Raw genomic sequence first — 56,853 nt, forward strand, 5'->3', positions numbered from 1 at the left:
GGGCGGTGCCGGCGGCCGGGGCGGTAACGGCGGTGCGGGCATCGGCGGGGTCGGCGGCGGCCAAGGTGGCCAGGGCGGCATCGGTGGGCAAGGTGGCTTCGGCGGCGCCGGTGGTACCAATACGGCCACAGGGATCGACGCGGTCGGCGCCAACGGCGGCAAAGGCGGCACCGGCGGTGCCGCCGGGGCGGCTGGTTCCGGTACCGACGGCGGCGCGGCTGGCACGATCGGCACGGGCGGCAAGGGCGGCACCGGCGGTGCCGGCGGCAACGGAGGCACCGGGCAAGCCGGCACGACCGGATCCTCGCCCAGCCCAGGCGGCCTGGGCGGAGCGGGTGGTGGCGGCGGCCAAGGCGGTGACGGCGGTGCGGGCATCGGCGGGGTCGGCGGCGGTCAAGGCGGCCAGGGCGGCGCCGGTGGCCAGGGTGGCACCGGCGGCCCCGGCGGCAGCTACAGCAACAACAAGGACAGCGGCAGCGGTGCCACTGGCGGTCAAGGCGGCGCAGGCGGCGCCGCTGGGGCCGGTGGGGTCGGAGGAGACGGCGGGGATGGCGGTACCGGTGGCCAAGGTGGCTCGGGCGGCAACGGCGGGACGGGCGGCAACGGCAACGTGGATGGCAATGGTGGGGCCGGCGGGCCGGGCGGGACCGCCGGTGCGGCGGGTGTGGGCGGGGCCGGTGGCGGCGGCACGGGCAACGGCGGCGACGGCGGAACTGGTGGAGCCGGCGGCAGAGGTGGCACCGGAGGCAACGGTGGCCAGAACGGGATCATTACCGGCGGTGCCGGCGGCAAAGGCGGCGCCGGTGCTGTAGGCGGAACTGGCGGCGTCGGCGGCAACTCACAGTTCGGTACCGGCGGAACAGGCGGAACCGGCGGAAGCGGCGGCGACGGCGGCACCGGCGGCAAAGGCGATGGCGGCCCCGGCACGGTCGGTACCACCGGCGGCAGCGGCATTGTGGGCAGCGGTCCCGCCGGTCGCACGGGCGGTGCCGGCGGCGCCGGCGGGACCGCGGGCGCCGGCGGCGCCGGCGGTCCGGCCTGACCGCAGGGGGCTTGCGGCACCCCGGCAGTCGCTACGGTTTTCGAACGGCCGACCCGACCGCCTCACCCAGCGAGGCGAACCCGCCGTCATGCAGCCGGCGGGCAATCCCGTCGTGAATGTGCTTGGCCCACAACGCCCCGCCATAGATGAACCCGGTATAGCCCTGCAACAGCGACGCACCCGCGGTGATGCGCTCCCACGCGTCGTCGGCGGTCTCGATACCGCCCACGCTGATCAACACCAGGCGATCACCGACTCGGTTGTAGAGCCGCCGCAACACCTCGACAGCGCGGTGTGCCACCGGCGGTCCGGAAATGCCGCCGGCACCCAGCGCGTCGACCCCGGGAGTCGCCAGGCCGTCCCGCGACACCGTGGTGTTGGTCGCGACGATCCCGGCAAGGCCCAACTCGACCGCCAGGTCGGCAATGTCGTCGATGTCGGAGTCGGAGAGATCCGGCGCGATCTTGACCAGCACCGGGGTCGAGGTTTCAGCCAGCACGCCGGCCAGGATGGGCCGAAGTGACTCCACCGCCTGCAAATCCCGCAGCCCGGGCGTGTTCGGCGAACTGACGTTGACCACAAGGTAGGAGGCCAGCGGGCCGACCAGCCGGGCACTGGCCCGGTAGTCGGCAACCGCTTCACCGGCCGGCGTCGTCTTGCTCTTGCCGATGTTGACCCCGATCGGCACCCGGGGACGGTGCCGGGTGAGCCGAATCGCGAGCGCCCCGGCGCCGTGGTTGTTGAACCCCATCCGGTTGAGCAGTGCGCGGTCGGCGGGCAGCCGGAACATGCGCGGCGGCGGGTTTCCGGGTTGTGGATGCGCGGTGACGGTGCCCACCTCGGCATAGCCGAATCCGATTGCGCCCCAGGTGTCCAGCCCGGTGCCGTCCTTGTCGAACCCCGCGGCCAGCCCCAGCGGTCCGGGAAAGCGCACCCCGAACACCGTGCTGGCCAGCACCGGATCCGTCGGGGCCAGCGAGCGGCTCAGCATCCGGCGGGCCGGCGCGACGGCGGTGACGGCACGCAGCACGGCGAAGACGAATGTGTGGGCACGCTCAGGCGGAAGGAGGAATAGCAGCCGCCGCACCAGACCGTATATCCAGCCTTGGCGCCGGTCGCCGACCGTCACAGTTCCGGTTGGTCGGACGACGCGTTTTCCAGACGAGACTTCTTGCGGCGCAACAACACCCGTCTACTGCCGTCGGTGTAGAGCCGCACCCGCGTCAGCTCCCAGCCGCGGTACTCGGCCTCGATGGACAACCTGGTGGACGCGCTGAGTCTGGTCACGTCCGGCGGCAGGCGCAACGGCGCCCACTCGTATTCGTCCGACATGTCGATATCCCAGCCTGCGGGCAGCCGGCTCCGTCTCGGCGCGGGCCGGCCTTTCACGCGATACCCGCCGCGTGCTCGATGGACTGGACCCCGGCACCTGACCCCGATACCACGTACAAAGTGCCCGATACGTCGTCGAAGGCCAGCGAGTTGGGTTGCTGCACGGTTGGGTAACGCACCTTTTCCACGGGTATTCCGGTGCTGAGATCGTAACCAATGACGACGTTGGATGCGGTTTGGGATACCCAGGCCAGCTCGTGGGAGCCCGCCAGCCCATACGGGGCCTGCGGCACAGGGTAGGCCTGGCGCAGGATCAGCGGGGTCCGCTCCGAACAACAGCCGTACACCAGCAGTTGGCCGCCGCGGGTGTCGGCGACCAGCACCCGGTCCAGCGGATCGGCGGCCAGGGTGGTGGCGCCTTCTCCGGCGCGCAGTGCCTGCTGGGCGCGACCGTCGGCGCCGATCGTCGTCACCGACGTCTGGCCGCGATCCAATACGACAGCGGTATTTCCCTGTGTTACAAGGGAATCGACGCGCGCAAAGATCTTGATGCGGTTGGCTACACGGGCAGTGCCGGCGGTCTCGGAATCCAGCACGTACACGGCGCCGTCGGCGCTGCCCAGCACCAGCTTGCCGTCGGCGCGCCGCGCGATCGCGGTGAACTCGGTGCCTGCGGCGTCAGCAACGGTGACCTGCGTGATGCGGCCGGCGGACAGGTCGACCACGAAGTAACCACCCCGGGCGGCCAGGTAGGCGGTGCCGTGGTCGTCGCAGGTCATCGCGGTCGCAGGTTCGGGCAGGGTGATCACGCGCGGTGGCGTCTGCGCATCGTCGAACACGGTGATGCCCGATGGCGCTGATGGAACGGCGTCCGGGGTAAGAACCGCCAGCCGACGTGCGCCGTTGTCGTACAGCGCCGCCTTCGGATGGCCGCCCAACGGCCGAATCACCCCGGCCGGCGCCTGGGAAACCGGCGGAGACACGGCGGGCTGCGCAGGCGGGATCGTCGGCGGAGCGGTTTGCAGCGGATTCGACGAACAAGCCGTCACCAATGTCAGCAAAGCTACAGCAGCCCAAAGGCGGCGCTGAGCCGCTTGCTTACTAGCTGCCAGCAACTACCCGGCCCTCCGAACGTCGAGCATGAGTCCCACAACCAAAGGAATTTCCACTATCCAAGTCGCGTCCGATCTCGTCATGTTGCCCACGAAAAGTGGTACTGGAGAGGTATTGTCGCGGCATGACCGTCACCGCTGACCGGCATGTCGCAAACAAACAGTTTGCTATCGAGGACATGTCGACGGGCATCTTCGCCAGCGGCTACGGACAGGTCGGCGACGGACGTAGTTTTTCCTTCCACATAGAACACCGGTCACTTGTCGTCGAAATCTACCGGCCGCGCCTGACCGCACCAGTCCCGCAGGCTGAAGATGTCGTCGCCCGGTCAGTCCGCAGTCTGGTCGACATCGATGTCACCGACGAGCGCAGCTTGGCCGCCGCGGTGCGTGATTCGGTCGCCCAAGCGGTACCCGTTTCGCGCTAGTCGCAACCGATACCGGGGTTTCCCACCAGGTACGGTCGTCGTCGTGTCTGCGGTTGCGGCGATGTCCTGGTGGCAAGTCATTTCATTGGCGGTGGTGCAGGGTTTGACCGAGTTCCTGCCGGTGTCTTCCTCGGGGCATCTGGCGATCATGTCGCGGATCTTCTTCAGCGACGACGCCGGCGCCTCGTTCACCGCGGTCACCCAGCTGGGCACCGAAGCCGCCGTCCTGGTGTATTTCGCGCGCGATATCGTGCGGATTCTGCGGGCCTGGGTAGACGGTCTGGTGGTCAAGTCGCATCGCAACGCCGACTATCGCCTGGGCTGGTACGTCATCATCGGGACCATCCCGATCTGCATTCTGGGCTTATTCTTCAAAGACGAAATCCGCTCTGGGGTCCGCAACCTATGGGTGGTGGCGACGGCAATGGTGGTGTTCTCGGGGGTGATCGCACTCGCCGAATATCGGGGTCGCCAGAGTCGTCACGTCGAGCAGCTGAATTGGCGCGATGCCGTGGTGGTCGGCGTCGCCCAGACCCTGGCGCTGGTCCCCGGTGTCTCGCGGTCCGGGTCGACCATCAGCGCGGGCCTGTTCTTGGGGCTCGATCGCGAGTTGGCCGCCCGATTCGGCTTTCTGCTGGCCATCCCCGCGGTGTTCGCCTCCGGTTTGTTCTCGCTACCGGACGCCTTCCACCCGGTGACCGAGGGGATGAGCGCGAGCGGGCCGCAGCTGCTGGTGGCCACCCTGATCGCGTTCGTGGTCGGCTTGTCCGCGGTGGCGTGGTTCCTGCATTTCCTGTTGCGGCACAACATGTATTGGTTCGTGGGTTATCGCATCGTGGCCGGCGGGGCAGTGCTGGTGTTGTTGGCAACCGGGACGGTGGCCGCGACGTGACGGTCATCCTGTTGCGCCATGGCCGTTCCACCTCCAATACGGCGGGCATCCTGGCCGGTCGGTCCGAGGGTGTCGACCTTGACGACAAGGGGCGAGAGCAGGCGGCGGGGCTGATCGACCGATTCGGTGACCTACCGGTCCGGGCGGTGGTGACGTCTCCGATGCTGCGGTGCCGCAGCACCGTCGAACTGCTGGCTGACGCGCTGTGCCTGGAGCCGCTCATCGATGACCGGCTTGCCGAGGTCGACTACGGCGAATGGACCGGCCGCAAGATCGGCGATCTGACCAATGAGCCGTTGTGGCGGGTGGTTCAGGCGCATCCCAGCGCGGCGGTGTTCCCGGGTGGCGAGGGATTGGCGCAGGTCCAGGCCCGCGCGGTAGCCGCGGTGCGTGAGCACGACCGGCGGCTGGCCCTGGAATGCGGGGGCGATGCGTTATGGCTGGCCTGCACCCATGGCGACGTCATCAAGGCGGTGATCGCGGACGCGTACGGGATGCATCTGGACAGCTTTCAACGGATCACCGCCGACCCCGCGTCGGCAAGTGTGGTCCGCTACACCGAATTACGACCCTTCGTGCTGCACGTCAACCACACCGGGGCGCGGTTGTCAGCGGGGCTGCGTGCGGCGCCTCCGCCCAAAAGGGAGCAGGGCAACGAGCAGGCGGCGGAGTCGGACGGTCAGGTGCCAGCCGGCGATGCGGTGATCGGCGGCGCTGCCGATTAGCACGATCGGCCTCCGCCGGCCCGGTCGATCCAGGGGCGTCCGCACGGTATTTTGGAGGTGCCATGGCGCGCGCAATTCATGTATTCCGCACACCCGACCGCTTCGTCGCCGGGACCGTCGGCCAGCCCGGAAACCGCACGTTCTACATTCAGGCGGCGCATGACGACCGGGTGGTGTCGGTGGTGCTGGAGAAGCAGCAAGTGGCGGTGCTCGCTGAACGCATCGGCGCGCTGCTGCTGGAGGTGAACCGCCGCTTCGGCACGCCGGTGCCCCCGGAGCCTGCCGAAGTCGAGGACCTGAACCCGCTGATCATGCCGGTGGACGCGGAGTTTCGCGTCGGGACGATGGGATTGGGCTGGGATTCCGAGGCCCAGACGGTGGTCGTCGAGCTGTTGGCCGTCACCGACGCGGAGTTCGACGCCTCTGTGGTGCTTGACGACACCGACGAGGGTCCCGACGCGGTACGGGTGTTCCTGACGCCGGAGTCGGCACGGCAGTTCGCCACCAGGTCCAACCGCGTCATCTCGGCGGGGCGCCCACCGTGCCCGCTGTGCCAGGAACCGTTGGATCCGCAGGGACACATCTGTGCACGGACCAACGGGTACCGGCGCGACCTGTTGTTCGGGTCTGACGATGAACCCGAGCAATGACGACTGTGAGGTCTTGCGCGACGGCGGGTTGACGGTCTTGGGCCGCATCCGCTCGGCGAGCAACGCGACATTTCTGTGTGAGTCGACTCTGGGCGACACGACCGTCCATTGCGTGTACAAGCCGGTGGCGGGCGAGCAGCCGCTGTGGGACTTTCCCGATGGGACGTTGGCCGGCCGCGAACTCAGCGCCTACCTGGTGTCGGCGTGGTTGGGCTGGAACATCGTGCCCTACACCGTCATTCGTGACGGACCGGCGGGGCCGGGCATGTTGCAGCTGTGGGTGCGGCAACCCGGAGACTCGTTGGACGCGGATGCGCGTCCCGGGCCGGATTTGGTGGACCTGTTTCCCACGGGCAAGCCGCAGCCGGGTTATCTGCCCGTGCTGCGCGCCTACGACTACGCCGGCGACGAGGTCGTCTTGATGCACGCCGACGACGACCGGTTGCGGCGGATGGCGGTGTTCGATGTCCTGGTCAACAACGCCGACCGTAAGGGTGGCCATATCTTGTGTGGCATCGACGGCCAGGTGTACGGCGTCGACCATGGCGTGTGCATGCATGTCCAGGACAAGCTACGCACCGTGCTGTGGGGGTGGGCGGGTAAGCCGATCGACGACCAGACGCTCGAGGCGGTGGCCAGGCTCGCCGATGACCTTTGCGGACCGCTCGCCGATGCGCTGCGTGACCACGTCACTAGCGCCGAGATCGCGGCGCTGCGCCGGCGGGTGCGCGCCCTGCTTGACTGTCCGGTGATGCCCGGACCTAACCGTCATCGTCCGATTCCGTGGCCGGCGTTCTAGCGGCATGCGATTGGCCACCACATATTCGGCGATGCTGATCCGATGAGTCCGGCCGCCGATAACCAGCGTGCCGACTTGACCGACGCCGCACTGGCTGCTGACCTCGCCGCGGAGGCCGGTGAGCTATTGCTTGCCGTGCGCGAGGAGGTCGGTTTCGATTACCCGTGGGAGCTCGGTGAGGCCGGTGATGCCCGGGCAAACTCGCTACTGCTGCGCCGCTTGCGAAAGGAGCGGCCAGGTGACGCAGTGCTCAGCGAGGAAGCCCACGACGACTTGATACGGCTGCGGTCCGACCGGGTGTGGATTGTCGACCCTTTGGACGGTACTCGCGAATTTTCGACGCGAGGCCGCGACGACTGGGCGGTTCATGTCGCCTTGTGGCAACGCAGCACCAATGGCAGACCGCAGATCACCGACGCGGCGGTTTCATTGCCGGCCCGCGGGAACGTCGTGTACCGCAGCGACACCGTGACCGCCGACGCCGCGCCCACCGGCATTCCCGACGTCATCAGAGTCGCCGTCAGCGCCACCCGGCCGCCGGCGATCCTGCATTACCTGCGGCAGACGGTGGATATCGAATTGGTGCGGATCGGCTCAGCGGGCGCCAAGGCGATGGCCGTGATCGACGGCTACGCCGACGCCTACCTGCACGCCGGTGGCCAATGGGAATGGGATTCGGCGGCGCCGGCCGGAGTGGTGCTCGCCGCGGGCATGCACGCCTCACGGCTCGACGGCTCGCCGTTGCAGTACAACCAGCTCGACCCCTACTTGCCTGACTTATTGATGTGCCGCAAAGAGCTGGCACCCGTCCTGCTTGGTGCTATCCGGCGGGCGTGGTGGTAAGCCGCCGGATAATCGTCGGGCCTGAGGGCGCCGGGTGTGTGTGCAGGCCATCGAGTGTGTGGTGGGGGCGTCCAGTGTGCGTGCAGGGCGTCGAGTGTGCGTGCAGGGCGTCGAGTGTGCGTGCAGGGCGGCCGACGCGCTATCTAGTCGCCCTGCACGCACACTCGAAGCCCTCAGCGCACACTCGGTGCGCCCGGCTCCTCCTCGCCCCGCCGCGCGGGCCGCATCGTCGCCGGGCTGGACCTGATCGCCCGGCTCCTTCTCGCCCCGCCGCGCGGGCCGCATCGTCGCCGGGCTTAAGGTCGAGGGCATGCGGTCGTGGTCTTCTGCCCCGGTTCCCAAGCTGCCGGGACGCGGGCCGGAGCTGCGGCTATACGACACCGCTGACCGGCAGGTGCGCCCGGTGACGCCCGGAACCAGAGCGACCATGTACGTCTGCGGGATCACCCCCTACGACGCCACGCACCTGGGACACGCCGCCACCTATCTTGCGTTCGACCTCATATATCGGCTGTGGCTGGACCTCGGCCACGACGTGCATTACGTACAGAACGTCACCGACGTCGACGACCCGCTATTCGAACGCGCCGACCGCGACGGCGTTGACTGGCGCGAACTTGCCGAGCGCGAGGTCAGCCTCTACCGCGCCGACATGGCGGCGTTAAGGATATTGCCGCCCCACGACTATGTCGCAGCCACCGAGGCGGTCGCGGAAATGGTCGAGCTGATCGAAAAGATGGTGGCGTCCGGGGCCGCCTACACAGTCGACCCGGAAATAGGGGAGTACCCCGACATCTATTACCGGGCGGACGCCACCGTGCAGTTCGGCTACGAGTCCGGGTGTGATCGCGACACCATGCTGCGACTGTTCGGGCAGCGCGGCGGCGACCCGGCCAGGCCCGGCAAGAGCGACGAACTCGACGCGCTACTGTGGCGCGCCGCCCGAGCGGGCGAACCCAGTTGGCCGTCGCCATTCGGTTCCGGCCGACCTGGCTGGCACATCGAATGCGCTGCTATCGCCCTCAGCCGGATCGGCAGCGGGCTCGACATCCAGGGTGGTGGCAGCGACCTGATTTTTCCGCACCACGAATTCACCGCCGCCCACGCCGAATGCGTCACCGGTGAGCGGCGATTCGCGAGGCACTATGTGCACGCGGGGATGATCGGCTGGGACGGACACAAGATGTCCAAGAGCCGCGGCAATTTGGTTCTGGTATCGACGCTGCGCGCCCAGGGCGTCGAACCGTCGGCCATCCGGCTGGGTCTGCTGGCCGGGCATTACCGAGCGGACCGCTATTGGACCCAGGAGATGCTCGACGAAGCCGCCGGCCGGCTGCAACGCTGGCGCACTGCGACCGCACTAGCCGCTGGTCCGGACGCCACCGACGTTATCGCCCGAGTGCGCCGCTATCTGGCCGACGACCTCGACACACCCAAAGTTATTGCGGCACTGGACGCTTGGACCACTGATGCGCTTGAATACGGCGGCCACGACGAGAGCGCGCCGACGTCGGTGGCAACCATGATCGATGCGCTGCTGGGGGTGGACTTGTAGGCCCGCAGTGGTACGTTTTCGGCCATGACATCGGTGCAGGACAAGGTCGTCTTCATCACAGGCGCTGCTCGCGGAATCGGCGCCGAGGTCGCTCGTCGGCTGCACAACAACGGCGCCAAACTGGTGCTCACCGATGTGGGCGCAGCCGAGCTGACCACCATTGCCGCCGAGCTTGGCGGCGACGACCGCGTGCTCACGGTGGTGGCCGACGTTCGGGACCTGCCCGCGATGCAGGCCGCGGCCGACCAGGCCGTCGAAAAGTTCGGCGGGATCGACGTTGTCATCGCCAACGCCGGCATCGCCAGCTACGGCTCCGTGCTCCAGGTCGATCCGGAGGCGTTCAAGCGGGTGCTGGACGTCAACGTGCTCGGCGTCTTCCACACCGTGCGTGCCACCTTGCCGGCGGTTATCGAGCGCCGCGGCTACGTGCTGATCGTGTCGTCGCTGGCGGCCTACGCGGCGGCTCCCGGGCTGGCCCCCTACAACGCGACCAAGGCCGGAGTCGAGCTATTCGCCAACGCGCTTCGACTGGAGGTCGCCCACCACGGCGTCAGTGTCGGCTCGGCCCACATGTCCTGGATCGACACCCCACTGGTGCGTGACACCAAGGCCGATCTGCCGGCGTTCACCGAACTCCTTGCCAGACTGCCCTGGCCGCTGAACAAGACGACGTCGGTCGAGAAGTGCGCGGTGGCGTTCGTCGAGGGCATCGAGGCCCGCAAGGCGCGCGTGTTCTGCCCGGGCTGGGTGGGGCTGTTGCGGTGGCTCAAGCCGGTCCTGTCGACGTCGATCGGGGAACGCCCGATCGGCAGGACGGCCGCCGAGTTGCTGCCCCGCATGGATGCCGAAGCGGCTGCGCTCGGCCGGTCCACCAGCGCCTACAACCAGGCTCTGGAGCAGCAATAGCCGCCCCGTGCGGGTGATGCTGTGAAAGTTGCCATCTGCGGCGCCGGAGTCGCCGGGCTCACCGTTGCACAGCGGTTGGCGGCGCTCGGCGCCGAGGTGGTGCTGCTGGAACGCGAATCGGGCCCTCGGGCCCGCGGCCACATGATCGACTTCTACGGTGCCGGCTACGAGGCTGCCGAGGCGATCGGAGTTCTGCCCGCAATTCAAGGCGTCGCCTATCCTGTAGGCGAAGCCAGCTTGGTCGATCAGCACGGACGCCGAAAGGCAGGCATCCCATACCGGCAGATCGTCAAGGCGCTGGACGGCCGGCTGTGCCGGATACTTCGTCCCGACCTGGAAACGGTGTTGCGGGACAACTTGCCGCAAGAGGTGGATCTGCGCTTCGGCGCAACGGTGTCCGAGGTGGTGCAACGCGAGGAGCGGGTAACCGTGACGCTCGACGGCGGCGCGCAGCTAGACGCCGATCTGTTGGTCGGCGCCGACGGTATCCACTCCACCGTGCGGGCGCTGGTGTTCGGTCCTGAGCAGTGCTATCTGCACCATCCCGGGTTCCGCTGCGCCACCTTCCTGCTCGACCCTCCCAGCATCGGTGGAGCGGCCGGCGATCATGTCGTCCTCACCGACACCGTGGACCGCCAGCTGGGCCTCCACGTGCTGCGAGACGGCCGCACTGCGGTGTCGGCGGTGTATCGGGCGTCCAACGCAAACCTGCCGCACGACACTCGCGCCGCCTTGCGCGACAAGTACGCGGGGATGAGTCGGTGGGTCACCGAGGTACTCGACCGATGCCCGGAATCCGAGGAGGTCGACGACAACCGGGTGGCGCAGCTGGAGCTGCCGCGCTGGAGTAGCAAGCGAGTGGTGCTGATCGGCGACGCCGGCTTCGCGGTGTCCATGCTGATCGGTCAGGGCGCGTCGCTGGCCGTCGCCGGTGCCTACGTGTTGGCAGAACAGCTGCGCAGCACCTCGTCGGTGGAGCGCGCGTTGAGCTTTTACGAGCGGCTGTGGCGCCCGGTGGTGGAGGAGAAGCAAAGGAGCGGTCGGGCCGCCACCGGCTGGCTGTGGCCGGCACCGTCGCAGTCCGCGATCCGCCGCGCCACGCTGCGGCTCACGTGGCGTCCGTTGGTCGATCGGTTCCTCGAAACGACCCTGGCCGGTGAACCGACGGCCGTCATCCCCATGCTTCGGTTGGGGCAGCCGGAACGTGACTAGCGGCCGAACCCCGGGCGACGCCGCCGCAGATAGCGCTCGAACTCGGCGGCCAGCGCGTCGCCGTCGATCGTGCTGAGCACGTCGTTGACGTCGACTGCGGCGTCGCCGTGCTTCTCGAGCGACTGCACGTACTCGGCCAGCTCGTCGTCTTCGGCGGCCATCTCGGTGATCTCGCGCTCCCAGGCCTCGGCCTGTGTCGGCAGGTCGCCCAGCGGCACCTCGACATCGAGCACGTCTTCGACGCGATGCAGCAGCGCCACCGTGGCTTTCGGGTTCGGTGGGTGCGACACGTAGTGCGGCACCGCAGCCCAGAACGTCACCGCCGGGATACCCGCAGCCACGCACGCATATTGGAACACCCCGGCAATGCCCGTCGGCCCCTCGTAGCGGGTTTCCTGCAACCCGAAGATCCGTGCCGAGTCCGGGGAGTACGCCGCACCCGACACCGGCACCGGACGAGTGTGCGGGGTATCGGCCAGCAGCGCTCCGAGAATGACGACGGTGTCCACATTGAGCTTGTCGACGATGTCCAGCAGCTCGGCGCAAAAGGTGCGCCAGCGCATGTTCGGCTCCACCCCGTGCATCAAGACCACGTCACGGTCGCTGCCAGGCGGGCGGCAGTGTGAGATGCGCATGGCCGGCCACTCCAGTTCCCTGGTGACTCCGTCGACCTGACGGATGACCGGGCGATTCACCTGGTAGTCGTAGTACGCCTCGTCGTCGATCTCCACGATGGGACGCGCATCCCAGATGTCCGCCAAGTGCGCCACCGCATCGCTGGCCGCGTCCCCGGCGTCGTTCCAGCCCTCGAAAGCCGCCACGACGACGGTGTTGTGCAGGTCGGGCAGCAATTGGCCGCCGTCGGGCTCGGCATCCGGCAGAGTCACACGATCAGCGTACGGCCTGGGCCTGACCTGTCAGAGCGCTGTCAACGACTGAGGCAAATCCATAGGCCGACTATTCTTGCCATGTGACTGCCGCGAACAAACCCAGCTACGACACTGATCTGCTTGACGTTTTGGTGCGGCGTGTAGTGGTGGGCGACGGCGCGATGGGCACCCAGCTGCAGGCCGCCGATCTCACCCTCGACGACTTCCGCGGCCTGGAGGGCTGCAACGAGATCCTCAACGAAACCCGTCCTGACGTGCTGGAAAGCATCCACCGCAACTATTTCGAAGTGGGCGCGGACGCGGTAGAGACCAACACCTTCGGCTGTAACCTGTCCAACCTCGGTGACTACGACATCGCGGACAAGATCCGCGACCTGTCCGAGAAGGGCACCGCGATCGCCCGCCGGGTGGCCGACGAGATGGGCACCGCCGAGCGCAGACGCTATGTACTCGGGTCGATGGGACCGGGCACCAAGCTGCCGACCCTGGGACACACCGAGTACGCCGTCATTCGCGACGCCTACACCGAGGCCGCCCTGGGAATGCTGGACGGCGGGGCCGACGCGATCCTGGTGGAGACCTGCCAGGACCTGCTGCAGCTGAAGGCGGCGGTGCTCGGCTCGCGGCGGGCGATGAAGCAGGCCGGCCGCCACATTCCGGTGATCGCCCACGTCACCGTGGAAACCACCGGCACCATGCTGCTGGGCAGTGAGATCGGCGCGGCGCTGACCGCGGTCGAGCCCCTCGGTGTGGACATGATCGGCTTGAACTGCGCGACGGGCCCCGCCGAGATGAGCGAGCACCTGCGCTACCTGTCCCGGCACGCCCGCATCCCGGTGTCGGTGATGCCCAACGCCGGCCTGCCGGTGCTGGGCGCCAAGGGCGCCGAGTACCCGCTGCGGCCCGACGAGCTGGCCGAGGCGCTGTCCGGATTCATCGCCGAGTTCGGGTTGTCGCTGGTCGGCGGTTGCTGCGGCACCACGCCGGCCCACATCCGCGAGGTGGCCGCCGCGGTCGCCGACGTCACGCGCCCCGAACGCCAGGTGAGCTACGAGCCGTCGGTGTCGTCGCTGTACAGCGCGGTTCCGTTCGCGCAGGACGCCTCGGTGCTGGTGATCGGCGAACGCACCAACGCCAACGGCTCCAAGGGTTTTCGTGAGGCGATGATCGCCGAGGACTACCAGAGGTGCCTGGACATCGCCAAGGACCAGACCCGCGACGGCGCACACCTGCTGGACCTGTGTGTCGACTACGTCGGCCGCGACGGCGTGGCCGACATGAAGGCCCTGGCGAGCCGGCTGGCCACGTCGTCGACCCTGCCGATCATGCTGGATTCCACCGAAACCCCGGTGCTGCAAGCCGGTTTGGAACACCTCGGTGGCCGTTGCGCGATCAACTCGGTCAACTACGAAGACGGTGACGGACTCGAGTCGCGCTTCCACAAGACCATGGAACTCGTCGCCGAACACGGCGCCGCCGTCGTCGCACTGACCATCGACGAAGAGGGCCAGGCCCGCACCGCCGAGAAGAAGGTCGAGATCGCCGAGCGGCTGATCGACGACATCACCGGTAACTGGGGCGTCGACGAGTCGTCGATTCTGATCGACACGCTGACCTTCACCATCGCCACCGGGCAGGAGGAGTCCCGCAAAGACGGCATCGAAACCATCGAGGCCATCCGGGAATTGAAGAGACGCCACCCTAAGGTGCAGACCACGCTCGGGCTGTCCAACATCTCGTTTGGCCTCAATCCCGCTGCGCGCCAAGTGCTCAACTCGGTGTTCCTGCACGAATGCCAGGACGCCGGGCTGGATTCGGCGATCGTGCACGCCTCGAAGATCCTGCCGATGAACCGGATCCCCGACGAGCAACGCAAGGTGGCGCTGGATCTGGTCTATGACCGCCGCCGCGACGGCTACGACCCGCTGCAGGAGCTGATGCGCCTCTTCGAGGGGGTGTCGGCGGCGTCGTCGAAGGAATCGCGTGCCGCCGAACTCGCCAAGCTGCCGCTGTTCGAGCGGTTGGCGCAACGCATCGTCGACGGCGAACGCAACGGCCTAGAAGCCGATCTCGAGGAGGCGATGACGCAGAAGCCGCCACTGGAGATCATCAACGAGAACCTGCTGGCCGGCATGAAGACGGTCGGTGAGCTGTTCGGCTCGGGCCAGATGCAGCTGCCGTTCGTGTTGCAGTCCGCCGAGGTGATGAAGACCGCCGTGGCGTATCTGGAGCCGCACATGGAGAAATCCGAGGACGACACGGGTAAGGGCCGGATCGTGCTGGCCACCGTCAAGGGCGACGTCCACGACATCGGCAAGAACCTGGTCGACATCATCTTGAGCAACAACGGCTACGAGGTGGTCAACATCGGCATCAAGCAGCCCATCGCCACCATTCTCGAGGTCGCCGAGGACAAGAGCGCCGACGTGGTGGGAATGTCGGGCCTGCTGGTGAAATCGACTGTGGTGATGAAGGAAAACCTCGAGGAGATGAATACCCGGGGGGTCGCCGAAAAATTCCCGGTGTTGCTCGGCGGCGCGGCGTTGACCCGCAGCTATGTCGAAAACGATCTCGCCGAGATTTATGAAGGCGAAGTGCACTATGCGCGTGACGCTTTCGAGGGCCTCAAGCTCATGGACACCATCATGAGTGCTAAGCGGGGGGAGGCGCCGGACGACGACAGCCCCGAAGCGGTCAAGGCCCGCGAGAAGGAAGCCGAGCGCAAGGCCCGTCATGAGCGCTCCAAACGCATTGCGGCGCAACGTAAAGCCGCTGAAAAGCCAGTCGAGGTTCCCGACCGTTCCGACGTCGCGGCTGATGTCGAGGTGCCCGCCCCGCCGTTCTGGGGTTCGCGGATCGTCAAGGGCCTGGCCGTCGCCGACTACACGGGTATGCTCGACGAGCGCGCATTGTTCTTGGGCCAGTGGGGATTACGCGGAACACGTGGTGGTCCCAATAGTGAAGGCCCGTCGTACGAAGACCTCGTCGAGACCGAAGGGCGGCCGCGGCTGCGCTACTGGCTGGATCGGTTGTCCACCGACGGCATCCTGGCGCACGCCGCCGTGGTCTACGGTTACTTCCCGGCCGTGTCCGAGGGCGACGATGTCGTGGTGCTCACCGAGCCAGCGCCCGACGCCGAGGAACGGTACCGCTTCCGGTTCCCACGCCAGCAGCGCGGCCGGTTCTTGTGCATCGCCGATTTCGTCCGGTCGCGGGAGCTGGCTCGGCAGCGGGGTGAGGTGGATGTGCTGCCTTTCCAGCTGGTGACCATGGGTAAGCCGATCGCCGACTTCGCCAACGAGTTGTTCGCGGCCAACTCCTACCGCGACTATCTCGAAGTGCACGGTATCGGTGTGCAGCTCACCGAAGCACTGGCCGAGTACTGGCACCGGCGTATCCGAGAGGAGCTCAGGTATTCGGCCGACCGCACTATGGCCGCCGAGGACCCCGACGCCGTCGAGGACTACTTCAAGCTGGGTTACCGGGGTGCCCGGTTCGCCTTCGGTTACGGGGCATGCCCGGACCTCGAGGACCGCGCCAAAATGATGGAGCTGCTGGAGCCCGACCGCATCGGAGTGACGTTGTCCGAGGAGTTGCAGCTGCATCCCGAGCAGTCGACCGACGCGTTCGTCCTGCACCATCCCGAGGCCAAGTACTTCAACGTATGACCCGGTACTCCGCTGAGTGCGGCCACCGAGGTCAGCACCGTCCTTGCTGGTAGGTAGCCCGAAACGACTGCACGCCAACGATGTTCGCGGCGTTACTGCTTGGTGAACGCGATCTTCATCTGCGCTTGGTAGTCCTCGACGTGCTCGCCGCTGACGTCGATGATCACGCGGTGGATTCGGCCGTCGAACGCAAATGGCGGGTCATAGTCGGGGGTTACCGACGAGCCGGTGTTGGCGCCGACCAGCATCGCCCCGCCTTGGGCCAACCGCAGGGGGGTGGTCACCGGAAACTCGCCGCGGCCGACCTCGGAGCCGTCGACGAACAGCGTCACATCGCCCGGAGTTCCTCTGCCGTTCTTGAGGTCCACCGGACCTGTGGGGGTGAATTCCACGCTGAGGAAGTGCCGCCCCGCTGGGATCCGTTGCGCCGAGCGGATCGTGAAGATCTCCTTGGCGACGTAGTTGTGCGCATAGCAGAGCTGACAGTCCTTGATGTACAAGGTGATTCCCCCGTCATTGCCGCCCATGGACAGCAGGACGCCCGAGGATTCCTCGGTGAGCTCAACCTCGGCGCTGATCGAGTAGGGCCGGTTGAGGATCTTGGGTGCGGCGGCCGCCGGAATAGCCTGGGTGCCGGGATAGAGGACGTATCGAGTGCGGTTTGCGGCGGCAATCTGCGGACGCTCCACGAAAGCGCGGGCCAGGCCGCGGCTGTCGATTGGCAACACGTTGTATTTTCCGGCTTCGCTGTACCAGAGCGTGATCATCGCGGTCAGCCGCGCCCGCTCCTGCCCGGCCAGGTTGGTGGTCTCGGCGGGATCCTGCGCGACGTGGTAGAGCTCCCACCCGCATTCATCGAGCTGACTGAGCAACTCCGCGGTGATCACGTCGCCGAATTTGTGGGCGGATTCGGCGAACGACGTTCCCGGCCAAGGACATACCGCGCGCCACCCGTCGTGGTAGATCGAGCGGTGGCCCAACATCTCGAAGTACTGGGTGAGGTGGCGGGTGGGGGCGGCGGCGTCGTCGAAGGTGTGCGCGAAGCTGACCCCTTCGATCGGCGACTGGGTAACCCCGCCGATCGACGTCGGTGGGTCAATGCGCAGCGCCTCGAGCACCGTCGGGACCATGTCGATCAGATGGGTGTACTGGGAACGCACCTCGCCTCGCGCGGCGATACCGCGCCGCCAGGTGACGATCAACGGGTCGCTGGAGCCGCCGCGGTAAGTCTCGCGCTTCCACCGCCGAAACGGGGTGTTGCCGGCGTGGGTCCAGCCCCACGGGAAGTGGTTGAACACCGTAGGGCCGCCGATCTCGTCGATGCGGGCCAACCCCTCCTCGACGGTGTCGGAGACGTTGTTGAAGAAGCGGACCTCGGTGACCGAGCCGGTGGGGCCTCCCTCGGCGCTGGCCCCGTTGTCCGAGACCAGCATGATCACCGTGTTGTCGTACTCATGCAGGTCTTTGAGGAACCGCACGAGTTCGCCGATGTAGTGGTCGGTGTGTTCGAGGAAGCCGGCGAACACCTCCATCATCCGCGCGTAGAGCCGGCGTTCGTCGGCCGGCAGCGTTTCCCAGCCCGCGACATCGGGATCGGGTGCAGACAGCTCGGCCGTTGCGGGCACCAGCCCGAGTTCTTTTTGTCGCTGGAACACCTGCTGGCGGTAGACCTCCCAGCCGCTGTCGAACTTGCCGGCATAGCGGTCGGCCCATTGTTTGGGCACATGGTGGGGTGAGTGCGTCGCGCCGGGGGCGAAGTAGAGGAAGAACGGCTTGTCCGGGGCGACCTGCTTGGCGTCGGCAATCATTGCCTTGGCCTTGTTCACCAGATCGGGCGTCAGGTGATAGCCCTGCTCCGGGGTGGCCTCGGGTTCGGTTTGCGAATTGTCCCGCACCAGATCCGGGTAGTACTGGTGGGTGTCGCCGCCCAGGAAGCCGTAGTAGCGTTGGAACCCGCGCCCCAGCGGCCAGCGGTCGTAGGGCCCGGCCGCGGTCATCGTTTCCTCCGGTGCCAGATGCCATTTACCGACGCAGTAGGTGTTGTAGCCCTGGGCCCGCAGAATTTCGGAGAGGAAGCCGTTCTCGAAGGGTATGTAACCGTCGGAGCCGGGAAATCCGGTCGACCCGTTGGTCAGACATGCCAGGTGGTTGGAGTGGTGGTTACGGCCGTTGAGGATGCAGGAGCGCGACGGCGAGCACAGCGCGGTGGTATGCATGTTGGAATAGCGCAGGCCGTCGGCGGCCAGGGCGTCGATGTTCGGGGTCGAGATCGGACTGCCGTAGCAGCCCAGGTGCCCGTATCCGGTGTCGTCGAGCACGATGAACACCACATTCGGCGCGTCTTCGCGGGGGCGCTTGAAAGCCGGCCAGGCCGGCGTCGACTCGTCAGCGGTGCGGCCGATGACGCCGGGAAACGTTGTGCCGGGCTGATATTCGGTGATTGCCATGGATTCCTCGCTTCGGCTAACGGTGTCGGGCCGGGTTGAGTTGGTTCAACAACTCGTCAACGTCGAGGCCGAAACTGCGCATCCGAGGCGGGAATTCATGCAACGTCGCAAGGAACCCCAGCATCGACATGATGGTGGGAATCCAGTCCTCCATCGCCGTGAACCCGCCGGTGGCGACGCCGGCCGGGATCACGCCGGGCCAGCGCGCCACCTCGGGATCATAAGCCACGTAGCTGCGAGGCCTCCGGTGGACCGGCAGAGTGCGCCGAGCACGCTGGGAGGCTTGGCCGGCCGTGCGGGTCATCGATGTCTGGCGGGTCAGTCCGTGGCGTGGCGGTTGCAGATCTGTCGCGCGAGTGCTGCGAAGGCGTCGCGTACGGCAGTTGGTTGGTCGATCCAGGGGAAGTGGCCCGCCTTGTCGATGACGCGCCAGGCCGTATTCAGGGTGTGGAATTGCTTGTCCTGCCACAACGTTTGCGTCACGATGCGGTCTGCCGAGCCGCTCACGACGAGTGTGGGCAGTGTTGTTGGCCACCAGGCTGATTGGTAGTCACGATCGAAATTGGCTTCGGACCATTGCGCAGCCTGACTGTTGTAGGGCATGCGCGCCAGGATTTCCACCCCACGGGCAATGGTGGCGGGGGCGAAGTTCCACGGCGCAGATTCGATGGCGACGCGGCGAAGGTTATCGTCGGTGGGATCGGATAGGTACCGGGCTGTGGCTTGGTCAACCCCCGGTAAGGGATTATGACGTGTCATCTGCTCGAACACCGGTATCCACGATGCGTCGGGGGCGGTGCTGATGAGCACCAGACCTTCCAAACATCCATCCAATGCGGGAACAGAGAGCAGGTACTCGCCGCCGGTGGAATGTCCGACAAAAACGGGATGTGTAACGGCGTGGGCGGCTTCAAGCAGAACGTGGGGCCATCGGCGGTAGGGATCGGCGGGTGCTCCTGGAGCGTTGACGTTGGAGCCATCACCAGGCAGGTCGACCATCCACGAGCAGCCGGGCACGTCGACCGTGTCGACCAGTTCGTGCAGGCTCTCGGAACCGATTCCCGGGCCGCCGGGAAGAAACAGCCAGTTCAGATCCCCGGCACGACTGACTCGTCGGCGCAACCGCACTCCAGACGTTGTCCACCGAATATCTGGGAGCACTATCGAAAACCCTGTTCGGCGCGAACGGAAGTCGTCGAATGCAATCTTGCGGCCAAGCTAACACAGTAGCCGGCCGCCCGAGACCGGCCGCGCCCAGCAGTCGGACGGCCACAGGGGCAATCACAGGTCGGAGTTGGCCGCCGAGCAAGGGTACGACGAAACCGCCGTGACTCCGCTCGCCGGCGCATGAAACAATCGCTGGCCGTGAAGACCTTCGAGGATCTGTTCGCCGAACTCGGCGATCGTGCCCGCAACCGGCCCGCCGGCAGCGCAACGGTGGCTGCGCTGGACGCCGGGGTGCATTGGCTGGGCAAGAAGATCCTGGAGGAAGCCGGCGAGGTATGGCTGGCCGCCGAGCACGAAGCCAACGATGCCCTGGCCGAGGAGATCAGCCAGTTGCTGTACTGGACACAGGTGCTGATGATCTCGCGCGGACTGTCCCTCGACGACGTCTACCGGAAGCTGTGAGCATGTTGCGCGTGGCCGTTCCCAACAAGGGCACGTTGAGCGAGCCGGCCACCGAGATCCTGGCCGAAGCCGGCTATCGGCGCCGCACCGACTCCAAAGACCTGACCGTCGTCGACCCGGCCAACAACGTCGAGTTCTTCTTCCTTCGGCCCAAAGACATCGCCATTTACGTGGGTTCGGGAGAGCTCGACTTCGGGATCACGGGACGTGACCTGGTCCGCGATTCCGACGCACCGGTTCGGGAACGTTTGGCCCTGGGCTTCGGGTCGTCGAGTTTCCGCTACGCCGGTCCCGCCGGGCGTGATTGGACGGCGGCCGACCTGGCCGGAAAGCGGATCGCCACCGCTTATCCGAACCTCGTCCGAAAAGACTTGGCCGCCAAGGGCATTGACGCAACCGTGATCCGGCTCGACGGGGCTGTGGAGATTTCGGTGCAACTCGGCGTGGCCGACGCCATCGCCGACGTGGTGGGCTCCGGTCGCACCCTGAGCCTGCACAATCTCGTGGCATTCGGTGAGCCGCTGTGTGATTCGGAGGCGGTGCTCATCGAAGGCGCCGACCGGGACGGCGTGGAGCACAGCGAGGCGCGCGATCAGTTGGTCGCCCGGGTGCAAGGCGTGGTGTTCGGCCAGCAGTATCTGATGCTGGACTACGACTGTCCGCGTGCAGTGCTGCACCAGGCCACCGCGATCACGCCCGGACTGGAGTCGCCGACCATTGCTCCGCTGGCGGATCCGGAATGGGTCGCGGTCCGTGCGCTGGTGCCGCGTCGCGGCGTCAACGGCGTCATGGACCAGCTTGCCGCCATCGGGGCCAAAGCGATTCTGGCGTCCGATATCAGGTTCTGCCGATTCTGACCGCGGTAATGCCCGGTCGCGCCGGTGCTGTGTTAGCGTCCGCGGTGGGCTGATTGCCGGTGTCATCCATGGGCGGTCTGCCGTATCGTCGCCAGGCTGTTCTTCTGTACCCGGAAGGGATTGCTGTGACGCACGCACTCGTCCTCGTCTTGGCTTTATTGATCGGCGTGGTCGCCGGGTTGCGATCGGTGACCGCTCCCGCGGCAGTCTCCTGGGCCGGCTACCTCGGCTGGTTCCCAACGCTGCAGCACAGCTGGGCATCCTGGGTGGGCAACATCGTGACGGTGGTGGCCCTCAGCGTCCTTGCGGTCGCCGAACTGGTCAACGACAAGCTCCCCAAGACGCCGCCGCGCACCGCCGCGCCGGTGTTCGCGGTCCGCATCATCCTGGGCGGGTTCGCCGGTGCGGTGATCGGCACCGCCTGGGGCTACAAATTCGGCGGACTCGGTGCCGGCGTTGTCGGTGCGGTACTGGGTACGTTGGGTGGCTTTCACGCGCGCCGTCGGCTGGTAGCCGCCAGCGGCGGCCGCGACCTGCCGATCGCGCTACTCGAGGATTCGGTCGCCGTGTTGGGCGGATTCGCCGTCGTCGCGTCGGCGGCCGCACTATGACGCAGCGGTTCGACTCGATCATCGTCGGTGCCGGCCAGGCCGGCCCGCCGTTGGCCGGCCGCCTGACGGGTGCAGGTCAGCGGGTCGCCCTCGTGGAACGCAAGCTGATCGGCGGCACCTGCGTCAACAACGGCTGCATCCCCACCAAGACGCTGGTGGCCAGCGCCCACGCGGCCCATGTGGCCCGCCGCGGCGGCGAATACGGGATCGGCACGGGAGCGGTCAGCGTGGACATGGCGAAAGTCAAGGCCCGCAAAGACGGCGTCATGCTCAATGACCGCAAGGCCGTCGAGGACTGGTTGGAAAGCATGGACGGCTGCACCGTGGTCCGCGGGCACGCCCGATTCGAGGATCCGCACACACTGCGAGTCGGCGATCAGCTGCTGCAAGCCGACCAGATCTTCCTCAACGTCGGGGGCCGCGCCGTGGCGCCCAACATTCCCGGGCTGGCCGACGTCGAGTTCCTCACCAACGTGTCCATCCTCGAACTCGACACGCTGCCTGAGCATCTGGTGATCGTCGGCGGAAGCTACATCGCGCTGGAGTTCGCCCAGATGTATCGCCGCTTCGGAGCAAAGGTGACCGTCGTGGAGCGCGGCCCACGCCTGGCGTCTCGCGAAGACGAGGATGTCTCTGCGACCATCAGGGAGATCATCGAAGCCGAGGGGATCGATATCGTCGTCAACGCCGACGATGTACGACTTGCCAAGAGGAACAACGGTTTCGGGGGCTTCGAGCTGACTCCCAGTGCCGGTGCCGCAGCCATCGCGGGTAGTCACCTGCTGCTGGCGGTAGGCCGGAAACCCAACACCGACGACTTGGGCCTGGATGCGGCCGGTGTGCAGACCGACGCCCGCGGCTACATCGTGGTCGATGATCAGCTCAAGACCACGGTCGACCACATCTGGGCGCTGGGCGACTGTAACGGCAAGGGCGCCTTCACCCATACGTCGTTCAACGACTACGAGATCGTCGCCGCCAACCTGCTCGACGGGGATCCGCGTCGCGTGAGCGACCGTATCCTCACCTACGCCCTCTATATCGACCCGCCGCTGGGGCGCGCCGGAATGACCGTCGCTCAGGTTCGTGCGTCGGGCCGCAAGGCGCTGGTCGGTAAGCGGCCGATGACCAAAGTCGGTCGGGCCGTGGAAAAGGGTGAGACGCAAGGCTTTATGAAAATCGTGGTCGACGCGGACACCCACCAGATCTTGGGTGCGGCCATCCTTGGCGTCGGGGGAGACGAGGTCATCCACGCCATCCTGGACGTCATGTCGGCAAAAGCGCCCTACACCACGCTGTCGCGGACAATGCACATCCACCCCACGGTCAGCGAACTCGTTCCCACGATGCTGCAGGAGATGGAGCCACTGGATTAGGGCGGCGCTGATCGAGTGGCCCGAGTTGTAGGACGCAACTGCGATTTTCCCATCAGCCGCATCAGGCTGCTCGGGTTTGGGGTGTTGGTCGTGTCCGCCCTACTCGGAAATTCATGGTGACCACGAATGCTGCTGGTCAACGATGTCGTCTTGCGCAGTCTTGGCTGCCTGGCTCTGTTTTCGGCACACCTTGGGCTCTGTTTTTCGGCACGCCGATACCGTACCTTCGCTCAACCCTCTTGTGATGGCAGGCGTTCGGATATGTCTCACGTGCTGACCGAGTCGGCTGTCATGCCGCTGCATCGAGTGTGCAGTGACGGCTCTGAGAGTGTATGCAGGGCGGGAAAATCCACGGTCGGCCCGCCCTGACGGCACACTCGGCGCCGTCAGCGCACACTCGGCGCCGTCAGCGCACACTCGGCGCCGCCAGCCACGCACCCAACCGCACCAGCACGCGATTTCCATCTCTCCACACCGGGGCGCAGCCCCACAACCGCTTTCGGCGACAAATCCATTGCGTCCCTTAGCTTGTCGCTGAAAGGCGGGCATTTCTGATGAGTCAACGCGCATCGGGTCGGCCAGAGACCAATGTGAAAGATGTGATTGCCGGGCCCAGGACTCCGTTGAGCGCGTGTCGCCACCATCGGACTAGCCCGGCATCCGGCGCTGGACGAGGAGCGTCTGAGCCGAGGTGCCGATGAAGCCGGCCTTGTCGTAGACCTCCGCGGTGGTCACTCCCACGCCATCCGGCCCGACCGATGCGCGCGCCCGCAGCGCGAAATCGTCGCCGACCGGAAGCCGATACAGGTGCACCACGGTGTCGGTGTTCATGAACACGAACTGATTCGGGTCCAGGACCGCACCGACACCGTTGGCGCAGTCCACCACGACCGCAAGCCGTTGCAGCGCCGTGGCGGGGTCGGTGTCGACAATGTGTGCCATCGGGGTGAACCAGGACACGGCGCCCGATTGGCCGCCGGATTGTTGTGGGCGCCAGCTGACCGCATCGAAATAGCCGCCAGCGTCGGCGAAGACGCCCGGAAGGGGCTCGGCGGGTCCTTCCACCACCGCCGGGTACCGCTCCGACGCGACGTCGGCGGTGTCACTGACCGCTCACAGCCAGGCCGTCACCCGGGCCACCGCCCGCGCGGGTATCCGCCCTCGCGATCGGCGTGCAGTTCGGCGACCATCAGGCAGACCCGCTACCCCGGGCGTTCCACCCAGGCCCTGGCCCGCACCGGGGCCACCGGGATCGACCCGAGGATGTCGAGGTTGAGCCTGCCCATCCGCAGGCCCGACCCCGCCGACAGTTCTTCGATCAGCTTGGTCAGCAGGGCCAACGGCGGTGAGCCATGCTGGATTTCGGGGTTCCAGTTGCTTCGCGTGTAGTCGGTGGAGTCAAAGGCCTGATAGTCACCGTCGTCGCCGAGCCGACGGTAGAAGCAACCGTTCATGCCGCCGGTTCGGTCGGACGCGAAACGGTGTCGGCGCTGGCGTAATTCGGCCACCCGGGGTATGGCGGTGGCGTCCCGCCGAAGGCCGGGCAATGCACCTGATGCGGGCACCAATCGCATAGCCGCGACGGATTCGGACGGAAATCTCCTGATCTGCCAGTGGATTGGATCGCACGCCAGATCGCCATCAGGGTCTTCTCGAAACGCAGCAGTTCGTCACGGTCCGGCGAGTAATCCAGCACCTGGCCGTCAGCTAGGTAGATGAGTCGCAACCGGGCGGGCAGCACGCCACGCGACCGAAACAGCGCCACCCCGTAGAACTTCATTTGAAAGAGGGCTTTGAACTCGGCCAGCGCCCGCGCGGCCGGCGGCGCCTTACCCGTCTTGTAGTCGACCACCCGCAACTCGCCGGTCGCGGCGACGTCGATCCGGTCGATGTAGCCGCGCAACAGCGTGCCGTCGGCCAGCTCCACCTCCACGCGTTGCTCGCAGCACTGCGGGTCGAACCGCGTCGGGTCTTCCAGCCGGTAATACCCGGACAGCAAGGCGCGCGCCTCGTCGAGCAATTCCTGTGGTCGCAGTTCACCGGCCAGGTCCGGCTCACCGGCGATCACCTGCTCCCAGGCCGACTCCACGAGCAACCTCGCGGTCTCCGGGCCGCGCTGCACCGCGGGCAGCGCGTAGAGCTGCTCGAGCGCGGCGTGCACCACCGATCCGCACAGCTGCGGCGCCGACGGGGCCTCGGGTAACCGGTCGATCGCCCGGAACCGGTACAGCAGCGGACATTGCTTGAAATCGGCCGCCCGCGACGGCGACAGCGCCGGCCGGATCCCCAGATCCGTGCGGGGTGTCGGCTGGTCCGCCATGCTCGCAGCCTAGGACCGGACACTGACAACCCCGGACACCGGCTACGGCGAGTCGGCTGGCACGCTAGACGGCGTGTCAGCAACCGGTCCCTTCGCCGCCGGCGAACGCGTGCAGCTGACCGACGCCAAGGGCCGCCACTACACGATGGTGCTCACCCCGGGCAGCGAGTTCCACACCCACCGCGGCTCGATCGCCCACGATGCGGTAATCGGGCTGCAGCAGGGCAGCGTGGTCAAATCCATTAACGGCGCCCCGTTCCTGGTGCTGCGCCCGCTGCTGGTCGACTACGTGATGTCGATGCCGCGCGGCCCACAGGTGATCTACCCCAAGGACGCCGCTCAGATCGTGCATGAGGGCGATATCTTTCCCGGGGCCCGGGTGCTGGAAGCCGGCGCCGGGTCGGGCGCGCTGACCCTGTCGTTGTTGCGGGCGGTCGGGCCCGAGGGCCAGGTGATCTCCTACGAGCAGCGCGCCGACCATGCCGAACACGCCTGTCGCAACGTGACGACTTTCTACGTCGGGGCTCCGCAGAACTGGCGGCTGATCGTGGGCGACGTCGCCGACTCCGACCTGCCCGACGGCTCGGTCGACCGGGCCGTGCTGGACATGCTGGCGCCCTGGGAGGTGCTGGACTCGGTGTCACGGCTGGTGTCAGCCGGCGGGGTGCTGGTGATCTACGTGGCTACCGTCACCCAACTTTCGACGGTCGTGGAGGCGCTGCGCGCCCAACAGCTTTGGACCGAGCCACGATCGTGGGAGACGTTGCAGCGCGGCTGGAACGTCGTCGGGCTGGCCGTGCGGCCCCAGCATTCGATGCGCGGCCACACCGCATTCCTGGTGTCCGCGCGCCGGCTGGCGCCCGGAGCTGTCGCACCGGCGCCGCTTGGACGCAAGCGCCCCGGGCGTGACGGTTAACGTGCTAGTCGTCTTGCCAATCGTCACTGCGGTGCAGACCCCGGCGCACCGACAGCAACTCGAACTCGGGGTGTGCGGCGACCAGCCGTTCGGCCGCGTCGAGGACGTCGACGGCGTGACTGCGGTCGCCGGACACCGTGGCCACTCCGATGCCGGCGCGACGGTAGAGATCTCGCGAGCCGGTCTCGGCTGCCGACACGCTGAACTTGCGCTGCAGCTCGGCGACGACGGGACGAACCACCGACCGTTTCTGTTTGAGTGATCGCACGTCGCCCAGCAGCACGTCGAATTCGAGCCAGCCGATCCACATCTGCGTGCTCAGCCCGACGGCGTCGGAGACGGCGGGTCGGGTTCCGGGGCCGGGGCCGGGCTTGGTTCCGGGGCCGGCGCCGGGCCGGGAGCTGGTGACGAGACTCGAGAACTGCTGAGGGCCAACAGCATCTCCGCGGTTCGCCGGGATAGCTGCCAGCCGCCCTGGCCGGGTTTGAACTCCATCGGGAAGGTGAACTCGTGATTGTCGGGTTTGGCTGTGTTGACGACGATGGTGGCCGTCACGTCGGCCGGGTTCACGTCCGACCACGCGATGTTGCTCGCCGCGAAACTCAACGGCAGGTAGCCGCCGTCTCGGGCAGCGGTGGTGAACCGGTCTAGGGCGGCGGCCGTCTCCGGGGATGCGTCCTCGACGAGGTTTACCTTGTCGGCTCCGGCGACCGCCGGGTCGGCCAGTCGGGACAACACCTCGACCAAGGCGTCAGGGGAAGGCAGGGAAGCGGCCGGCTTTGGGGCGACCACGGTGGATGTGGCGGGGGGCACCGACGGGGCAGCGGAGGTCGCGGACTCGTGCCGCGAACACCCCGAGAGCCCCGTCGCCGACACGATGGCAACGACGCTCGCGGCGATGCAGGCTCTGCAGAGGTGACGATGCATCCAGTAGCTGGCCCGGCTATCGGCGATACACGGCGAGTCGCGGAAAGGAAGCCCACACTGCAATGGACGTCACACCGCCGGCTCCGACACCGATGCGAGCGCCGGCCGCGCTGGCCGTGGCAAGGGATTTCACGGTGGCGGGGCTCCTTTCGATCGGGCCGAGTGGAAGCCGAGATTACCAGCGCGAAACAACTTGTTATTTCCGGCGGCATTTGGTTCCGCACATGAACTCGCCATGGCCGGTAGCGTTGAGGTATCCGCCGCACCGCTCCCGGTGCGGGAAAGGAGGGCAACATGGCTGAATCAGAGCGTTCTGAAGCATTCGGGACACCCCGCGATATGCCCCTGCCCAGCATCGATGCTGCTGAACTAGAACAGCTGCGGCGTGAAGCCGCGCTACTGCGCGAACAACTGGAGAACGCGCTCGCACACCAGAGCCCGTCGCGACCCGCCCGCGATGTGCATCAGCTCGAAGCCCGTATCGACTCCCTTGCCGCGCGCAATTCGAAATTAATGGAAACTCTTAAAGAAGCGCGCCAGCAATTACTGGCGCTGCGTGAAGAGGTCGACCGGCTGGGGCAGCCGCCCAGCGGCTACGGCGTGCTGCTGGGCACCCACGACGACGACACCGTCGACGTCTTCACGTCGGGTCGCAAGATGCGCCTGACATGCTCTCCGAACATCGACGCCAAGTCCCTCAAGAAGGGCCAAACGGTCCGGCTCAACGAGGCGTTGACCGTCGTCGAGGCCGGCAGGTTCGAATCGGTAGGCGAGATTTCCACCTTGCGTGAGATCCTCGCCGATGGTCACCGGGCCCTGGTGGTCGGCCACGCCGACGAGGAACGCATTGTGTGGCTGGCCGAGCCGTTGGTCGCCGAGGACCTGCCCGACGGCGTTCCCTCTAACGATGGGGCTCTCAACGACGACACCCGCCCGCGCAAACTGCGCCCCGGCGACTCGCTGTTGGTCGACACCAAAGCCGGGTATGCCTTCGAGCGCATCCCCAAAGCCGAGGTCGAGGACCTGGTGCTGGAAGAGGTGCCGGATGTCAGCTACGAGGACATCGGTGGCCTGACTCGCCAGATCGAACAGATCCGCGACGCGGTGGAACTGCCCTTCTTGCACAAGGAGCTGTACCGCGAGTACGCGCTGCGCCCGCCAAAGGGCGTGTTGTTGTACGGCCCGCCGGGCTGCGGTAAAACCTTGATCGCCAAGGCGGTGGCCAACTCCCTGGCCAAGAAGATGGCCGAGGTTCGCGGCGACGACGCCCGCGAGGCCAAGTCGTACTTCCTCAACATCAAGGGCCCCGAACTGCTGAACAAGTTCGTCGGCGAGACCGAGCGCCACATCCGGCTGATCTTCCAGCGGGCGCGGGAGAAGGCCTCCGAAGGCACGCCGGTGATCGTGTTCTTCGACGAGATGGACTCGATCTTCCGCACCCGCGGCACCGGGGTCTCCTCCGATGTCGAGACAACGGTGGTCCCGCAGTTGCTCAGCGAGATCGACGGGGTGGAAGGGCTGGAGAACGTCATCGTGATCGGCGCCTCCAACCGCGAGGACATGATTGACCCGGCGATCCTGCGGCCCGGACGTCTCGACGTGAAGATCAAGATCGAACGCCCGGATGCTGAAGCGGCGCAAGACATCTTCTCGAAGTACCTGACCGAGGCGCTGCCGTTGCACGCCGACGACCTCGCCGAGTTCGGCGGCGACCGCACCGTCTGCATCAAGGCGATGATCGAGAAAGTCGTCGAGCGGATGTACGCCGAGATCGACGACAACCGGTTCCTGGAGGTCACCTACGCCAACGGTGACAAGGAAGTCATGTACTTCAAGGACTTCAACTCCGGGGCAATGATCCAAAACGTCGTCGACCGGGCGAAGAAGAACGCGATCAAGTCGGTGCTTGAAACGGGGCAGCCCGGCCTGCGCATCCAGCACCTGCTCGACTCGATCGTCGACGAGTTCGCCGAGAACGAGGACCTGCCCAACACCACCAACCCCGATGACTGGGCGCGGATTTCGGGCAAGAAGGGCGAGCGGATCGTCTACATCCGCACCCTGGTCACCGGCAAGTCGTCGAGCGCCAGCCGGGCTATCGACACCGAGTCGAACCTGGGCCAGTACCTGTAGCGCTTCAGGCCATCACCAGCGAATAGCTGTTGGCGAGGTCGTCCTGCAGGACGCGGGCGGCCCGGGTGGTGGTGTCGATGCGCAGGTCGTCGGTGAGCCTGCGCGCCTGATAGGTCCACCCGCTGGGCAGGTTCAGCCGGTCCGCCAGCTTGGCCAGGTCGGCTCGGGACAGGTTGGGGTCGACCACCTGGCTCCAGGTCTGCATGACCCAGCGCTGCCCTGCGGGGTCGTGCAGTTCGTAGATCTCTTCGCCGGCGTTGAAGATGAAGACGGTGTTCCGGCTGACCTGGTTGACGGTGTAAGGCGCGGGGTTCATCGACGACAACAAGACCGTGGCCTGCCGGAGCATGTCGATCCCGCCGAAGCTCTTGACCACCGGCGGACCCTGAGACGCCTTTTCGATGGCGTTCATCAGCCAGTAGCGTGGACCGTTGAGCAGAGCGGCCGCGGCACCATGTTCGGTAGCGATCGCTTTCGGGTCCAGTGCCGACCACAGCTCGGCGGGACAGTCGTTGAGCGGGAAGCTGTTGTAGACGGTCGCCTGCGGACCTGCCTCGCCGGGGGTGACCAGAAGTACTTCGCCATAACGCTTCCCGGACAAGTCGGCTGGCGGTTCCAATACGACTGCTCCGTCTTCGGTGGTGGACATCAGGCGAAATTAATCACTGGGGTCGGCGGCGTCAACACGGGACTTGCCGGCGATGCTGGCGCGATAACGGTTGCGGGCGATCAAGGTGGCATGGAGATCGCAGATCAGGGGGTCGACGAACATGGTGCGGTATTCGGCGTCATCGACTGCGCGGGCGCTGATGTACATGAAGGTCAACGCGCCCAGGAAGAGGCACAGGTGGATCAGCGAATCCGGCACCGGAAACGTCAAACCTGACACGGACGAGCTGCTGGGCGCGCCTCGGGTCCATTCATCGAGCAACGCCGAACTCAGCACGATCAGCCCGAGTATCACGTAGATCACCGCGGTGAGCAGTGCCACCACCATGATCTGCACCAGTTGTGAGACGGCCAGCACGAAGACCATGTTGATGCGTTCTGTCCTGGTCAGCGGCGGGCTGCGGACAGCATCCGGCATCGTCGCAAACGGTGTGTCGGCCAGCCGTTCGCAGTCTCTGGGCAGCGCTGCGGGTGACTGCAGCATGGGCCGGACGCGCTCCTTGGTAGCCGAGACGACGAATGCGGCCGCGATGCTGAGCAGAAAACCGATGGCGAGTCCCAGTCGGCCCGCACCGATCGTGGCGGCCATCAGCCAAATGTTGCCGTTGAAGAATACCAATGTGGTCAGTAGTACGACCGGCAACGCCCGGACCGCCAAAGCGCCCATCATGGCGAGTTGCGAGACGGTGATGCGCAGCGCCCAGCCGACTACCGATCCGACACCAGTGGCGGTCAGCAGCAGCACGACTGCCGTGAAGATCGCTGCGTCCGGCAGACCGGACGGGTCTGTTTCGATGACGATCACGACGCTCGCGATGCTGAGCGCTACGGTCGCCGCGATCGCACGTTTACGGCTGTCCGACATCCGAGACACTAGCCAGCCAACCGTGACAATCGGAACAGGTGCCAGCGCGACGAGCGTCAGAACGACCCAATCTCGCGGGGTGGGGTTCTCGCCGATGTTGACATCTTCGCCGTTGGTGATCAGGAACAACGGGAAAGTCCAGCAGTGAAGCGCCGCATATGCCGCCAGGGCGGGCGCCGACCTGGACCACAGCCGTCGCCAACGGGACCGCCTCGTTAGCACAGCCGGCAGGCCGCGCTGCAAGAACCAGCTTTCAGCCGCGACAGTCGCCGGCGCCAGGCGTGCCGGCATGCGGCGCGGGGAGAGTTTCATGCCGGCTCACCCTAGTCCCCAAATAAGCGAGCCGGACCCGTCATGCCGGGCGTAGTGGTGATGCATCGACCGACGGCCTAATTGAGCTGGCTGCGGATCAGTCTCTCGGTCTCGTTGCCGTCGATGACGCCGTCGCGCCGCTTGTGCATGTAGTCAAAGACCGTCGATTCGGCGACCTCGACGGTCTGGCCCGCATGCAGGCCCAGGCTGCTGGCCGGCTCGTTGACGAGGAACCCGGTGATCGCGTCATCGGTCCAGCTCGCGACCTCCACCCACATCCACTCCCGGATGCCACCCGCACCTTCGAACGGGGCTTTCAGTTGCAGGAATTCACCGGGCACCAGCCCGTCGTTGAACAGGGCGCGCAGCGCCGGCAGCTTGCTTCTGGCCTGTTCGCTGGCGGCGTTGAGCGCATCGTCATGCGTTGTCGGGACGACCGGTGACCCGGAGCCGAATACCGCGGCCAACACGGTGCGCCGCCGAGCGTGAACATCCTCGCCGGTCCCGCGATCAAAGGTGAGTTCGAGGATCCGGTTGTCGGGATCACCGGCTTCGGGCGTCCCCACTTTCAGCGTGAGCGGCGCCGTCTCGGTGCCAGCGGAACAATGCGCCGGACGTCGAGATCGAACTCTCCGCGACGTTCGACGACGGATCCGTCGGTGATCGCCTGACAGAACGCACTGACCAGATCCCCGACCTGATGGCTGACCGACCGCGGCAGCTGGTTCACCACGACGTCGGGCAGCCCGAACTTCGCCATGCCAAGCGTGACCAGCCGCATATGGCCGTCGGTCTGGTAGACGTGAATGACCGTGTGGTCGCTGATATCCGGCGTCGGACCGGTCCATCGGTCGATGCGCATTTCGATCCATGCGGCCGGGGTGAAGACTTCCCGCGTCTCGTTGTCCCAAATAAGGCCGCCGGTGCCGGAGGCCAGTTCACTGGTTAACCGCAGCGCCGTACGCAGGCGGCCCAGAGCTTGGCCCTTCGGGTAGACGAAGTTGAGGACCAGCGCGGCCTCGGCGGCTTGCAGCGCCGCCGTCTGCTGCGGGCTCACTCCGCGACCGAACAGTTGGACAAAATCGGCGCTCGGGGGAGGACAGTCGTGGTGCGGATCGACGGTGATCCAGGCGTTCACCGTGGACTCTGTTTCGTCTCCGCTGAGATAATCGGCGTGCCGAAACTCCCTGAATTCGCTGGCCAGCAGCGCATCCAAGGTGGCGAACGGGTCCGCCGACGGCATGGGTAGGTAGTAGATCGCGAACGCATAGCTGATCTGTTCGGCTTGCAGCGGTCCTGCGGGAATCAAGTCAGCGCCGGACCGCGCGTGCCGAAACGGGTCGGGGTTCACCGCCGGTCCGCGCAGGTCTTGTGGCGATGGCGGCTCAGTGCCGCGGGAATCAGCAAAGGCCACAGCCTTTTTGGCGTCAACGCGATCCTCCGAGTTCCGGGGCAAATGGTCGGGGCGAGTCGGGGGCGACCGTACCAATCGGCAACTGAATGTGCCAGTCGATCGATCCAAAGCGCTCGCGATCCGGGCCCGGCCCGATTGCCCGCCTCCTCAACGGCCCGCTACGCGGGCCGCATCGTCGCCGGGCCCGGCCCGATTGCCCGCCTCCTCAACGGCCCGCTACGCGGGCCGCATCGTCGCCGGGCCCGGCCCGATTGCCCGCCTCCTCAACGGCCCGCTACGCGGGCCGCATCGTCGCCGGGCCCGGCCCGATTGCCCGCCTCCTCAACGGCCCGCTACGCGGGCCGCATCGTCGCCGGGCCTAGGCTCTAATGCATGCAACGGATTATCGGTACGGAGGTCGAGTACGGCATCTCATCGCCGTCGGACCCGACCGCCAACCCGATCCTCACCTCGACGCAGGCGGTGCTGGCCTATGCCGCTGCCGCGGGTATTCAGCGCGCCAAACGCACCCGCTGGGACTACGAGGTGGAATCGCCGCTGCGGGACGCCCGAGGCTTCGACCTGAGCCGCTCGGCCGGGCCGCCGCCTGTGGTGGACGCGGACGAGGTGGGGGCGGCCAACATGATCTTGACCAACGGGGCGCGGCTCTACGTCGACCACGCGCACCCCGAATACTCCGCGCCCGAGTGCACCGACCCGCTCGACGCGGTGATCTGGGACAAAGCCGGTGAACGGGTGATGGAGGCGGCCGCGCGGCACGTCGCGAGCGTCCCCGGCGCCGCGAAACTGCAGCTCTACAAGAACAACGTTGACGGCAAAGGCGCATCCTACGGGGCGCACGAGAACTATCTGATGTCTCGCCAGACGCCGTTCTCGGCCATTATCGCCGGGCTCACCCCGTTTCTGGTGTCGCGCCAGGTGGTAACCGGCTCCGGCCGGGTCGGTATCGGGCCCTCCGGCGACGAGCCGGGGTTCCAGCTGTCACAACGCGCCGACTACATCGAGGTCGAGGTCGGCCTGGAGACGACGCTGAAACGCGGCATCATCAATACCCGCGACGAACCGCACGCCGACGCCGACCGGTACCGGCGGCTGCACGTCATCATCGGCGACGCCAATCTTGCCGAAACGTCGACCTACCTCAAGCTCGGTACCACGGCGCTGGTGCTCGACCTGATCGAAGAGGGAATCGATCTGGCTGATCTAGCGCTGGCCCGGCCGGTGCACGCGGTCCATGCGATCAGCCGTGATCCCGCCCTGCGGGCCACGGTGGCCCTGGTAGACGGCCGCGAAATGACCGGTCTGGCGCTGCAACGGGCGTATCTGGACCGGGTGGCCAAGGTGGTCGACAGCCGGGATCCGGACCCGCGGGCGTCCGACATCGTGGAAACCTGGACGCACGTGCTCGACCTGCTCGAGCGCGACCCGATGGAATGCGCCGAGTTGCTGGACTGGCCGGCCAAGCTGCGGCTGCTCGACGGTTTCCGGCACCGGGAGAATCTGAGCTGGTCGGCGCCCCGATTGCATCTGGTTGACCTGCAGTATTCCGATGTCCGCCTGGACAAGGGCCTGTACAACCGCTTGGTGGCCCGCGGATCGATGAAACGGCTGGTCAGCGAACACCAGGTGCTCGAGGCGGTGGACAACCCGCCCACCGACACCCGGGCGTACTTCCGCGGCGAATGTTTGCGTAGGTTCGGCGCCGATATCGCCGCCGCCAGCTGGGACTCAGTCATTTTCGACCTGGGCGGTGACTCGCTGGTGCGGATACCCACGCTCGAGCCGCTGCGGGGCAGCAAAGCCCACGTCGGCGCGCTGCTGGAGTCCGTGGACAGCGCCGCCGAACTGGTGGAACAACTCACCAGCTGAGATCCGTTAGCACGGCAGGGAGCGTAAGCCCGGAAACGTCGGCGCTGACCGGTACTGTTAGGGAAAGACCAGCGGGCGTGCGGTACGGCGCCCGCGGCCTGTAAGCAGGCCATGACGAGAGCAGGAGGCGGCGATGGCTCAGGAGCAGACCAAACGTGGCGGTGGCGGCGGAGACGACGACGACTTCGCCGGCAGCACTGCCGCGGGCCAGGAGCGTCGCGAAAAACTGGCCGAGGAGACCGACGATCTGCTCGATGAGATTGACGACGTGCTCGAGGAGAACGCCGAAGACTTCGTCCGCGCATACGTCCAAAAGGGCGGACAGTGACCTGGCCGTTGCCTGATCGCTTGTCCCCAAAATCGGCACTTTCCGGATCCGCTGTAGACCTCTCCTCCTTCGCTGACTTCCTGCGCCGCCAGGCGCCGGAATTGTTGCCGTACAGCGTCAGCGGCGGTGCGCACTCTGGCACCGTCGGCGGGCAGTTGCCGCACGGCACCACCATCGTCGCGTTGAAGTACCCCGGCGGCGTCATCATCGCCGGAGACCGGCGCTCGACCCAGGGCAACATGATCGCCGGGCGCGACGTGAAAAAGGTGTACATCACCGACGACTACACCGCCACCGGCATCGCCGGCACCGCAGCGGTCGCCGTCGAATTCGCCCGCCTGTACGCCGTCGAACTCGAGCACTACGAGAAGCTCGAAGGGGTGCCGCTGACGTTCGCCGGCAAGGTCAACCGGCTCGCGATCATGGTCCGCGGCAACCTCGCGGCAGCGATGCAGGGACTGGTGGCGCTGCCGTTGCTGGCGGGTTACGACATTCATGCCTCCGATCCGCAGACCGCGGGGCGCATCGTCTCGTTCGACGCCGCCGGCGGCTGGAACATCGAGGAAGAGGGCTACCAATCGGTGGGCTCGGGATCGATCTTCGCCAAATCGTCGATGAAGAAGCTGTACTCGCAAGTCACCGATGCCGATTCCGCGCTGCGGGTGGCTGTGGAGGCGCTCTACGACGCCGCCGACGACGACTCGGCCACCGGCGGCCCGGACCTGGTTCGCGGAATTTATCCCACGGCCGTCACCATCGGCGCCGACGGGGCCGTCGACGTCCCGGAGAGCCGCATCGCCGAGCTGGCCCGCGAAGTCATCGGAAGTCGTTCGCGCGCTGACACTTTCGGGCCAGACGGCGGTGAGAAGTGAGCTTTCCGTATTTCATATCGCCTGAGCAGGCGATGCGCGAGCGCAGCGAGCTCGCGCGTAAGGGAATCGCGCGCGGCAAGAGTGTGGTGGCGCTGGCCTACGCCGGTGGTGTGGTGTTCGTCGCGGAGAACCCGTCGCGGTCACTGCAGAAAATCAGCGAACTCTACGACCGGGTGGGCTTTGCCGCCGCAGGCAAGTTCAACGAATTCGACAATCTGCGCCGCAGCGGCATCACGTTCGCCGACACCCGCGGCTACGCCTACGACCGCCGCGACGTCACCGGCCGCCAGCTGGCCAATGCCTACGCGCAGACGCTGGGCACCATCTTCACCGAGCAGGCCAAACCCTACGAAGTCGAGCTGTGCGTGGCCGAGGTTGCCCATTACGGCGAAACCAAGCCGCCCGAGCTGTACCGGATCACCTACGACGGATCGATCGCCGACGAGCCGCATTTCGTGGTGATGGGCGGCACCACCGAGCCGATCGCCAACGCGCTCAAGGAGTCCTACGCCGAAAACGCCGATCTGCCCGATGCGCTGCGGATTGCGGTGGAGGCCCTGCGGGCGAGCAGTGCTGACACCTCGGGAAACGGTCCGCCCGCCCTCGGTGTGGCCAACCTGGAGGTGGCCATCCTCGACGCCAACCGGCCGCGTCGGGCTTTTCGCCGGATCACCGGCGCCCAGCTGGAAACGCTGCTGCAGAAATCGGATGCCAAGGCCTCCAAGGTCGCTAAGGCATCCAAGGCCGCCAAGGATTCCAAGGACTCCACGGACGCGAAATCGTCGGACTAGGCGCGGACTAGGCCAGCAACTTGGCCAGTTCGGCTTTGCTGGCGCCCAGCTCCCGGCGCGGGTAGGCACCTTCAGCAACCCGGCTAGCCCACGGCTGACACGAAAATAGAGGTGACCACAAGCCGGTAAGCGTAGGTTGGGGTGACCCGCCGGCGGTGGGCGGTGGGGTTCGTGAGCCGGTGCGTGTGGTTATTCAACCGGGGATTGGCTGATGCCGGCCTTGGGGAGATGTTTCGCCAACTCGACTACAAAACACGCTGGTATGGATCGCATCTGGTCAAAGCCGACAGATGGTTGCCCAGCTCAAAAATGTGTTCCGGCTGTGGTGTGGTGAAAACCAAACTGCACCTGGCCGAACGGGGGTATCACTGCGAGCACTGCGGCCTTGTGATCGACCGAGACCGTAACGCCGCTATCAATTTGGCGCGTCATGCGCTCAAGGCTACGGCGCCGAGTACCGGCGTCGTTACCGGTGGAGCCGACCGTAAGACCCAGCCTTCGGGCACGGCGGGTGGCAATGAAACCGGAACCGTTTCTGAACGGAGTGCCCGCCCGAAAGGACGGGCTGCCTGAAATGCCAGTCATACAAACACTCACATTTCAGGTAACGGAGTTGGGTTGGTCAGAACGAACGAACGGAACGGCGGTGGCATGTTGCGCTTGGCGAAATGGGCGTCGTTGAGGGCGCGTTCGCTGGTGATGCGGTGGGCGGCCGCTCGGGCGGGTGAGCCCGAACACGGATAGGCCACGGTGTGCTCGAGGTCGCAAAATTCCGCGGGCTGGTCGCAACCGGGGAACCGGCAGGTCATGTCCCGGACGCCGCAGGTCGAACAGCCGTGCGACCCGACTCCCGGGCACCGACAACAAGACGGTCCGCTGGTCTGCCGGTCTGCCCGACGCCTGTAGTCGTCGCAGAATGGGCGCGGCTTGCTCACCGCCGCGTCAAGACAACCAGTACCCTCGATTACGTGCAGCGGCGAATCATGGGCATCGAGACCGAGTTCGGTGTCACCTGCACCTTCCACGGCCATCGTCGGCTCAGCCCCGACGAGGTCGCGCGCTACCTGTTTCGCCGGGTGGTGTCCTGGGGGCGCAGCTCCAACGTTTTCCTGCGCAACGGCGCACGCCTGTATCTCGATGTGGGCAGTCATCCCGAATACGCCACCGCAGAATGTGACAGCCTGGTGCAGCTGGTCACGCACGACCGGGCCGGCGAATGGGTGCTGGAAGACCTGCTCATCGATGCCGAACAGCGCCTTGCCGACGAGGGCATCGGCGGCGACATCTACCTGTTCAAGAACAACACCGATTCGGCGGGCAACTCCTACGGTTGCCACGAGAACTACCTGATCGTGCGGGCCGGCGAGTTCTCCCGGATCTCCGATGTGCTGCTGCCCTTCCTGGTCACCCGCCAGCTGATCTGCGGGGCCGGCAAGGTGCTGCAGACCCCCAAGGCGGCCACCTTCTGCTTGAGCCAACGCGCCGAGCACATCTGGGAGGGCGTCTCCAGCGCCACCACCCGATCACGCCCGATCATCAACACCCGCGACGAGCCGCACGCCGACGCTGAGAAGTACCGGCGGCTGCATGTCATCGTCGGCGATTCCAACATGTGTGAGACGACCACCATGCTGAAGGTGGGCACTGCCGCGCTGGTGCTGGAAATGATCGAGGCGGGGGTGGCCTTCCGTGATTTTTCCCTGGACAACCCGATCCGCGCCATCCGCGAGGTCAGCCACGACGTCACGGGCCGCCGGCCGGTGCGGCTGGCCGGGGGGCGCCAGGCAAGCGCGCTGGATATCCAGCGCGAGTATCACGCCCGCGCCGTCGACCATCTGCAGAACCGGGAACCCAACCCGCAGATCGAGCAGGTCGTCGACCTGTGGGGGCGCCAGCTCGACGCGGTCGAGAGCCAGGATTTCGCCAAGGTGGACACCGAGATCGACTGGGTGATCAAGCGCAAGCTGTTCCAGCGCTACCAGGACCGCTACACCATGGAGCTGTCCGACCCCAAGATCGCCCAGCTGGACCTGGCCTACCACGACATCAAACGCGGACGCGGGGTCTTCGATCTGCTGCAGCGCAAGGGTCTGGCGGCACGCGTCACCACCGACGAGGAGATCGCCGACGCCGTCGACCACCCGCCGCAGACCACGCGCGCGCGGCTGCGCGGTGAGTTCATCAGCGCCGCGCAGGCCGCGGGACGGGATTTCACCGTCGACTGGGTGCATCTCAAGCTCAACGACCAGGCGCAGCGCACGGTGCTGTGCAAGGACCCGTTCCGTTCGGTGGACGAGCGGGTCAAACGGCTGATCGCGAGCATGTAATCCAAAGCTAATGGCGACCTCGAAAGTCGAACGGCTGGTCAATCTCGTCATCGCGCTGCTGTCCACTCGCGGCTACATCACCGCCGAGAAGATCCGTACCACCGTTGCCGGATATGCCGACAGCCCTACCGTCGACGCGTTCTCCCGGATGTTCGAGCGCGACAAGAACGAACTGCGCGACCTCGGCATCCCGCTGGAGGTCGGCAAGGTGTCCAACCTGGACGCAGGCGAGGGCTACCGCATCAACCGCGACGCCTACGCGCTGCCACCCGTCGACCTGAACCCGGACGAGGCGACCGCCGTTGCCGTCGCCACCCAACTGTGGGAGTCGCCGGAACTGATCACCGCGACCCAGGGCGCGTTGCTCAAGCTGCGGGCCGCCGGCGTGGACGTCGACCCCGTGGACACCGGGGCGCCGGTGACCATCGCCTCCCCGGCAGGGCTGACCGGGCTGCGCGGATCCGAACACGTGCTGGGAATCCTGTTGTCTGCCATCGACTCTCGGCAGGCGGTGCAGTTTCCGCATCGGTCGTCGCGGGCCGAGCCGTACACCACCCGCACCGTCGAACCGTGGGGGGTGGTCACCGAGCGGGGCCGCTGGTATCTCGTCGGCCACGACCGCGACCGCGACGCCACCCGCGTTTTCCGGCTGTCGCGGATCGGTGGGGAGATCACCCCGATCGGCCCGGCCGGCGCGATCACCGTGCCCGACGACGTCGATCTGCGCGGCATCGTGGCCGCCAAGGTCACGGAGGCGCCGACCGGTATGCGGGCCACGGTCTGGGTCGCCGACGGGCGGGCCACCGCGCTGCGCCGAGCCGGACGACCTGTCGGCCCCCAGAAACTGGCCGGTCGCGACGGCGACCTGATCGAACTCGACATCGGATCCAGCGACCGGTTGGCGCGCGAGATCGCCGGCTACGGAGCCGACGCGATCGTCTTGGAGCCGGCCGCCCTGCGCGACGACGTGTTGGCCCGATTGCGTGCCCACGCCGAGGCAGCACGATGACTGCCGTGTCCACCCGGCTGGTGCGGCTGCTCAACATGGTGCCGTACTTCCAGGCCAATCCGCGGATCACCCGCGCGGAAGCCGCCGCCGACCTCGGGGTGTCGGCCAAGCAGCTCGAGGAGGATCTCAACCAGCTATGGATGTGCGGACTGCCCGGCTATTACCCGGGAGATCTGATCGACTTCGAGTTCTCCGGGGACACTATCGAGGTGACGTTCTCGGCGGGCATCGACCGGCCGTTGAAGCTGACGTCTCCGGAGGCCACCGGGCTGCTGGTGGCGCTGCGGGCGCTGGCAGACATTCCGGGCGTCGTCGATCCGCGGGCGGCCCGCAGCGCGATCGCCAAGATCTCGGCGGCGGCGGCCGGTGCGGCCGGCCATGACAGCACGGTTTCGGCCGCCGACCAACCGGCGCCGGCCGAGCACGCGGCGCCGGCGACGGTGCGCGCCGCGGTGCGCGACAAACGGGCGCTGAGCATTGACTATTACTCGGCGTCGCACGACACCCTCACCACCCGGACCGTCGATCCTATCCGGGTGCTGCTGATCGGCGGCCACAGCTATCTGGAGGCCTGGTCGCGCGAGGCCGAAGGGGTTCGGCTGTTCCGGTTCGACCGGATCGTCGACGCCTGCGAGCTGGACGAGCCGGCCGCGCCGCCGGAACCGGCGTTGCAGGCGCCGCCGGACACGGCGCTGTTCGACGCGGATCCGTCGCTGCCGTCGGCAACGCTGCGGGTGGCGGCGTCGGCGTCGTGGATGCTGGAGTATTACCCGATACGGGAGCTGCGTGAGCTGCCCGATGGATCCTGTGAGGTGGCCATGACCTACGCCTCGGAGGAGTGGATGACTCGTCTGATGCTGGGCTTGGGCTCCGATGTGCAGGTGCTGGCGCCGGAATCGCTCGCCCGGCGCGTGCGGACGGCCGCGGAAGCCGCAGTGCAGGCCTATCGGGCAGCTGTGCAGCAGTGACGGCGCGGCCGGGCGGCTTGGCGGCTCTGCTGCGGTAGCATCGGGGTCAACGTCTGGAGGTAATCAAAGTGGGCAGTCTTAGTCCGTGGCATTGGGCGATCCTCGCTGTCGTGGTGATCGTGCTGTTCGGCGCCAAGAAGCTCCCCGATGCGGCGCGGTCGTTGGGCAAGTCGATGCGCATCTTCAAGTCCGAGATCCGGGAAATGCAGAGCGAGACCAAACCGCAAGCGCCTGCCATCGAAACCAACTCGGCAACCAACACGGCAACCAACCCAACGCCGGTGCAGTCGCAGCGGGTCGAACCTCCGGCGAGCACCGAGCCGGGTCACACCGAGGCGCGGCCGGCTTAGCCCGGCACCACCGTCTCGGTGCCCAAGCGTGACTGATCGAACGTGGGGAATGGTTTCCGGGCCTCAGCGCGTGCCGCCGCTGTTCTCAAGCGGCTGAACCCTCGCAACAGGCGTAGCCGCGTCAATCCTGACGCGACGATGTCACTGGTCGATCACCTGACCGAGCTGCGAACCCGGCTGCTGATCTCGCTGGCCGCCATCCTGGTCACCACGATCTTCGGGTTCATCTGGTATTCGCATTCGGTGTTCGGGCTTCAGAGCCTGGGGGAGTGGCTGCGCCATCCCTATTGTTCGTTGCCGCAGTCGGCGCGGGCCGACATCAGCGCCGACGGGCAGTGCCGGCTGCTGGCCACCGCGCCCTTCGACCAGTTCATGTTGCGGCTCAAGGTGGGGATGACGGCCGGCGTCGTGCTGGCCTGTCCCGTGTGGTTCTACGAGCTGTGGGCGTTCATCACGCCGGGGCTGTACAAGAAGGAGCGCCGCTTCGCGGTGGCGTTCGTGATCCCGGCGGCGGTGCTGTTCGTGGCCGGTGCGGTGCTGGCGTATCTGGTGCTGTCCAAGGCGCTGGGCTTCCTGCTGACCGTCGGTAGCGACGTTCAGGTGACCGCGCTGTCGGGCGACCGGTACTTCGGCTTCCTGATCAACCTGCTGGTGGTATTCGGGGTCAGCTTCGAATTTCCCCTGCTGATCGTGATGCTCAACATGACCGGCATGCTGACCTATGAACGGCTCAAGTCCTGGCGGCGCGGCCTGATCTTCACCATGTTCGTATTCGCGGCGGTGTTCACGCCCGGGTCGGACCCGTTCTCGATGACCGCGCTCGGGGTGGCGCTGACCGTGCTGCTCGAGTTCGCCATCCAGATCGCCCGGGTGCACGACAAGCGAAAAGCCAAGCGGGAGGCGTTGATTCCCGACGACGAAGCGTCGGCCATCGATTCGCCCGAGCCGATACCGGCGCCGTCGGTGATCGGCGGATCACATGACGACGTCACGTAGCGACCGCATGAGGGCGGTGGTGTGACAGATCTTCCCGAGCTGGCGCGGTTCGCTGCCGAGCTGCCCTTCTCGCTCGACGATTTTCAGCAGCGGGCCTGCGCCGCCCTGGAACGCGGGCACGGGGTCCTGGTGTGCGCGCCCACCGGGGCCGGCAAGACGGTGGTCGGCGAGTTCGCCGTGCACCTGGCCCTGGCGGGCGGCGGAAAATGCTTCTACACCACACCACTGAAGGCCCTGAGCAACCAGAAGCACACCGACCTGACGGCCCGCTACGGCCGCGACCGGATCGGACTGCTGACCGGCGACCTCTCCGTCAACGCGAATGCGCCCGTGGTGGTGATGACCACCGAGGTGCTGCGCAACATGCTCTACGCCGATTCTCCTGCGCTGCAAGGACTTTCCCATGTGGTGATGGACGAGGTGCATTTCCTGGCCGACCGGATGCGGGGCCCGGTGTGGGAGGAGGTCATCCTGCAACTGCCCGACGAGGTGCGGGTGGTCAGCCTGTCGGCGACGGTCAGCAATGCCGAGGAGTTCGGCGGCTGGATACAGACCGTGCGGGGTGACACGACGGTGGTCGTCGACGAGCACCGGCCGGTGCCGCTGTGGCAACACATCTTGGTGGGCAAGCGCCTCTTCGATCTGTTCGACTACGGCGCCGACGCTCAACAGCCGCGGGTCAACCCGGAGCTGGTGCGCCACATCGCCCATCGCCGCGAGGCCGACCGGATGTCGGACTGGCAGCCGCGCCGCCAGGGCGGACGAGGGGGCCCCGGACGGCCGCGGTTCTACCGGCCGCCCGCCCGGCCGGAGGTGATCGCGAAACTCGACTCCGAGGGGTTGTTACCGGCGATCACCTTCGTGTTCTCCCGGGCCGGTTGCGACGCCGCCGTCCAGCAGTGCCTGCGCTCACCGTTGCGGCTCACCACCGAAGAGGAACGCGCCCGGATTGCCGAGGTGATCGATCACCGCTGCGGCGACTTGGCCGACGCTGACCTGGCCGTACTCGGCTACTACGAGTGGCGCGAGGGACTGCAGCGCGGTCTGGCCGCGCACCACGCCGGGATGCTGCCGGCCTTCCGGCACACCGTCGAGGAGCTGTTCGCCGCCGGCCTGGTCAAGGCGGTGTTTGCCACCGAAACGTTGGCGCTCGGCATCAACATGCCGGCCCGCACCGTGGTGCTCGAACGGCTGGTGAAGTTCAATGGCGAACAGCACCTGCCCCTGACGCCGGGGGAATACACGCAATTGACCGGCCGGGCCGGCCGGCGAGGCATCGATGTCGAGGGTCATGCCGTGGTGATCTGGCATCCCGCCGACAGCACCAGCGAGCCGACCGAGGTGGCCGGCCTGGCGTCCACCCGCACGTTTCCGCTGCGCAGCTCGTTTGTCCCGTCGTACAACATGACGATCAACCTGGTGCACCGGATGGGCCCCGAACAGGCGCACCGGCTGCTGGAGCAGTCATTCGCCCAATACCAGGCCGACCGGTCGGTCGTCGGACTGGTCCGCGGCATCGAGCGCGGCAAACGGATGCTCGACGAGATCGCCGCCGAACTCGGCGGCCCGGACGCGCCGATCCTCGACTATGCACGGCTGCGTGCGCGGATGTCGGAGATGGAGCGCTCGCAGGCCCGCGCGTCCCGGTTGCAGCGCCGGCAGGAAGCCAATGACGCGCTGGCCGCGCTGCGCAAGGGAGACATCATCACCATCACCCACGGCCGGCGCGGCGGTCTGGCCGTGGTATTGGAGTCCGCCCGCGACAGCGCCGACCCGCGGCCGCTGGTGCTGACCGAAAACCGTTGGGCCGGCCGGATTTCGTCGGCCGACTATCCGGGTGGGGTGCCGCCGGTCGGGTCGATGACACTGCCCAAGCGGGTCGAATACCGCCAGCCGCGGGTGCGCCGGGACTTGGCGTCGGCGCTGCGATCGGCCGCCGCGGGCCTGACCGCGCCGGCTGATCGCCGCGGCAAGAAACGCGCCCATCATGACCCGGACCTGGAGTCGTTGCGCGAGCAACTGCGCCGTCATCCCGCACACCATGCTCCCGATGTCGAGGTTCAGATCCGCCAGGCGGAGCGCTATCTGCGCATCGAACGCGACAACGCGCAGCTGCAGAGCAAGGTGGCCGCCGCCACAAACTCGTTGGCCCGCACCTTCGACCGGATCGTCGGCCTGCTCACCGAGCGTGAGTTCATCCAGGGACCGGCGACCGACCCGCAGGTCACCGACGACGGCCGGTTGCTGGCGCGCATCTACAGCGAAAGCGACCTGTTGGTGGCCGAGTGCCTGCGCACCGGCGCCTGGGCCGGCTTGAAGCCACCGGAGTTGGCGGCGGTCGTCTCGGCGGTGCTCTACGAATCGCGCGGTGGTGACGGGCCGGGCGCAGTATCAGGGGCAGCGGCGCCCACACCGCGGCTGCGGCAGGCGCTGGGCCAGACCGCGCGGCTGTCGGCGGAGCTGCGCGCCGATGAGCAGACGCACCGGATCGGCCAGAGTCGGGAACCTGACGACGGCTTCGTCAACGTCATCTATCGCTGGGCGCGCACGGGTGACCTGGCGGCGGCATTGGCTGCCGCCGACGCCGCCGGTAACGGTTCTCCTTTGCTTGCAGGTGATTTCGTGCGCTGGTGCCGGCAGGTGCTCGACCTGCTGGACCAGGTGCGCAACGCCGCTCCCGACCCCGAAGTGCGGGCTGTGGCCAAGCGCGCTATCAACGACATCCGGCGCGGCGTCGTCGCAGTTGACGCCGGGTAGGCTGGGCCGAAGCTACGGTTATGTCCGGAATGTGACCGCAGGGAAACAGGAGATGCGATGAGCGGACCGCAGGGATCAGACCCCAGACAGTCGTGGCAACCGCCCGGGCAGGGCGATCATTCCTCGGACCCGACCGCGACCGGGTCACCTTGGCAGCAGCAGCCAAGCCAGGATGCCACGTGGCAGGTTCCGGCTTACACACCCGCCGAGTATCCGCAGTACCAACAGCCGGTGGACCCGGCGTATCCGCAGCAGTATCCGCAGTCCACCCCCGGCTACGGGCAGCCCGATTTCGGTTCACAGGCCACCCAAGTCGGTCCGACTCCGCAATACGCGCAGCCCGGACAGTACGGCCAGCCGCAGTACGGCCAGCCGGCCCAGTACGGTCAGCCGGGTCAATACGTACCGCCGGGCCAGCCCGGTCAATACGGTCAGCCGGGCCAGTACCCCGGGCAATACGCTCCTTACGACCAGGCGGCCAAGGGCTCCAAGCGTTCGATGGCGGTTATCGGCGCGGTCGTCGGCGTGATCGCCGTGCTGTTCATCGGCGTCGTCTTGGTGCTCGGGTTTTGGGAGCCCGGGTTTTTCGTCACCACCAAACTGGACGTCAATAAGGCGAACGCCGGCGTCCAGCAGATCCTGACCGACGAGACCAACGGCTACGGCGCCAAGAACGTCAAAGACGTCAAGTGCAACAACGGGGCCAACCCCACTGTCAAGAAGGGCGCCACCTTCGACTGCACCGTCAGCATCGACGGCGCATCCAAGCACGTGACGGTGACGTTCCAGGACAACAAGGGCACCTACGAGGTCGGCCGGCCGCAATAGCGGTCACGACGGGAGCGCGTCCAGCGCCTTCTGCAGTCGCCCGATCGATGACCCGACGCCGAATCGCGTCGCCAGCTCGGCGGTGCGCGCCGGGTCGGCGGCAACCAGCGGTAGCGCGTCGGTGGGAGTCGAAAGCTTGACCGGCGCGTCGGTGGCTACCCGCACCACCGAACAGGCGGCCTCGATATAGCCCTGCGCGCCAAGCAGTTTCGTTCGTAAGCCGTTGGCCATCCCCGACTTGGGATCGTGTACGGCCGCCAGGATCTGATCCAGCGAGCCATGCTCTGCCAGCAGCGCGGACGCCGTCTTCTCACCGACGCCGGGCACTCCGGGCAGGCCGTCGGAGGGATCGCCGCGCAGCAGCGCCAGTTCGGCGTAGGCCGATCCGGCCCGATCCGTTGGCAAGCCATAGCGTTCGGCGACCTCGGCGGGCCCGAACACGGTGGCCTTGGACAACCCGCGACCGAGGTAAAGCACCCGAACCGGGACCGGCTCGTCGGTCACCAGCTGCAGCAGGTCGCGGTCACCACTGACGACAACCACCGGATCGCGGCGTTCCCGCGCGGCGAGCGTGCCCACCACGTCGTCGGCCTCGAAGCCCGGTGCCCCGGCTGTCGGGATCCCGAACGCGTCGAGCAGCTCCATGATCATGTCGACCTGAGGGGTCAGCTCGTCGGGCACCTCCTCGATGTCGGGCTGACCAGCGGGCTCCGCTTCAGCGACGCGGTGCGCCTTGTAGGACGGGAGGAGGTCCACCCGGAACTGTGGCCGCCAATCCAGGTCCAGGCACACGACCAGCCGGCTGGGCCGTTGCTGGGTGATGACCACCGCCATGGAGTCGAAAAATCCGCGCACCGCGTTGACCGGGCGGCCGTCCGGGGCGGTGATCGATGTCGGCACGCCGAAAAATGAGCGGAACCACATGCTGGCGCCGTCCAGCAGGAGCAGCGGTGTGGGCATGCTGGCCATCCTGCCAGGCCGGCCGGGCGCGGTTAGCCTGGCTGCCATGGACTCTCGCCGATTCGACACCGCGGTGTACGCGCGACGTTTGGCTGCGGCGGCAGCCGCGGCCGCCGACGCCGGCCTGGCTGGTCTGGTGATCACCCCGGGTTATGACTTGCGTTACCTGATCGGCTCGCGGGCGGAGACGTTCGAGCGGCTTACCGCGCTGGTGCTGCCGGCTTCCGGTGAGCCGACCATCGTCGTGCCGCGGCTGGAGTTGGCCACGTTGCGGGAGTGTTTCGAGGCTTTGCGGTTGCGAGTGTGCGACTGGGTCGACGGCGAGGATCCCTACCAACTGGTGGCGGCGGCGTTGGGCGCCGGCCAAGCGAGTGCGGTCAGCGATTCCATGCCGGCGTTGCATCTGCTGCCGCTGGCCGCCGCGTTGGGCGTGCTGCCGGTTTTGGCCACCAATGTGTTGCGCACGTTGCGAATGGTCAAGGAGGAGGCTGAGATTGACGCGTTGCGACGGGCGGGTGCGGCCATCGACCGGGTGCACGCCCGGGTGCCGGAGTTTCTGGCGCCAGGGCGAACCGAGGCCGAGGTCGCCGCCGACATCGCCGAAGCGATTGTCGCCGAAGGACATTCGCAGGTAGCGTTTGTCATCGTCGGATCCGGCCCGCACGGCGCCGACCCGCATCACCGGTTTTCGGATCGCACACTACAGGTCGGTGACATCGTCGTCGTCGACATCGGTGGGACCGTCGAGCCCGGATATCACTCCGACTGCACCCGCACCTACAGCATCGGCGAGCCAGATCGAGCTGTGGCACAACACTATTCGATATTGCAGCGGGCTCAGCGCGCCGCCGTTGAGGCGGTGCGTCCGGGGGTGACGGCGGCGCGGGTGGATGCCGCGGCCCGTGACCTGCTGGCCGAGGCCGGATTGGCCGAGTTTTTCGTGCACCGCACCGGACACGGCATCGGATTGAGCGTGCACGAAGAGCCCTACATCGTGGCCGGCAACGAGCTGCCACTGGCCGCCGGGATGGCGTTTTCCATCGAGCCGGGCATCTATTTCCCGGGCCAGTGGGGGGCGCGCATCGAGGACATCGTCGTCGTCACCGCCGACGGCGCCTGGTCCGTCAACAACCGGCCGCACTCGTTGGTGGTGGTGCCCGTTTGATGTCAATGCCGCCGGGTAGGTTGGCGTCGTGTCGCTGTTGGATCTGACCCTGCTTCCGTTACGTATCGCCCGCCAGGTCGCCGACGCAGTGGTGCACCCGTCACCGGCGCCCCCTGCCGAACTGGTCGTGGTCGACGGGATGCCCGAGAGCGCGCCTCCGGCCGCTCGGCGGCCGGAGCCGACGCTTCCGGCGCCGGCGGGATGGCCGTTCGGCGAGCAGTTTCCGCGAACCTGCGGAGCTGCCCGCATGGCCGGAGGGGCACTTTTTTGGACAGACTTCCTTTACGACGACCACGGCGCGACGGGTCTGCCGGTCGGAGTCCTGCAGATCCAGGCGCCGCCGCGCGGCACCTACGTGTATCCGGCCGGGCCCGCGGCCGGCAACGGCGTCGACATCTTCCGCGTCGCGATCGGGCTCACCGATACCCACACCTGGTGGCGAGTCGACTGGAACAGCTTGGTGGATGCCACCGTGCCGATCGCGCTGTTCACCTTCGACACCGATCGGGGCCGGGCCGCGTCGGCGGTGTGGCCGGCCGGGGCCGGGGTGCGTTCGGCGGGTATCGACATGGCCTTGCTGGTTTCGGGTCGCATCGCCCGGCTGATCGACCTGACCACCCAGGTCGCGACGCCGGTCGAGCACAGCGTCGACCTGGCGGCACGGTCGTTTCTTGCGCAGGTGCCGCGGTCGGTGCTGGAACCGGCCGGGACGTGGACGGTTCGGCTGGTCGCGGGGTTGGCCAACGCGGCGGGGGACGGGTTCGCCGATGTGCCGGCCGAGCGGGGCGCGCTGCCCGGTCAGCCCACGTCTACAACGTCGCCTTCCGCACCCACACTCAGGAGCAGCCGCACCTCAACTTCTGGTCCGATGCCGCCCAAGCCGCCGCCCTGACCAGCGGCGATGTCTCCGAGTTCGCGGTGGCAGTCGAGTGGGACCGGCTTGCGGCCCGCGAAACCACGTCCGAACCGGTGATCACCGGACCGTCGACGCGGTGGTACGTGTCCTCGATCGAGCTTGGCCAGGGCGTCGCCCCGGGGACCGTGCTGGACACCGACCCGCAGTTTCTGGGAAGGGTGCAGCCCTATTCGGTGTGTTTGCCGTCGACCTACGCGCCGGGCCGGGCGTTGCCGCTGACGCTGTTGCTGCATTCGCTCGCGCTGGGGCAAACCCAGTTCGCCGCGATCGACCCTCGCCTCTTGCACGAAGTGTGTGAGACGCGCGGCTCGGTAGTGGTGACGCCGCTGGGTCGAGGTCCGTCAACCTGGTACTTCGACGCCGGCGAACTCGACGTGTGGGAAGTGTGGGCGCGGGTGGCCGAGCAGCTGGGTACCGACCCCAACCGCACGGTCGTCTCCGGCTATTCGATGGGCGGTTATGCGGCCTACAAGCTGGGGCTGACGTACCCGGAGGTGTTCGCACAGGCCGTGGTGCTGGCCGGGCCGCCGACGTGCGGGGTGCGGCTGCTGCCCAATGTCGACATTCCTGCCGATCTCGACCTGGACTCGCACTGTGCGCGTGAGGGTGACACCTGGGAGCTGCTGGCCAATGCCCGCTGGCTGCCGTTCGTCATCGCCCACGGGTTGCTCGACGAGTTGGTGCCGTTTTCGTCGGCGGCCGAGCAGGTGCTGGAACTGGACAGGTTGGGATACCGCTACCGGTTTACCGTGTACCCGTTCGAGGACCACATTGCCTGGGTGCTGCAGGATAAGTTCGACGATCCGATCGCGCACATGGGGACCGTTCTGCGCCAAGCGGATCCGGGGCACATCACGTTCGCGTGGTATCCCCAGCTGGTGCGTGCCGATCTCGGCATCGGGCCGCATCAGGTGTGGTGGTTGTCGGAGCTGACCGCCGATCCCGCGGTGACGGCCCGGCGCGGAGCCACCGCGGAAGTCGACGCCCGCTCCTATGCTCGGCCCGACCCGATGCACAGCATTCGCCGGCGCCGCGGCTTCGTCCCGCACTTCGACCCGACGCCCGGGTTGTACACCGAATTGGATTGGCGGGTAACCGGTCCCGCCGACGCGCTGCCATACTTGACGCTGCGGCTCACCGGAGTCGCCAGCCTGACGGTCGATGTAGCGCGGGCGGGGTTGGCGTCGTTGCCGTCGTCGAGCATCGCGGTGGCGTCTGACGTTGCCGCGCAGATCACCCTCGGTGGTTTGCCTGACGGCGTACAGGTGCGGCTGGATGGTCAGCCTGTCGGGTCGACGGTGGCGGTACCGGTTGGGCGGCACCAGATTTCGTTGGTGCGGACGGGTTAGCGAGTGCGGCTGATAGGTGAGCTTCACTGGCCACGAAGCTGGTCCTTGATGCTGAACCCGTTGCTGTCAGTGCGGTGGTTGTTCATATTGCGGCATTCGCCGGAAAGCTCGATCGCCCCGTCGGCGCCGAGAATGGACTTACGCCGATAGTTGCCATGACACCATCTTTGTGAATCACCGTTCCGAACAAGTGCTGTCTCGGCGGCGCGCCGGACGACCAACCGTGAGCCACCATCGTCGCCGCAACTTGCTCGAAGTAGCTGCTGTGGTCGATGCCACGCGGAACGATGAAGGTCATGTCGACCCGACCACGGTAGGGTGGATCGCCCTGATCGTTGCAGGACTCCCAGCTGAATCCTCCTGAAACATCTTGCAGCCCTGTTATTTTTGCGATCTGCTTGGCCGGCTCGATCACCTGGGCCATGGCCTGCTCGTCAGAGAGCGGATGTTCGGGGTGGTCAGCATCGTGCGCAAACGGATACATCAGCGAACAACCTCCCAACAGGAAAACCACCGTCAGCGGCCATGCCAGACGTTCTGGCCATCGCCGGAATCGATCATTCGAACTCATCGTCATAGGTGATGGAGCTCGCCGCTAGACAAGCACTGCCTATGCGGCAAAACCGTTGCGGGCACGGGTTTATCCCGCATTCAGCTGGTCCTTGATGTCGTACCATTTGCCATCGTGGCGGTGAGCACCCATGTTGCGACATTCGCCAGAAAGCTCTACCGAGCCCCACTGTTTGCCACCAGAGTGCACGCCGATGATCGCCATTACGCCGTCTTTGTGAATTACGCGACCAAAAGCATGCAGCCCAGCAGGTGGGCCATCTGACCAACCCTGGGCGATCATCGCCCTAGCGATCCGCTCAAAATAGGTTTGAGGGTCGACACCTACCGGCATGTCGTATCCCATGTCGACACGTCCTCGGTAGGGTGGGTCGCCCTGATCGTTGCAGGATTCCCAGCCAAATACCCCTGAAACATCCTGTAATCCAGCCACTTTCGCAATTTGTTTGGCAGGGTCGACCACCTGCGCCATGGCCTGCTCGTCGGAGAGCGGATGTTCGGGGTGGTCAACATCGTGCGCAAACGGATACATAAGCGAACAACCTCCCAAGACTAAAACCACCGTCAGCGCTACGACCGCAAGCCGCAGCAGGCCTGACCTGAGGCAATTACTTGAACTCATGGTCATTGGTGACTGAGTCCCCTGGCCGGTCCCATTCGGGGTCAACGGTGACAGGCGTTTGGATCTCGACATGCGGCAGCGGAATCGTTCCGAACGGGGTATGCACCTGGGTCGGGGTAGAGATTCGTTCTTCGGCTCGGTGGGGTGCCAGCATTCCTTCTCCTGCGAGATTGTTTCCGTGGCCGACGGCAATTTCAGTCATGTTGTGCAGCGCCTCGCTGCCCATGTTGTAGTAGTGCGAATGATCATTGAACCAGGGGGTAATGTCATGCGTGCCGGCTACTTCGGCGCGGAATCGCACTGAGCCGAAACCGTCGTGAGCGGGGTCGCCGCCCAGTCCCGCTAGTGGCCCGAGCGGGTAGCCGAGTGCGTTGTTGACCCAATTGGGCACGGCGCTACCTGATTCTCCGATCCAGCTGATCGCGTCGGTGGAGGCGGCACCCACGTAGACGTTTCCGCCGTTGAGGTGGAAGTCGGCGGCGCTATGCGCCAGATCGGATCCTGGGCAGCCGATCAACACGGCGTCGTTGGCGCGCAGACCACTGTTTGCGAACGCATCGGCGACTGTCGTCGAACCGTATGAATGCCCGATGACGGTGACGTGAGACGGGATGCCACCTTCGTGAGAAACGGTTAGGCCGTTGACGTCGGCGGCCAGCACTTCGCCTCCCTGGCGCGCCATCCAGGGGGTGCCGACCTGTTGCAGCTTGGTCGGGTCGGTCGCGGCCGCTTCCGGATTTTGGAAGTCGAACGCCGGTGCGTCATAGCCCATCCAGGCGATCACTGAGGTGGAAGCCAGCCGTAACCTCCCGAAACATCCCGCAGCCCAGCAGTTCTGGTAGTCTTTGGCCGGCTCGACTACTCGATCCATAGCATGTTCGTTCGGCGAGCGAACGCTCGGGTGATCGGGGTCGTTCCCAAATGGATACATCGACGAACAATCTCCTCAGGCGAAGATCGCCGCGGTCAGCGCCGCAAGGCAGACCTGCCATCGTCGACGACGGCTGATTGGCATCACTCCACACGATGAAAAAGGCCGCACGTCAAGAAAGCAACCAGTACGGGATGCGTTGCTGTCGTTCAGACTTCATCCTCCACGTAGCTGGTCGCTGATATTGAGCCAGCGGGCGTGACGATGGTCGCCCATGTTGCGACACTCGCCGGAAAGTTCGACATCGCCATCCGCGCCTAGAAAGGGGCTCACCCCGATGATTGCCATTACGCCATCTTTGTGGATCGCCGTTCCGAACGGGCGCAGCCCAGGTGGGGGGCCGGTCAACCAGCCATGCGCCACCATCGTTGCGGCCACTTGCTCAAAGTAGGCGTTGTGATCCATGCCGGCGGGGACGTTAAACTTGACGTTTACGCGGCCACGGTAGGGCGGATCACCCTGGTCATTGCAGGACTCCCACCCAAATTCTCCCGAGACATCCTGTAGTCCAGCTACTTTGGCGATCTGCTTCGCTGGCTCGATCACCTGCGCCATGGCCTGCTCGTCGGATAGCGGATGCTCGGGGCGATCAGCATCGTGCGCAAACGGATACATCAGTGAACAACCTCCCAATGGGAAAGCCATTGTCAGCGCTACGGCCGCAAGCCGCAGCAAGCCTGACCGGCGGAAGTTACTTGAACTCATGGTCATTGGTGACGGAGTCTTCAGGCCGGTCCCATTCGGGGTCGACAGTAACAGGTGTGGTGATCTCGACGCGCGGTAGCGGAATCGTTCCAAAAGGGGTATGCACCTGGGTCGGGGTGGAGATTCGTTCTTCGGCTCGGGGTGGGGCTAGCATTCCTTCCCCTGCGAGGTTCTTTCCATGGCCGACGGTGATTTCGGTCATGTTGTGCAGCGCCTCGCTGCCCTTGTTGTAGTAGTGCGAATGGTCGTTGAACCAGGGGGTGATGTTGTGTGAGCCGGCGACTTCGGCGCGGAATCGCACCGACCCGAAACCGTCGTGAGCCGGATCGGTGCCCAGTCCTGCTAATGGCCCGAGCGGGTAGCCGAGTGCGTTGTTGACCCAATTGGGAACCGCGCTACCTGATTCACCGATCCAGCTGATCGCGTCGGTGGAGGCAGCACCTACGTAGACCTGTCCGCCGTTGAGGTGGAAGTCGGTGGCGCTGTGCGCTAAATCGGTTCCCGGGCAGCCGATGAGCACGGCATCGTTGGCGCGCATGCCGCTGTTGGCGAACGCATCGGCAACTGTGGTGGACCCGTAGGAGTGCCCGATGACGGTGACGCGTGACGGGGTGCCACCTTCGTGAGAAACGGTTAGGCCGTTGACGTCGGCGGCCAGCACTTCGCCTCCCTGGCGCGCCATCCAGGGGGTGCCGACCTGTTGCAGCTTGGTCGGGTCGGTCGCGGCCGCTTCCGGATTTTGGAAGTCGAACGCCGGTGCGTCATAGCCCATCCAGGCGATCACTGAGGTGGAATGGGTTGGGTCGGCTTTGGCCGACTGGTCGTAGAGGTTGATGGCGTCGTTATGCGCGTCGTACAACCAGCCTACTTTCACGCTGCTGTTGGTGCCGGGCACGATGACGGAGGTGTTTTGTGCCCTATCGGGGTTGCCGATTGCGATCGCCGCTCTGCCCTTGCCGTTGAAGGCGAGTGGATCGTATGCCCACAACATGACAGGCCTCGAGCGGGCATCCGAGCCGGCACGGTCGTGGTTGAGGCCCTCGTTAGTCTTTACCGCGTTCTGATACCGGGTGATATCTGCGGCGGTGAGGCCGTACTTGCCAGGGTTGCTGAACACATCGTTGTCCCGATTGTTAAGGGCATTATCCCGAAGGGCCTTTGGCGACAGTCCATGCTGTCCGGCGGCATCTTCGACCCGTCGGAGGTCGTCGTTCATCACCGCAAGGTTGACCTGGCCGCGCACTTCGGCCGGAATGCCATTGAGGTTGCCCAACTCCTGCGGGTGTTGATCGACCAACAGTCGTCTTTGCTCGTCGCTGAGTGACTCCCACCAGCGCTTGACCTGCTCTGGACCGGTGTCAGGCGGTGGGATCAAAAGTTCGTCGGCTATTGCGACCTCTGCCGGGTCGACGCCGTCGGCGCGCAGATTGCCGAGCCCACTTTGCAAGATCGCCGAATAATTGTCACGAATGTGGTTGAGCTGGGCCAGGACTGCCCGTGTTTCGGCAACGGCGTCGTCGCACAGCGCATTGGCCTCAGTTTGATCGTCGGCGGCGAGGGCCTCACCGATCTCGCAGTCGATATCTTCAAGGTCCTGCTCGAGCGCTGAGATGTACCACCCGGCGGACCGTTGTGCCTCGGCCAGGGCGGCCGCAATATTCTCCAAATCGACGGCGATCCTGGGCAATTGCGCGGCCTGGAGCTTCAGCGACGTGGTTACGCGCTGCACCTCGGCGGAGTCGTTGATTGGGTGCTCGCCGTTCTCCCGGTTCCAAGCCCATTCGAATCGCCGCAGTGCCTGATTGAAGGCCGCGTCGGCCTCGGCCGTTGAGGCACCGGCGTCGTGGAAAGCTTTGGCCAGGTCGGAAATCTGCGCTGGACGGCCCGCTTGGAGGCTCCGGTTGATCGCCCACGGATCGCCGCCGGCTTCGGCGATCAGCAGGGCGATGCTTATGCAGTGGAGTTGCATTGAATCACCGGGTTATGACCTCGCGTAACGCGTGAAGCGCATCGGTGGCGGCTTGTCGCACCACGTCGCGCTGCACGTCGACACCCATTGCGTCGCCGCGCATCTCAGCAACAATCGCCGAAGCCATTGCCCGCCGCTCCGCTCGCCGATATGTGTGCTCAATAGTTTCGGCGGTAGCGACTTCAAGCAATACGCTGTCCAGGTCGCTCAGCAGCGCGTGCACATCGCGCATGTCGCGGTCGGCGCGGGTCAGCACACGGCGTTCGTTCCAGCGTCGAATCAGGCACTCGTAGACCGACTCCCGGGCCATACGAACGGTCTCGAGCAGCGGGCCATAGGTGAGATTGCTCCCCGGCTGGCGGTCCACCAGGTGCCGGACAGCAATCATCAGTTCGCCCGCCGCGTCTAGCTCGGTCGAAGCCTCGCCACGCATCCTCCGAACGACCTCGGCATGGATCGCGGCGACTGGCGCGGGCGCATCAGCAGCTTCGGTAGCCATCGTGCCGTGCGCTAACCGGCGAATCGCGCCGGCGGCAGTGCGATCAATGGCAACGCGCTGCAGCTCGACACCCAGTGCGTCGCCGCCCATCTCGGCCAGAACCGCCGCGGCCATCGCCTGCCGTTCCGTATCCGCGTAGGCCTGTTCAATAGCTGCCGCTTCGATGGCCGCCAACAACACGTTCAGCACATCAATCAGCAGCGCGCGCACATCGCGCTGACCCGAAAGCCATTGCCGCTGGCGCGCATCCAGCACCTCGCGGCGTGCGTCGCACAGCTGGTTCAGGTGCGCGTACACCTGTCCGCGAGCCGCCTCGATGGCCTGGTACAGCACGCCATGGGCGATGACGCTTGGCCGCGGTGCGTTATCAAGCTCGTATCGCACTGCAAGAAGGAGGTCGAAGGCCGCTTCGGCGGCTATGGACACCTCGCCGCCCTGCAATTGGCGTTCGACCTCGGCGCAAATCATGTCGAACGGCGACGACGGATCGTCACTCACCGCCGTCGGTTTTTTCGTCGGGCCCGGTGCGGCCGGGGTCCTTGTAGTCGGGCAGCAGGATCCGTCGCGTGGACCTGGTGACGACGGGCGGTTTGTCGTCTCCTGTCTTCACCGGAACACTCGGTGGGGCCGTTAGGCGGCCCTTGACCGGCTGGCCGTTGGGCACGCCTGGTGCCGTTACTCGCTTCTCGACCGGCTTGTCCTTGGTGCCGCGTTCGCCACCGTGGCCCATCGCCCCCGGCGGGATCATCGGCATGCCGGTCCCGCCCATCGGGGTCGACGTAGAAGGCGTGCCGCCGGTCGGCGTCGCCGCGACCGACTTAGCCTGTGCCCCAGCAGGAGTCGTCGGCGGTGATGACGTCGGCACAGGTGGCGGGCCCAGATAGCCGGTTGGAGTCGTGCCGCCGACGCCCCCTCCGCCGGCACCAAGGCCTCCCGCGCCACCGCCGGCGCCGCCACCTAGCCCTGGGTCTTTACCGACGCTGTCGACAAGTTGCGCCGCGTCCCCAGCCGCCAGTCCCTCAGCGCCATGGCCTTGCTGAAGCGCGCTCATCAGCGGCTGCATCGCGCCCTGCCCGGCTTGCATAGCCTGTTGCGGAAGCTGGGTGAGTGGCCCCAAGATGCCGCCGACCGCGCCTCCGAGTGCACCGGTGATGCCTGACACCGCCTGTTGAATCATCTGTGTAGCCTGCTGGGCTCCGCTTTGGGCGCCGACGCCTTGGAACTGTTGCGCCGCGTCCGCCTCATTGGCCGGGAACTTGCTTGCGGCGTCGGCCGCATGTGCTCGGCGATCAGCGTCGTCGGCCGCAATGTCGACGTTGGTTGGTGCCAGATCCGCGTTTGTCAAGATCCCAAACGCCGCTAACAAGCGGTCAATGATCGAGGACCCGCCGGCGTGCACGGGTCCCGGCGCCAGCGGCACCGGCGCCGGCATGCCGGCTGCTGTGTGCTTCCCCCGGTTTCTCGGAGACTTCCGAACCAGGTTTGATCTTGAGAGCCTGGAGGAAGGAAGTGTGCAGTGGCAGCGAACAGGAAGTATCCGGC

Annotated in this window: 49 protein-coding genes and 6 pseudogenes; 31 read left to right on the top strand and 24 right to left on the bottom strand. The window is 66.4% G+C overall.

The genetic code is table 11. The features are described from left to right. On the top strand, positions 1-1,042 hold a 1,042-nt coding region (locus CDN38_RS29705), incomplete at its 5' end, for a hypothetical protein (protein ID WP_180276384.1). A gap of 31 nt (positions 1,043-1,073) precedes the next feature. Here CDN38_RS29705 and CDN38_RS25170 read toward each other — a convergent pair. From CDN38_RS25170 to CDN38_RS25180, 3 genes are read right to left on the bottom strand one after another with little or no spacing between them, the layout of a single operon-like run. After that, complete coding sequence (locus CDN38_RS25170) at positions 1,074-2,141, bottom strand: quinone-dependent dihydroorotate dehydrogenase (protein WP_075512387.1); 1,068 nt, start codon at positions 2,139-2,141, stop codon at positions 1,074-1,076. Between the two features lie 26 nt (positions 2,142-2,167). Then, the gene (locus tag CDN38_RS25175) at positions 2,168-2,374 is read right to left on the bottom strand and encodes a DUF5703 family protein (protein WP_075512362.1); all 207 of its coding nucleotides are present in this window, start codon (positions 2,372-2,374) and stop codon (positions 2,168-2,170) included. 53 nt (positions 2,375-2,427) lie between these two features. Further along, the gene (locus CDN38_RS25180; RefSeq protein ID WP_075512363.1) at positions 2,428-3,489 is read right to left on the bottom strand and encodes an SMP-30/gluconolactonase/LRE family protein; all 1,062 of its coding nucleotides are present in this window, start codon (positions 3,487-3,489) and stop codon (positions 2,428-2,430) included. Positions 3,490-3,611: 122 nt separating this feature from the next. Between CDN38_RS25180 and CDN38_RS25185 the strand changes: the two genes are divergently transcribed. From CDN38_RS25185 to CDN38_RS25225, 9 genes are all read left to right on the top strand, one after another. Then, positions 3,612-3,914 carry a hypothetical protein gene (locus CDN38_RS25185; protein WP_023364716.1) on the top strand — a complete coding sequence of 101 codons (303 nt, stop codon included), beginning with the start codon at positions 3,612-3,614 and terminating at the stop codon, positions 3,912-3,914. Positions 3,915-3,975: 61 nt separating this feature from the next. Then, entirely contained in the window at positions 3,976-4,806 is an 831-nt protein-coding gene (locus CDN38_RS25190) for an undecaprenyl-diphosphate phosphatase (protein WP_075512364.1), read from the top strand. Continuing rightward, on the top strand, positions 4,803-5,531 hold the full coding sequence (locus tag CDN38_RS25195) for a histidine phosphatase family protein (protein ID WP_075512365.1): 729 nt from the start codon (positions 4,803-4,805) through the stop codon (positions 5,529-5,531). The genes CDN38_RS25190 and CDN38_RS25195 overlap by 4 nt, the downstream gene beginning before the upstream one ends. A 62-nt stretch (positions 5,532-5,593) precedes the next feature. Next, positions 5,594-6,181: a DUF3090 domain-containing protein gene (locus CDN38_RS25200; RefSeq protein WP_023364713.1), complete on the top strand. Its 588-nt coding sequence runs from the start codon at positions 5,594-5,596 to the stop codon at positions 6,179-6,181. Continuing rightward, positions 6,165-6,980 (top strand): SCO1664 family protein, encoded by an 816-nt coding sequence (locus CDN38_RS25205; RefSeq protein ID WP_075512366.1) that lies wholly within the window; start codon positions 6,165-6,167, stop codon positions 6,978-6,980. The genes CDN38_RS25200 and CDN38_RS25205 overlap by 17 nt, the downstream gene beginning before the upstream one ends. A 42-nt stretch (positions 6,981-7,022) precedes the next feature. After that, positions 7,023-7,823: a 3'(2'),5'-bisphosphate nucleotidase CysQ gene (locus CDN38_RS25210; protein ID WP_075512367.1), complete on the top strand. Its 801-nt coding sequence runs from the start codon at positions 7,023-7,025 to the stop codon at positions 7,821-7,823. A 310-nt stretch (positions 7,824-8,133) separates the two neighbouring features. After that, positions 8,134-9,378, top strand: coding sequence for a cysteine--1-D-myo-inosityl 2-amino-2-deoxy-alpha-D-glucopyranoside ligase (mshC, locus tag CDN38_RS25215; protein ID WP_075512368.1), 1,245 nt, complete (start codon positions 8,134-8,136; stop codon positions 9,376-9,378). Between the two features lie 24 nt (positions 9,379-9,402). Then, positions 9,403-10,284, top strand: a complete 882-nt coding sequence (locus tag CDN38_RS25220; protein ID WP_075512369.1) for an SDR family oxidoreductase — start codon at positions 9,403-9,405, stop codon at positions 10,282-10,284. Positions 10,285-10,305: 21 nt separating this feature from the next. Beyond that, on the top strand, positions 10,306-11,496 hold the full coding sequence (locus CDN38_RS25225) for an FAD-dependent monooxygenase (RefSeq protein WP_075512370.1): 1,191 nt from the start codon (positions 10,306-10,308) through the stop codon (positions 11,494-11,496). On the opposite strand, the gene CDN38_RS25230 is transcribed toward CDN38_RS25225, so the two are convergent. Further along, on the bottom strand, positions 11,493-12,377 hold the full coding sequence (locus CDN38_RS25230; protein WP_408633047.1) for a PAC2 family protein: 885 nt from the start codon (positions 12,375-12,377) through the stop codon (positions 11,493-11,495). The two genes, CDN38_RS25225 and CDN38_RS25230, sit on opposite strands and share 4 nt — an antisense overlap. Before the next feature lie 89 nt (positions 12,378-12,466). Between CDN38_RS25230 and metH the strand changes: the two genes are divergently transcribed. Further along, positions 12,467-16,054: a methionine synthase gene (gene metH, locus CDN38_RS25235; protein WP_075512372.1), complete on the top strand. Its 3,588-nt coding sequence runs from the start codon at positions 12,467-12,469 to the stop codon at positions 16,052-16,054. 92 nt (positions 16,055-16,146) lie between these two features. Here the strand turns inward: metH and CDN38_RS25240 are convergent, their stop codons facing one another. The 3 genes from CDN38_RS25240 to CDN38_RS25250 form a co-directional block, all read right to left on the bottom strand. Further along, the gene (locus tag CDN38_RS25240) at positions 16,147-18,501 is read right to left on the bottom strand and encodes an arylsulfatase (RefSeq protein WP_075512373.1); all 2,355 of its coding nucleotides are present in this window, start codon (positions 18,499-18,501) and stop codon (positions 16,147-16,149) included. Between the two features lie 16 nt (positions 18,502-18,517). After that, complete coding sequence (locus CDN38_RS25245; RefSeq protein WP_142361329.1) at positions 18,518-18,712, bottom strand: hypothetical protein; 195 nt, start codon at positions 18,710-18,712, stop codon at positions 18,518-18,520. A 107-nt stretch (positions 18,713-18,819) separates the two neighbouring features. Continuing rightward, positions 18,820-19,629, bottom strand: coding sequence for an alpha/beta fold hydrolase (locus tag CDN38_RS25250; protein WP_233027035.1), 810 nt, complete (start codon positions 19,627-19,629; stop codon positions 18,820-18,822). A 219-nt stretch (positions 19,630-19,848) separates the two neighbouring features. On the opposite strand from CDN38_RS25250, the gene CDN38_RS25255 reads away from it, so the two are divergent. The 4 genes from CDN38_RS25255 to CDN38_RS25270 all read left to right on the top strand — a co-directional run bounded on the left by CDN38_RS25255 (position 19,849) and on the right by CDN38_RS25270 (position 22,974). Further along, a complete protein-coding gene (locus CDN38_RS25255; protein ID WP_036413187.1) occupies positions 19,849-20,130 on the top strand; it encodes a phosphoribosyl-ATP diphosphatase in 282 nt (93 codons plus the stop codon). Positions 20,131-20,132: 2 nt separating this feature from the next. Continuing rightward, the gene (hisG, locus tag CDN38_RS25260; RefSeq protein WP_075512375.1) at positions 20,133-20,987 is read left to right on the top strand and encodes an ATP phosphoribosyltransferase; all 855 of its coding nucleotides are present in this window, start codon (positions 20,133-20,135) and stop codon (positions 20,985-20,987) included. A 125-nt stretch (positions 20,988-21,112) separates the two neighbouring features. After that, positions 21,113-21,598: a DUF4126 domain-containing protein gene (locus CDN38_RS25265; RefSeq protein WP_075512376.1), complete on the top strand. Its 486-nt coding sequence runs from the start codon at positions 21,113-21,115 to the stop codon at positions 21,596-21,598. After that, entirely contained in the window at positions 21,595-22,974 is a 1,380-nt protein-coding gene (locus CDN38_RS25270; RefSeq protein WP_075512377.1) for an FAD-containing oxidoreductase, read from the top strand. Before CDN38_RS25265 ends, CDN38_RS25270 begins: the two co-directional genes overlap by 4 nt. Before the next feature lie 648 nt (positions 22,975-23,622). Here the strand turns inward: CDN38_RS25270 and CDN38_RS25275 are convergent. After that, a pseudogene (locus CDN38_RS25275) lies at positions 23,623-24,428 on the bottom strand (thioesterase family protein). Continuing rightward, positions 24,425-25,294 carry a RecB family exonuclease gene (locus tag CDN38_RS25280; RefSeq protein WP_075512378.1) on the bottom strand — a complete coding sequence of 290 codons (870 nt, stop codon included), beginning with the start codon at positions 25,292-25,294 and terminating at the stop codon, positions 24,425-24,427. The pseudogene CDN38_RS25275 and the gene CDN38_RS25280 overlap by 4 nt, the downstream one beginning before the upstream one ends. A 73-nt stretch (positions 25,295-25,367) precedes the next feature. Here CDN38_RS25280 and trmI point away from each other — a divergent pair, with 73 nt between their 5' ends. Continuing rightward, the gene (gene trmI, locus CDN38_RS25285; RefSeq protein ID WP_075512379.1) at positions 25,368-26,210 is read left to right on the top strand and encodes a tRNA (adenine(58)-N(1))-methyltransferase TrmI; all 843 of its coding nucleotides are present in this window, start codon (positions 25,368-25,370) and stop codon (positions 26,208-26,210) included. Between the two features lie 4 nt (positions 26,211-26,214). Here trmI and CDN38_RS25290 read toward each other — a convergent pair whose 3' ends face one another. Continuing rightward, complete coding sequence (locus CDN38_RS25290; RefSeq protein WP_075512380.1) at positions 26,215-26,520, bottom strand: DUF503 domain-containing protein; 306 nt, start codon at positions 26,518-26,520, stop codon at positions 26,215-26,217. Positions 26,521-26,528: 8 nt separating this feature from the next. Further along, complete coding sequence (gene lppK / locus CDN38_RS25295) at positions 26,529-27,137, bottom strand: lipoprotein LppK (RefSeq protein ID WP_075512381.1); 609 nt, start codon at positions 27,135-27,137, stop codon at positions 26,529-26,531. A 294-nt stretch (positions 27,138-27,431) separates the two neighbouring features. On the opposite strand from lppK, the gene arc reads away from it, so the two are divergent. Beyond that, positions 27,432-29,270, top strand: a complete 1,839-nt coding sequence (gene arc, locus CDN38_RS25300; protein WP_075512382.1) for a proteasome ATPase — start codon at positions 27,432-27,434, stop codon at positions 29,268-29,270. Positions 29,271-29,274: 4 nt separating this feature from the next. On the opposite strand, the gene CDN38_RS25305 is transcribed toward arc, so the two are convergent. From CDN38_RS25305 to CDN38_RS31310, 4 genes are all read right to left on the bottom strand, one after another. Continuing rightward, positions 29,275-29,919, bottom strand: coding sequence for a hypothetical protein (locus CDN38_RS25305; protein WP_075512383.1), 645 nt, complete (start codon positions 29,917-29,919; stop codon positions 29,275-29,277). Between the two features lie 9 nt (positions 29,920-29,928). Then, entirely contained in the window at positions 29,929-31,116 is a 1,188-nt protein-coding gene (locus tag CDN38_RS25310) for a hypothetical protein (protein ID WP_180276385.1), read from the bottom strand. Between the two features lie 77 nt (positions 31,117-31,193). Beyond that, positions 31,194-31,682, bottom strand: coding sequence for a DUF2314 domain-containing protein (locus CDN38_RS31305; protein WP_233027036.1), 489 nt, complete (start codon positions 31,680-31,682; stop codon positions 31,194-31,196). Positions 31,683-31,684: 2 nt separating this feature from the next. After that, positions 31,685-32,467: a hypothetical protein gene (locus CDN38_RS31310; RefSeq protein WP_233027037.1), complete on the bottom strand. Its 783-nt coding sequence runs from the start codon at positions 32,465-32,467 to the stop codon at positions 31,685-31,687. A 435-nt stretch (positions 32,468-32,902) separates the two neighbouring features. On the opposite strand from CDN38_RS31310, the gene dop reads away from it, so the two are divergent. The 5 genes from dop (at position 32,903) to CDN38_RS31315 (ending at position 36,963) form a co-directional block, all read left to right on the top strand. Next, positions 32,903-34,399, top strand: coding sequence for a pup deamidase/depupylase (dop, locus tag CDN38_RS25325; RefSeq protein WP_075512384.1), 1,497 nt, complete (start codon positions 32,903-32,905; stop codon positions 34,397-34,399). A gap of 133 nt (positions 34,400-34,532) precedes the next feature. Continuing rightward, positions 34,533-34,727, top strand: coding sequence for a ubiquitin-like protein Pup (locus tag CDN38_RS25330; protein ID WP_023364687.1), 195 nt, complete (start codon positions 34,533-34,535; stop codon positions 34,725-34,727). Next, complete coding sequence (gene prcB / locus CDN38_RS25335; RefSeq protein ID WP_075512385.1) at positions 34,724-35,599, top strand: proteasome subunit beta; 876 nt, start codon at positions 34,724-34,726, stop codon at positions 35,597-35,599. Before CDN38_RS25330 ends, prcB begins: the two co-directional genes overlap by 4 nt. Continuing rightward, positions 35,596-36,390: a proteasome subunit alpha gene (gene prcA, locus CDN38_RS25340; RefSeq protein WP_075512386.1), complete on the top strand. Its 795-nt coding sequence runs from the start codon at positions 35,596-35,598 to the stop codon at positions 36,388-36,390. Before prcB ends, prcA begins: the two co-directional genes overlap by 4 nt. 228 nt (positions 36,391-36,618) lie before the next feature. Then, positions 36,619-36,963: a zinc ribbon domain-containing protein gene (locus CDN38_RS31315; RefSeq protein WP_306316108.1), complete on the top strand. Its 345-nt coding sequence runs from the start codon at positions 36,619-36,621 to the stop codon at positions 36,961-36,963. A 164-nt stretch (positions 36,964-37,127) separates the two neighbouring features. Here the strand turns inward: CDN38_RS31315 and CDN38_RS33205 are convergent. Then, positions 37,128-37,208 (bottom strand): annotated as a pseudogene (locus tag CDN38_RS33205) (hypothetical protein); the annotation flags it as partial. A 150-nt stretch (positions 37,209-37,358) separates the two neighbouring features. Between CDN38_RS33205 and pafA the strand changes: the two are divergent. The 7 genes from pafA to CDN38_RS25385 all read left to right on the top strand — a co-directional run bounded on the left by pafA (position 37,359) and on the right by CDN38_RS25385 (position 45,625). Continuing rightward, positions 37,359-38,717: a Pup--protein ligase gene (pafA, locus tag CDN38_RS25355; protein WP_099319257.1), complete on the top strand. Its 1,359-nt coding sequence runs from the start codon at positions 37,359-37,361 to the stop codon at positions 38,715-38,717. 10 nt (positions 38,718-38,727) lie between these two features. Beyond that, positions 38,728-39,726, top strand: coding sequence for a helix-turn-helix transcriptional regulator (locus tag CDN38_RS25360; protein WP_075513427.1), 999 nt, complete (start codon positions 38,728-38,730; stop codon positions 39,724-39,726). Continuing rightward, positions 39,723-40,694 carry a helix-turn-helix transcriptional regulator gene (locus tag CDN38_RS25365; protein ID WP_075513426.1) on the top strand — a complete coding sequence of 324 codons (972 nt, stop codon included), beginning with the start codon at positions 39,723-39,725 and terminating at the stop codon, positions 40,692-40,694. Before CDN38_RS25360 ends, CDN38_RS25365 begins: the two co-directional genes overlap by 4 nt. Before the next feature lie 68 nt (positions 40,695-40,762). Further along, a complete protein-coding gene (gene tatA, locus CDN38_RS25370; protein ID WP_075513425.1) occupies positions 40,763-41,044 on the top strand; it encodes a Sec-independent protein translocase subunit TatA in 282 nt (93 codons plus the stop codon). A 138-nt stretch (positions 41,045-41,182) separates the two neighbouring features. Further along, positions 41,183-42,040 carry a twin-arginine translocase subunit TatC gene (tatC, locus tag CDN38_RS25375; RefSeq protein ID WP_075513424.1) on the top strand — a complete coding sequence of 286 codons (858 nt, stop codon included), beginning with the start codon at positions 41,183-41,185 and terminating at the stop codon, positions 42,038-42,040. Positions 42,041-42,061: 21 nt separating this feature from the next. Further along, positions 42,062-44,797 (top strand): DEAD/DEAH box helicase, encoded by a 2,736-nt coding sequence (locus tag CDN38_RS25380; RefSeq protein ID WP_075513423.1) that lies wholly within the window; start codon positions 42,062-42,064, stop codon positions 44,795-44,797. 57 nt (positions 44,798-44,854) lie between these two features. Beyond that, positions 44,855-45,625: a DUF4333 domain-containing protein gene (locus CDN38_RS25385; protein ID WP_099319258.1), complete on the top strand. Its 771-nt coding sequence runs from the start codon at positions 44,855-44,857 to the stop codon at positions 45,623-45,625. Positions 45,626-45,628: 3 nt separating this feature from the next. Here CDN38_RS25385 and CDN38_RS25390 read toward each other — a convergent pair whose 3' ends face one another. Beyond that, a complete protein-coding gene (locus CDN38_RS25390; protein WP_075513431.1) occupies positions 45,629-46,585 on the bottom strand; it encodes a 5'-3' exonuclease in 957 nt (318 codons plus the stop codon). A gap of 46 nt (positions 46,586-46,631) precedes the next feature. On the opposite strand from CDN38_RS25390, the gene CDN38_RS25395 reads away from it, so the two are divergent. Next, positions 46,632-47,750, top strand: a complete 1,119-nt coding sequence (locus CDN38_RS25395; protein WP_075513430.1) for a M24 family metallopeptidase — start codon at positions 46,632-46,634, stop codon at positions 47,748-47,750. A 28-nt stretch (positions 47,751-47,778) separates the two neighbouring features. Continuing rightward, positions 47,779-50,015 (top strand): annotated as a pseudogene (locus CDN38_RS25400) (prolyl oligopeptidase family serine peptidase). Between the two features lie 23 nt (positions 50,016-50,038). Here CDN38_RS25400 and CDN38_RS25405 read toward each other — a convergent pair. The 7 genes and pseudogenes from CDN38_RS25405 to CDN38_RS33210 all read right to left on the bottom strand — a co-directional run. Continuing rightward, positions 50,039-50,586, bottom strand: a pseudogene (locus CDN38_RS25405) (lipoprotein LppJ family protein). A 69-nt stretch (positions 50,587-50,655) separates the two neighbouring features. After that, positions 50,656-51,207, bottom strand: coding sequence for a lipoprotein LppJ family protein (locus CDN38_RS25410; protein WP_497755998.1), 552 nt, complete (start codon positions 51,205-51,207; stop codon positions 50,656-50,658). Further along, a pseudogene (locus tag CDN38_RS25415) lies at positions 51,194-52,000 on the bottom strand (alpha/beta hydrolase); the annotation flags it as partial. The gene CDN38_RS25410 and the pseudogene CDN38_RS25415, both read right to left, overlap by 14 nt. A 294-nt stretch (positions 52,001-52,294) precedes the next feature. Continuing rightward, the gene (locus CDN38_RS25420; protein WP_497755995.1) at positions 52,295-52,849 is read right to left on the bottom strand and encodes a lipoprotein LppJ family protein; all 555 of its coding nucleotides are present in this window, start codon (positions 52,847-52,849) and stop codon (positions 52,295-52,297) included. Continuing rightward, positions 52,830-54,812, bottom strand: a complete 1,983-nt coding sequence (locus CDN38_RS25425) for a putative alpha/beta hydrolase (protein WP_099319259.1) — start codon at positions 54,810-54,812, stop codon at positions 52,830-52,832. Before CDN38_RS25425 ends, CDN38_RS25420 begins: the two co-directional genes overlap by 20 nt. A 4-nt stretch (positions 54,813-54,816) precedes the next feature. Further along, positions 54,817-55,809, bottom strand: coding sequence for a hypothetical protein (locus tag CDN38_RS25430; protein WP_075513419.1), 993 nt, complete (start codon positions 55,807-55,809; stop codon positions 54,817-54,819). Positions 55,810-56,503: 694 nt separating this feature from the next. Further along, positions 56,504-56,608: pseudogene (locus CDN38_RS33210) on the bottom strand (hypothetical protein); the annotation flags it as partial. Positions 56,609-56,853: the final 245 nt, after the last annotated feature.

This window comes from Mycobacterium ostraviense, assembly GCF_002705925.1.
GTDB lineage: Bacteria > Actinomycetota > Actinomycetes > Mycobacteriales > Mycobacteriaceae > Mycobacterium > Mycobacterium ostraviense.

Bases quoted from the DNA above. Each gene is read 5' to 3' on its own strand.
- CDN38_RS25175 (WP_075512362.1), bottom strand. From the start codon at position 2,374: ATGTCGGACGAATACGAGTGGGCGCCGTTGCGCCTGCCGCCGGACGTG.
- CDN38_RS25185 (WP_023364716.1), top strand. From the start codon at position 3,612: ATGACCGTCACCGCTGACCGGCATGTCGCAAACAAACAGTTTGCTATC.
- CDN38_RS25190 (WP_075512364.1), top strand. From the start codon at position 3,976: ATGTCCTGGTGGCAAGTCATTTCATTGGCGGTGGTGCAGGGTTTGACC.
- CDN38_RS25200 (WP_023364713.1), top strand. From the start codon at position 5,594: ATGGCGCGCGCAATTCATGTATTCCGCACACCCGACCGCTTCGTCGCC.
- CDN38_RS25205 (WP_075512366.1), top strand. From the start codon at position 6,165: ATGAACCCGAGCAATGACGACTGTGAGGTCTTGCGCGACGGCGGGTTG.
- CDN38_RS25210 (WP_075512367.1), top strand. From the start codon at position 7,023: ATGAGTCCGGCCGCCGATAACCAGCGTGCCGACTTGACCGACGCCGCA.
- mshC (WP_075512368.1), top strand. From the start codon at position 8,134: ATGCGGTCGTGGTCTTCTGCCCCGGTTCCCAAGCTGCCGGGACGCGGG.
- CDN38_RS25220 (WP_075512369.1), top strand. From the start codon at position 9,403: ATGACATCGGTGCAGGACAAGGTCGTCTTCATCACAGGCGCTGCTCGC.
- CDN38_RS25240 (WP_075512373.1), bottom strand. From the start codon at position 18,501: ATGGCAATCACCGAATATCAGCCCGGCACAACGTTTCCCGGCGTCATC.
- CDN38_RS25255 (WP_036413187.1), top strand. From the start codon at position 19,849: ATGAAACAATCGCTGGCCGTGAAGACCTTCGAGGATCTGTTCGCCGAA.
- hisG (WP_075512375.1), top strand. From the start codon at position 20,133: ATGTTGCGCGTGGCCGTTCCCAACAAGGGCACGTTGAGCGAGCCGGCC.
- CDN38_RS25270 (WP_075512377.1), top strand. From the start codon at position 21,595: ATGACGCAGCGGTTCGACTCGATCATCGTCGGTGCCGGCCAGGCCGGC.
- CDN38_RS25280 (WP_075512378.1), bottom strand. From the start codon at position 25,294: ATGGCGGACCAGCCGACACCCCGCACGGATCTGGGGATCCGGCCGGCG.
- CDN38_RS25290 (WP_075512380.1), bottom strand. From the start codon at position 26,520: ATGTGGATCGGCTGGCTCGAATTCGACGTGCTGCTGGGCGACGTGCGA.
- lppK (WP_075512381.1), bottom strand. From the start codon at position 27,137: ATGCATCGTCACCTCTGCAGAGCCTGCATCGCCGCGAGCGTCGTTGCC.
- arc (WP_075512382.1), top strand. From the start codon at position 27,432: ATGGCTGAATCAGAGCGTTCTGAAGCATTCGGGACACCCCGCGATATG.
- CDN38_RS25305 (WP_075512383.1), bottom strand. From the start codon at position 29,919: ATGTCCACCACCGAAGACGGAGCAGTCGTATTGGAACCGCCAGCCGAC.
- CDN38_RS25310 (WP_180276385.1), bottom strand. From the start codon at position 31,116: ATGAAACTCTCCCCGCGCCGCATGCCGGCACGCCTGGCGCCGGCGACT.
- dop (WP_075512384.1), top strand. From the start codon at position 32,903: ATGCAACGGATTATCGGTACGGAGGTCGAGTACGGCATCTCATCGCCG.
- CDN38_RS25330 (WP_023364687.1), top strand. From the start codon at position 34,533: ATGGCTCAGGAGCAGACCAAACGTGGCGGTGGCGGCGGAGACGACGAC.
- CDN38_RS31315 (WP_306316108.1), top strand. From the start codon at position 36,619: ATGTTTCGCCAACTCGACTACAAAACACGCTGGTATGGATCGCATCTG.
- CDN38_RS25360 (WP_075513427.1), top strand. From the start codon at position 38,728: ATGGCGACCTCGAAAGTCGAACGGCTGGTCAATCTCGTCATCGCGCTG.
- CDN38_RS25365 (WP_075513426.1), top strand. From the start codon at position 39,723: ATGACTGCCGTGTCCACCCGGCTGGTGCGGCTGCTCAACATGGTGCCG.
- tatC (WP_075513424.1), top strand. From the start codon at position 41,183: ATGTCACTGGTCGATCACCTGACCGAGCTGCGAACCCGGCTGCTGATC.
- CDN38_RS25385 (WP_099319258.1), top strand. From the start codon at position 44,855: ATGAGCGGACCGCAGGGATCAGACCCCAGACAGTCGTGGCAACCGCCC.
- CDN38_RS25390 (WP_075513431.1), bottom strand. From the start codon at position 46,585: ATGCCCACACCGCTGCTCCTGCTGGACGGCGCCAGCATGTGGTTCCGC.
- CDN38_RS25395 (WP_075513430.1), top strand. From the start codon at position 46,632: ATGGACTCTCGCCGATTCGACACCGCGGTGTACGCGCGACGTTTGGCT.
- CDN38_RS25410 (WP_497755998.1), bottom strand. From the start codon at position 51,207: ATGAGTTCAAGTAATTGCCTCAGGTCAGGCCTGCTGCGGCTTGCGGTC.
- CDN38_RS25420 (WP_497755995.1), bottom strand. From the start codon at position 52,849: ATGACCATGAGTTCAAGTAACTTCCGCCGGTCAGGCTTGCTGCGGCTT.
- CDN38_RS25425 (WP_099319259.1), bottom strand. From the start codon at position 54,812: ATGCAACTCCACTGCATAAGCATCGCCCTGCTGATCGCCGAAGCCGGC.